Source organism: Streptomyces sp. NPDC046860, assembly GCF_040645115.1.
In the GTDB taxonomy this organism is placed as follows: Bacteria; Actinomycetota; Actinomycetes; order Streptomycetales; family Streptomycetaceae; genus Streptomyces.
Genome location: NZ_JBEYXQ010000007.1, coordinates 1 through 55,566, shown reverse-complemented (window position 1 = coordinate 55,566; position 55,566 = coordinate 1). Strand labels below are relative to the sequence as shown.

General features: G+C 72.5%; 50 protein-coding genes and 1 pseudogene (1 of these 51 only partly in view). 27 read left to right on the top strand and 24 right to left on the bottom strand.

Annotated features, from left to right (window positions below):
- The 5 genes in view from paaE to paaA are tightly spaced (each overlapping or abutting the next) and all read right to left on the bottom strand, a layout consistent with a single transcriptional unit that may run on beyond the window.
- A protein-coding gene (gene paaE / locus ABZ898_RS12510) for a 1,2-phenylacetyl-CoA epoxidase subunit PaaE (protein WP_361656456.1) crosses the window boundary here: on the bottom strand, positions 1-671 show its 5' portion. 394 nt of this gene lie to the left of the window's left edge; only the first 671 of its 1,065 coding nucleotides appear in the window; its start codon is at positions 669-671; its stop codon lies beyond the left edge, outside the window.
- On the bottom strand, positions 671-1,219 hold the full coding sequence (gene paaD / locus ABZ898_RS12505; protein ID WP_361656453.1) for a 1,2-phenylacetyl-CoA epoxidase subunit PaaD: 549 nt from the start codon (positions 1,217-1,219) through the stop codon (positions 671-673). The genes paaE and paaD overlap by 1 nt, the downstream gene beginning before the upstream one ends.
- Complete coding sequence (gene paaC / locus ABZ898_RS12500; protein WP_361656450.1) at positions 1,213-1,932, bottom strand: 1,2-phenylacetyl-CoA epoxidase subunit PaaC; 720 nt, start codon at positions 1,930-1,932, stop codon at positions 1,213-1,215. Before paaC ends, paaD begins: the two co-directional genes overlap by 7 nt.
- Positions 1,929-2,216 carry a 1,2-phenylacetyl-CoA epoxidase subunit PaaB gene (paaB, locus tag ABZ898_RS12495; RefSeq protein ID WP_361656447.1) on the bottom strand — a complete coding sequence of 96 codons (288 nt, stop codon included), beginning with the start codon at positions 2,214-2,216 and terminating at the stop codon, positions 1,929-1,931. The genes paaC and paaB overlap by 4 nt, the downstream gene beginning before the upstream one ends.
- A complete protein-coding gene (gene paaA / locus ABZ898_RS12490; RefSeq protein WP_361656444.1) occupies positions 2,213-3,232 on the bottom strand; it encodes a 1,2-phenylacetyl-CoA epoxidase subunit PaaA in 1,020 nt (339 codons plus the stop codon). The genes paaB and paaA overlap by 4 nt, the downstream gene beginning before the upstream one ends.
- A 303-nt stretch (positions 3,233-3,535) precedes the next feature.
- Between paaA and ABZ898_RS12485 the strand changes: the two genes are divergently transcribed.
- From ABZ898_RS12485 to ABZ898_RS12475, 3 genes are read left to right on the top strand one after another with little or no spacing between them, the layout of a single operon-like run.
- Positions 3,536-4,348 (top strand): DUF5819 family protein, encoded by an 813-nt coding sequence (locus ABZ898_RS12485; RefSeq protein ID WP_361656441.1) that lies wholly within the window; start codon positions 3,536-3,538, stop codon positions 4,346-4,348.
- Positions 4,345-5,559, top strand: coding sequence for an HTTM domain-containing protein (locus ABZ898_RS12480; protein ID WP_361656438.1), 1,215 nt, complete (start codon positions 4,345-4,347; stop codon positions 5,557-5,559). The genes ABZ898_RS12485 and ABZ898_RS12480 overlap by 4 nt, the downstream gene beginning before the upstream one ends.
- Positions 5,556-6,296: a TrmH family RNA methyltransferase gene (locus tag ABZ898_RS12475; RefSeq protein WP_361656435.1), complete on the top strand. Its 741-nt coding sequence runs from the start codon at positions 5,556-5,558 to the stop codon at positions 6,294-6,296. Before ABZ898_RS12480 ends, ABZ898_RS12475 begins: the two co-directional genes overlap by 4 nt.
- 11 nt (positions 6,297-6,307) lie before the next feature.
- Here the strand turns inward: ABZ898_RS12475 and paaN are convergent, their stop codons facing one another.
- The gene (gene paaN, locus ABZ898_RS12470) at positions 6,308-7,999 is read right to left on the bottom strand and encodes a phenylacetic acid degradation protein PaaN (protein WP_361656432.1); all 1,692 of its coding nucleotides are present in this window, start codon (positions 7,997-7,999) and stop codon (positions 6,308-6,310) included.
- A 213-nt stretch (positions 8,000-8,212) separates the two neighbouring features.
- Here paaN and ABZ898_RS12465 point away from each other — a divergent pair, with 213 nt between their 5' ends.
- On the top strand, positions 8,213-9,727 hold the full coding sequence (locus ABZ898_RS12465) for a 3-hydroxyacyl-CoA dehydrogenase (protein ID WP_361656429.1): 1,515 nt from the start codon (positions 8,213-8,215) through the stop codon (positions 9,725-9,727).
- Positions 9,724-10,311: a TetR/AcrR family transcriptional regulator gene (locus tag ABZ898_RS12460; RefSeq protein ID WP_361656426.1), complete on the top strand. Its 588-nt coding sequence runs from the start codon at positions 9,724-9,726 to the stop codon at positions 10,309-10,311. Before ABZ898_RS12465 ends, ABZ898_RS12460 begins: the two co-directional genes overlap by 4 nt.
- A 48-nt stretch (positions 10,312-10,359) precedes the next feature.
- On the opposite strand, the gene ABZ898_RS12455 is transcribed toward ABZ898_RS12460, so the two are convergent.
- A complete protein-coding gene (locus ABZ898_RS12455; protein WP_361657041.1) occupies positions 10,360-10,845 on the bottom strand; it encodes an Lrp/AsnC family transcriptional regulator in 486 nt (161 codons plus the stop codon).
- 190 nt (positions 10,846-11,035) lie between these two features.
- Here ABZ898_RS12455 and pdhA (ABZ898_RS12450) point away from each other — a divergent pair, with 190 nt between their 5' ends.
- From pdhA (ABZ898_RS12450) to ABZ898_RS12420, 7 genes are all read left to right on the top strand, one after another.
- A complete protein-coding gene (pdhA, locus tag ABZ898_RS12450) occupies positions 11,036-12,181 on the top strand; it encodes a pyruvate dehydrogenase (acetyl-transferring) E1 component subunit alpha (protein ID WP_361656423.1) in 1,146 nt (381 codons plus the stop codon).
- Positions 12,178-13,182: an alpha-ketoacid dehydrogenase subunit beta gene (locus ABZ898_RS12445; RefSeq protein ID WP_361656421.1), complete on the top strand. Its 1,005-nt coding sequence runs from the start codon at positions 12,178-12,180 to the stop codon at positions 13,180-13,182. Before pdhA (ABZ898_RS12450) ends, ABZ898_RS12445 begins: the two co-directional genes overlap by 4 nt.
- Positions 13,182-14,588 carry a dihydrolipoamide acetyltransferase family protein gene (locus tag ABZ898_RS12440; protein WP_361656418.1) on the top strand — a complete coding sequence of 469 codons (1,407 nt, stop codon included), beginning with the start codon at positions 13,182-13,184 and terminating at the stop codon, positions 14,586-14,588. Before ABZ898_RS12445 ends, ABZ898_RS12440 begins: the two co-directional genes overlap by 1 nt.
- 202 nt (positions 14,589-14,790) lie before the next feature.
- Positions 14,791-15,627 (top strand): NTP transferase domain-containing protein, encoded by an 837-nt coding sequence (locus ABZ898_RS12435; RefSeq protein ID WP_361657038.1) that lies wholly within the window; start codon positions 14,791-14,793, stop codon positions 15,625-15,627.
- A complete protein-coding gene (locus ABZ898_RS12430) occupies positions 15,624-17,042 on the top strand; it encodes a molybdopterin molybdotransferase MoeA (RefSeq protein WP_361656415.1) in 1,419 nt (472 codons plus the stop codon). Before ABZ898_RS12435 ends, ABZ898_RS12430 begins: the two co-directional genes overlap by 4 nt.
- Entirely contained in the window at positions 17,039-18,136 is a 1,098-nt protein-coding gene (locus tag ABZ898_RS12425) for a potassium channel family protein (RefSeq protein WP_361656412.1), read from the top strand. Before ABZ898_RS12430 ends, ABZ898_RS12425 begins: the two co-directional genes overlap by 4 nt.
- A 47-nt stretch (positions 18,137-18,183) precedes the next feature.
- Positions 18,184-19,164, top strand: a complete 981-nt coding sequence (locus tag ABZ898_RS12420; RefSeq protein ID WP_361656409.1) for an NAD(P)H-quinone oxidoreductase — start codon at positions 18,184-18,186, stop codon at positions 19,162-19,164.
- Between the two features lie 6 nt (positions 19,165-19,170).
- On the opposite strand, the gene ABZ898_RS12415 is transcribed toward ABZ898_RS12420, so the two are convergent.
- Entirely contained in the window at positions 19,171-19,713 is a 543-nt protein-coding gene (locus ABZ898_RS12415; RefSeq protein ID WP_361656406.1) for a hypothetical protein, read from the bottom strand.
- A gap of 162 nt (positions 19,714-19,875) precedes the next feature.
- Between ABZ898_RS12415 and ABZ898_RS12410 the strand changes: the two genes are divergently transcribed.
- Together ABZ898_RS12410 and ABZ898_RS12405 are read left to right on the top strand one after the other, a co-directional pair.
- The gene (locus ABZ898_RS12410) at positions 19,876-20,415 is read left to right on the top strand and encodes a bacterial proteasome activator family protein (protein ID WP_361656403.1); all 540 of its coding nucleotides are present in this window, start codon (positions 19,876-19,878) and stop codon (positions 20,413-20,415) included.
- Positions 20,416-20,594: 179 nt separating this feature from the next.
- Entirely contained in the window at positions 20,595-21,017 is a 423-nt protein-coding gene (locus ABZ898_RS12405) for a hypothetical protein (RefSeq protein WP_361656400.1), read from the top strand.
- Between the two features lie 25 nt (positions 21,018-21,042).
- Here the strand turns inward: ABZ898_RS12405 and ABZ898_RS12400 are convergent, their stop codons facing one another.
- Positions 21,043-22,650, bottom strand: a complete 1,608-nt coding sequence (locus ABZ898_RS12400; protein ID WP_361656398.1) for a protein kinase — start codon at positions 22,648-22,650, stop codon at positions 21,043-21,045.
- Positions 22,651-23,007: 357 nt separating this feature from the next.
- Between ABZ898_RS12400 and ABZ898_RS12395 the strand changes: the two genes are divergently transcribed.
- Positions 23,008-24,639, top strand: coding sequence for a protein kinase (locus tag ABZ898_RS12395; protein WP_361656395.1), 1,632 nt, complete (start codon positions 23,008-23,010; stop codon positions 24,637-24,639).
- Positions 24,640-24,709: 70 nt separating this feature from the next.
- On the opposite strand, the gene ABZ898_RS12390 is transcribed toward ABZ898_RS12395, so the two are convergent.
- Positions 24,710-25,753, bottom strand: coding sequence for a phosphotransferase (locus ABZ898_RS12390; RefSeq protein ID WP_361656392.1), 1,044 nt, complete (start codon positions 25,751-25,753; stop codon positions 24,710-24,712).
- Between the two features lie 494 nt (positions 25,754-26,247).
- On the opposite strand from ABZ898_RS12390, the gene pdhA (ABZ898_RS12385) reads away from it, so the two are divergent.
- The 3 genes from pdhA (ABZ898_RS12385) to ABZ898_RS12375 are packed head-to-tail and all read left to right on the top strand — an operon-like array spanning position 26,248 to position 29,834.
- On the top strand, positions 26,248-27,438 hold the full coding sequence (pdhA, locus tag ABZ898_RS12385; RefSeq protein ID WP_361656389.1) for a pyruvate dehydrogenase (acetyl-transferring) E1 component subunit alpha: 1,191 nt from the start codon (positions 26,248-26,250) through the stop codon (positions 27,436-27,438).
- Position 27,439: 1 nt separating this feature from the next.
- Positions 27,440-28,417: an alpha-ketoacid dehydrogenase subunit beta gene (locus tag ABZ898_RS12380; RefSeq protein WP_361656386.1), complete on the top strand. Its 978-nt coding sequence runs from the start codon at positions 27,440-27,442 to the stop codon at positions 28,415-28,417.
- Positions 28,418-28,427: 10 nt separating this feature from the next.
- On the top strand, positions 28,428-29,834 hold the full coding sequence (locus tag ABZ898_RS12375; RefSeq protein ID WP_361656384.1) for a dihydrolipoamide acetyltransferase family protein: 1,407 nt from the start codon (positions 28,428-28,430) through the stop codon (positions 29,832-29,834).
- Positions 29,835-29,904: 70 nt separating this feature from the next.
- Here ABZ898_RS12375 and ABZ898_RS12370 read toward each other — a convergent pair whose 3' ends face one another.
- Positions 29,905-30,801 carry a D-alanyl-D-alanine carboxypeptidase gene (locus tag ABZ898_RS12370; RefSeq protein ID WP_361656381.1) on the bottom strand — a complete coding sequence of 299 codons (897 nt, stop codon included), beginning with the start codon at positions 30,799-30,801 and terminating at the stop codon, positions 29,905-29,907.
- Positions 30,802-31,012: 211 nt separating this feature from the next.
- Here ABZ898_RS12370 and ABZ898_RS12365 point away from each other — a divergent pair, with 211 nt between their 5' ends.
- On the top strand, positions 31,013-31,663 hold the full coding sequence (locus tag ABZ898_RS12365) for a GntR family transcriptional regulator (protein WP_361656378.1): 651 nt from the start codon (positions 31,013-31,015) through the stop codon (positions 31,661-31,663).
- A complete protein-coding gene (locus tag ABZ898_RS12360) occupies positions 31,660-32,964 on the top strand; it encodes an MFS transporter (protein WP_361656375.1) in 1,305 nt (434 codons plus the stop codon). Before ABZ898_RS12365 ends, ABZ898_RS12360 begins: the two co-directional genes overlap by 4 nt.
- 16 nt (positions 32,965-32,980) lie before the next feature.
- On the opposite strand, the gene ABZ898_RS12355 is transcribed toward ABZ898_RS12360, so the two are convergent.
- Together ABZ898_RS12355 and ABZ898_RS12350 are read right to left on the bottom strand one after the other, a co-directional pair.
- Positions 32,981-33,742: a class I SAM-dependent methyltransferase gene (locus ABZ898_RS12355; RefSeq protein ID WP_361656372.1), complete on the bottom strand. Its 762-nt coding sequence runs from the start codon at positions 33,740-33,742 to the stop codon at positions 32,981-32,983.
- A gap of 48 nt (positions 33,743-33,790) precedes the next feature.
- The gene (locus tag ABZ898_RS12350) at positions 33,791-34,615 is read right to left on the bottom strand and encodes a maleylpyruvate isomerase family mycothiol-dependent enzyme (protein WP_361656369.1); all 825 of its coding nucleotides are present in this window, start codon (positions 34,613-34,615) and stop codon (positions 33,791-33,793) included.
- A 197-nt stretch (positions 34,616-34,812) separates the two neighbouring features.
- Between ABZ898_RS12350 and ABZ898_RS12345 the strand changes: the two genes are divergently transcribed.
- Positions 34,813-35,607 carry a carbon-nitrogen family hydrolase gene (locus ABZ898_RS12345; protein ID WP_361656366.1) on the top strand — a complete coding sequence of 265 codons (795 nt, stop codon included), beginning with the start codon at positions 34,813-34,815 and terminating at the stop codon, positions 35,605-35,607.
- Positions 35,608-35,630: 23 nt separating this feature from the next.
- Here the strand turns inward: ABZ898_RS12345 and ABZ898_RS12340 are convergent, their stop codons facing one another.
- Positions 35,631-36,125, bottom strand: a complete 495-nt coding sequence (locus ABZ898_RS12340; RefSeq protein WP_361656363.1) for an LURP-one-related family protein — start codon at positions 36,123-36,125, stop codon at positions 35,631-35,633.
- Between the two features lie 31 nt (positions 36,126-36,156).
- Positions 36,157-37,146, bottom strand: coding sequence for a helix-turn-helix domain-containing protein (locus ABZ898_RS12335; RefSeq protein ID WP_361656360.1), 990 nt, complete (start codon positions 37,144-37,146; stop codon positions 36,157-36,159).
- Between the two features lie 51 nt (positions 37,147-37,197).
- On the opposite strand from ABZ898_RS12335, the gene ABZ898_RS12330 reads away from it, so the two are divergent.
- Positions 37,198-37,593, top strand: a complete 396-nt coding sequence (locus ABZ898_RS12330) for a cupin domain-containing protein (RefSeq protein ID WP_361656357.1) — start codon at positions 37,198-37,200, stop codon at positions 37,591-37,593.
- Between the two features lie 31 nt (positions 37,594-37,624).
- Positions 37,625-39,454 (top strand): thioredoxin-like domain-containing protein, encoded by a 1,830-nt coding sequence (locus ABZ898_RS12325; protein WP_361656355.1) that lies wholly within the window; start codon positions 37,625-37,627, stop codon positions 39,452-39,454.
- A 1-nt stretch (position 39,455) separates the two neighbouring features.
- On the opposite strand, the gene ABZ898_RS12320 is transcribed toward ABZ898_RS12325, so the two are convergent.
- The 3 genes from ABZ898_RS12320 to ABZ898_RS12310 form a co-directional block, all read right to left on the bottom strand.
- On the bottom strand, positions 39,456-39,701 hold the full coding sequence (locus ABZ898_RS12320; protein ID WP_361656352.1) for a DUF6458 family protein: 246 nt from the start codon (positions 39,699-39,701) through the stop codon (positions 39,456-39,458).
- Between the two features lie 94 nt (positions 39,702-39,795).
- Positions 39,796-41,106, bottom strand: coding sequence for a M18 family aminopeptidase (locus ABZ898_RS12315; protein ID WP_361656349.1), 1,311 nt, complete (start codon positions 41,104-41,106; stop codon positions 39,796-39,798).
- Positions 41,107-41,191: 85 nt separating this feature from the next.
- On the bottom strand, positions 41,192-43,018 hold the full coding sequence (locus ABZ898_RS12310) for an acyl-CoA dehydrogenase (protein WP_361656346.1): 1,827 nt from the start codon (positions 43,016-43,018) through the stop codon (positions 41,192-41,194).
- A 192-nt stretch (positions 43,019-43,210) separates the two neighbouring features.
- Between ABZ898_RS12310 and ABZ898_RS12305 the strand changes: the two genes are divergently transcribed.
- The 3 genes from ABZ898_RS12305 to ABZ898_RS12295 all read left to right on the top strand — a co-directional run bounded on the left by ABZ898_RS12305 (position 43,211) and on the right by ABZ898_RS12295 (position 45,983).
- Positions 43,211-43,681 (top strand): SseB family protein, encoded by a 471-nt coding sequence (locus ABZ898_RS12305; protein ID WP_361656343.1) that lies wholly within the window; start codon positions 43,211-43,213, stop codon positions 43,679-43,681.
- 110 nt (positions 43,682-43,791) lie between these two features.
- The gene (locus tag ABZ898_RS12300) at positions 43,792-44,769 is read left to right on the top strand and encodes a pirin family protein (protein ID WP_361656340.1); all 978 of its coding nucleotides are present in this window, start codon (positions 43,792-43,794) and stop codon (positions 44,767-44,769) included.
- Between the two features lie 170 nt (positions 44,770-44,939).
- Positions 44,940-45,983, top strand: coding sequence for an AI-2E family transporter (locus ABZ898_RS12295; RefSeq protein WP_361656337.1), 1,044 nt, complete (start codon positions 44,940-44,942; stop codon positions 45,981-45,983).
- 10 nt (positions 45,984-45,993) lie between these two features.
- Here the strand turns inward: ABZ898_RS12295 and ABZ898_RS12290 are convergent, their stop codons facing one another.
- Positions 45,994-48,195: a SpoIIE family protein phosphatase gene (locus ABZ898_RS12290; protein WP_361656334.1), complete on the bottom strand. Its 2,202-nt coding sequence runs from the start codon at positions 48,193-48,195 to the stop codon at positions 45,994-45,996.
- A gap of 175 nt (positions 48,196-48,370) precedes the next feature.
- On the opposite strand from ABZ898_RS12290, the gene aspS reads away from it, so the two are divergent.
- The gene (gene aspS, locus ABZ898_RS12285) at positions 48,371-50,134 is read left to right on the top strand and encodes an aspartate--tRNA ligase (protein WP_361656331.1); all 1,764 of its coding nucleotides are present in this window, start codon (positions 48,371-48,373) and stop codon (positions 50,132-50,134) included.
- 50 nt (positions 50,135-50,184) lie between these two features.
- On the opposite strand, the gene ABZ898_RS12280 is transcribed toward aspS, so the two are convergent.
- The 5 genes and pseudogenes from ABZ898_RS12280 to ABZ898_RS12260 form a co-directional block, all read right to left on the bottom strand.
- Positions 50,185-50,883, bottom strand: coding sequence for a hypothetical protein (locus ABZ898_RS12280; RefSeq protein WP_361656329.1), 699 nt, complete (start codon positions 50,881-50,883; stop codon positions 50,185-50,187).
- Between the two features lie 35 nt (positions 50,884-50,918).
- Positions 50,919-52,010, bottom strand: a complete 1,092-nt coding sequence (locus tag ABZ898_RS12275) for a hypothetical protein (RefSeq protein WP_361656327.1) — start codon at positions 52,008-52,010, stop codon at positions 50,919-50,921.
- Positions 51,935-52,495: a hypothetical protein gene (locus tag ABZ898_RS12270; protein ID WP_361656324.1), complete on the bottom strand. Its 561-nt coding sequence runs from the start codon at positions 52,493-52,495 to the stop codon at positions 51,935-51,937. The genes ABZ898_RS12275 and ABZ898_RS12270 overlap by 76 nt, the downstream gene beginning before the upstream one ends.
- A gap of 463 nt (positions 52,496-52,958) precedes the next feature.
- Positions 52,959-54,674, bottom strand: coding sequence for a methionine--tRNA ligase (gene metG / locus ABZ898_RS12265; protein ID WP_361656321.1), 1,716 nt, complete (start codon positions 54,672-54,674; stop codon positions 52,959-52,961).
- A gap of 128 nt (positions 54,675-54,802) precedes the next feature.
- Positions 54,803-55,432 (bottom strand): annotated as a pseudogene (locus ABZ898_RS12260) (VWA domain-containing protein); the annotation flags it as partial.
- Positions 55,433-55,566: the final 134 nt, after the last annotated feature.

Here is a 55,566-nt window from a genome sequence, read left to right as displayed (position 1 = left end):
AGGCCGTACGGGCCGCACAGGAACCAGCCCTTCACCGCCTCAACCGGAAGCAGCGCGGGCAGCAGGGCGGTGAGCCGGTCCCGGTCCAGGCGGCCGGAGGGCAGGCCGGCCTGCTGTTCCTCGCGGGAGAGCACCGTCACCAGCTGGAAACGCTCCGGGTGACGGTCCTTCAGGTCGGCCACCTCCTCCAGGAACATGGTCGAGGCGGCCGTACGGTCGGCGCGGATCAGGCAGAAGCGGGCGTCGGGCTCGCGGGCCAGCAGCGTGGCGGCGATGGACAGCACCGGGGTGATGCCGCTGCCGCCCACCACGGCCGCGTAGTGCCCCGGCGCCGGGTCCAGGGTGAAGCGCCCGGCCGGGGTCATCACCTCCAGCTCGTCCCCGGCGGCGATCTCCTTGAAGGCGTAGGTCGAGAAGGCGCCGCCGTCGACCAGCCGCACCCCCACCCGCAGCGTGTCCGGGCCGGGTCCGGCGGGGTCGGGCGCAGGGGAGCAGATCGAGTACGTGCGGCGGATGTCCCCGCCGTCCACGTGGCGGCGCAGGGTGAGGTGCTGTCCCGGCTTGTGCCGGTACTCCTCGCGTAGTTCGGCCGGCACGGCGAAGGTGACGGCGACCGAGTCGTCGGTCAGCCGGTCGGTCTCGGCCACCCGGAGCCGGTGGAAGCGTGCCATCACAACTCCTTGAAGTGGTCGAAGGGTTCACGGCAGACCAGGCACCGGCGCAGTGCCTTGCAGGCGGTGGAGGAGAAGCGGCTCAGCAGCTCGGTGTCGGCGGAGTCGCAGTGCGGGCAGCGGATCGCCTCCGGTTCCGGTCCGGGCGCCTGGTCGCCTTCGTGCCCGGTGCGGGTCGGGCCGAGGGTGAGGGCGACCGGTCCCTCGGCGTGCAGGGCGCGGGGCGGGGCGATGCCGGACTGCCGGAGTTTGCGGCGGCCCTCGGGGGTGATGTCGTCCGTGGACCAGGCGGGCGCGAGGACCGTGCGGACGGTGACCTCGTGCATGCCGTGGGCGCGCAGGACCCGTTCGATGTCCGCGCTCATCGTCTCGACGGCCGGGCAGCCGGTGTAGGTCGGGGTGAGGTCCACCTCGACCGCGTCGGTGCCGGTGAGGTGGACGGCGCGCACCACGCCCAGCTCGCGCAGGGTGAGCACGGGCAGTTCGGGGTCGGGCACCGAGCCGGCCAGCTCCAGCAGCTCCGTCTCCAGGGCGGTGGCGGTCACCATGACGCCCCCGGGTGGCTGCGGTGCAGGTGCTGCATCTCGGCGAGCATCCGCCCGAACGACTCGGTGTGCAGTCCCTGCCGGCCCGCGCCCGCCGCCCAGGCGCCCGTGCGGGGGCCCTCGGGCACGGTCAGGGTGGCCCGGCCGAGCACATCGGTCACGGACCGGAGCCAACTCGCCTCCAGCAAGGCCCAGTCCGCGTCCATACCGGGTACCGGCTGGAACATCTCGCCGGTGAAGCGCCACAGCGCGTCGCAGGCCCGGCTCATCCGGTCGCGGCTGTGATCGGTTCCGTCGCCCAGGCGCGCGGTCCACTGCTCGGCGTGGTCGCGGTGGTAGGCGACCTCCTTGACCGCCTTGGCGGCCAGCGGCTGGAACGGGCCTTCCCGTGAGGCGAGTTCGGTGTACAGGAGGTGCTGGTAGGTGGAGAAGTACAGCTGCCGGGCGATGGTGTGGGCGAAGTCGCCGTTCGGCTGCTCCACCAACTGGAGGTTGGTGAAGGCGCGTTCCTCGCGGAGGTAGGCGAGTTCGTCCTCGTCGCCGGTCATGGACAGCAGCACGCGGGCCTGGCCGAGGAGGTCGAGCGCGATGTTGGCCAGGGCGACCTCCTCCTCCAGGACGGGGGCGTGCCCGGCCCACTCGCCGAGACGGTGGGAGAGCACCAGGGCGTCGTCGCCGAGGGCGAGCGCGGCGGTGGCGGGGACGGTGGCGGTCACAGGTGCTTCACCCCGTCCGGGATCTCGTAGAAGGTCGGGTGCCGGTAGGGCTTGTCGGCGGACGGCTCGAAGAAGGGGTCCTTCTCGTCGGGCGAGGAGGCGGTGATGGCGCCGGCCGGGACGACCCAGATGGAGACGCCCTCGCCGCGCCGGGTGTAGAGGTCGCGGGCGTTGCGCAGGGCCAGCTCGGCGTCGGGGGCGTGCAGGCTGCCGGCGTGGGTGTGGGAGAGGCCGCGGCGGGAGCGGACGAAGACCTCCCACAGGGGCCAGTCGGTGTGGGTCATGCGCGCGTCGCTCCTGTCCGGCCGGTGCTCCCGGCGTGCTTGGCCGCGTGTGCGGCGGCCGCTTCCCTGACCCAGGCGCCCTCGTCGTGTGCGCGGCGGCGCTGGGTGATGCGCTGTTCGTTGCAGGGGCCGTTGCCCTTGAGGACCTCGTGGAACTCGGTCCAGTCGATGGCGCCGAAGTCGTGGTGCCCGCGTTCCTCGTTCCACCGCAGGTCGGGGTCGGGGAGGGTGAGGCCGAGGGACTCGGCCTGGGGGACGGCGATGTCGACGAAGCGCTGGCGCAGTTCGTCGTTGGAGTGGCGCTTGATCTTCCACTCCATGGACTGGGCCGAGTGCTGGGAGGCGTCGTCGGGCGGGCCGAACATCATCAGCGAGGGCCACCACCAGCGGTCGACCGCGTCCTGCGCCATGGCGTGCTGCTCCGGGGTGCCCTTGCTGAGGGCGAGGAGGAGTTCGTACCCCTGGCGCTGGTGGAAGGACTCCTCCTTGCAGATGCGGACCATCGCGCGGGCGTAGGGGCCGTAGGAGCAGCGGCACAGGGGGACCTGGTTGGTGATCGCGGCGCCGTCCACCAGCCAGCCGATCGCGCCCACGTCGGCCCAGGTCAGGGTCGGGTAGTTGAAGATCGAGGAGTACTTCTGGCGGCCGCTGTGCAGCTTGTCGAGCAGTTCCTCCCGGCTGGCGCCGAGGGTCTCGGCGGCGCTGTAGAGGTAGAGGCCGTGGCCTGCCTCGTCCTGGACCTTGGCCATCAGGATGGCCTTGCGGCGCAGGCTGGGGGCGCGGGTGATCCAGTTCGCCTCCGGCTGCATGCCGATGATCTCGGAGTGGGCATGCTGCGCGATCTGGCGGACGAGGGTGGCGCGGTAGGCGTCCGGCATCCAGTCGCGTGGCTCGATGCGCTCCTCGGCGGCCACCGCCGCGTCGAAGGCGTGCTGGTGCGCCGCCGTGTCCGCGGTGGCGCCGGGTGCGCCGCCCGCGGGTGAGCGGTCCGTGCGAGGCGCGGCTGCTGTGGCCATGCGGTCCCCCTGACCTAGGACTCTGCCGGAGACACGTCCCGACCGATCGTTCGGTTCGTGCGTGTCAATGGTGTGCCGGGGCGTCGTCGGGTGTCAACCGCTGTGGACAACGCCGTGGGGCGCCTGTGGAGAACCTCGCCGTCCCGGGCGCGCTCCCGGGCGGTACGGGCCGGGCCCTGGGCTGCGCGGGGCGGGTGGGGCTGAGTACCGTTCCGTGCGGATGCCGAGCGGAAGCGGAGGCGTCCGAGGACCAGGGGGCGCCCGTGACGGGCGCGTCGACGACGGAGCGGGGGACGGGGCGGGATGGACGCGTACGACGAGGACTCGAAGGCGCCGCGCGGGCCGGACGGGCCGGCCGGGGCGCGTCGCACGGAGGCCGCCGACGGCCCCGGCGCACCGCCCGGGGAGAGACGGGGCGCCGAGACCGGTGAGCCCGCGCCCTCCGCGACCCCCGCGTCACCGGGTCAGCCCGCCGGACTGGCCGCCCTCCCGCCCCGCTACCGGATCGTGGCCGGGGCCGGGCTCGCGGCCGTGGCGGCCGTCGCCGCGGTGCACCTCGGCATGGTCTTCCTGAGCCTCGCCCCCGCCAACACCGTGAGCAAGCGGCACGGTGAGGCGGTGCAGGCGTGGGTGTACCCGGAGTTCGAACAGAACTGGAAGCTGTTCGCGCCGAACCCGCTGCAGCAGAACGTCGCCGTGCAGGCGCGCGCCGAGGTCCGGACCGAGGACGGTGATCTGCGCACGACCGGCTGGACCGACCTGTCCGCGCAGGACGGCGCCGCCATCGACGGCAATCTGCTGCCCAGCCACACCCAGCAGAACGAGCTGCGCCGCGCCTGGGACTTCCTCGGCGCCACGCACGGCACGGACAACCGGCCCGTGGGCGTGCGCGGCGCGCTCTCCGAGCAGTACGTGCGCCGGATCGTGGTGCTGCGCCTGGAGCGGGACGGGGAGGCCGGCCGCGCCGGGACCCTCCAGCGCGTGCAGGTGCGCTCCCGTACGGTCAACGTTCCGCCGCCCGAGTGGAGCCGCGAGAAGGTGTCGGCCAACCCCGTCTACCGTGTGCTGCCCTGGTGGACGGTGACCGGTGACGAGACCGAGGCGGGTGCGCGATGAACCGGCTGTCCCAGACCGTCGCCCGGGGTGTCGAACGCGTCACCGGCTCGGCCCTCGGCCCGTACCAGAGCGCCGTGATCCGCATCGGGTTCGCCGGGACCTGGCTGCTGTTCCTGCTGCGCGAGTTCCCGAACCGCCTGGAGCTGTACGGCCCGGCCGGCCCCTGGAGCTGGAACCTGGCCCGCCAGCTGATCGACGACAACCAGGCCTTCACGGTGCTGATGTGGTCCGACGGGCGGCTCTGGTTCGAGCTCTGCTACCTCCTGGCCGTCCTGGCCAGTGCCGCGCTGCTGGTCGGCTGGCGCACCCGTACCGCGTCCGTGCTGTTCATGGTCGGGGTGCTGTCGCTGCAGAACCGCAGCGTGTTCATGGGGGACGGCGGCGACAACGTGCTGCATCTGATGTCCCTCTACCTGGTCTTCACCCGCTGCGGCCAGGTGTGGTCGCTGGACGCGCGGCGCGCCGGGCGGGCGGAGGCGGCACGCGCGCGCGGGGAGAGCGTTCCCGCCGACCGGGTGGGGCCGGTGCTGTGGGCTCTGTCCGGCGCGGTGCTGGTGACGGCCGCGCTGACCGGCCGTCTCGGCGGCGGCTGGCTGGTGCCCGCGCTGCTGTGGACGGTCTGGGCCGGGCTCGGCCTGTGGTGGTTTGCCGGCCGCCCGGCGCGGTCACCCCGGCCCCGGATGCTGCTCGACGTGCTGGCGAACGTGACGCACAACGCCGCCCTTGCCGTGATCATGGCGGAGGCGTGCCTGATCTACGCCACGGCCGGCTGGTACAAGATCCAGGGCTCGCGCTGGCAGGACGGCACCGCCGTCTACTACCCGCTCCACCTGGACTACTTCTCCCCCTGGCCCGCTCTCGCCGGGCTGATGTCCGCCAGCGGGGTGCTGATGATGATCGTGACCTACGGGACGGTCATGGTGCAGGTCGCCTTCCCCTTCACCCTGTTCAACCGGCGGGTGAAGAACGTCCTGCTGGTGCTGATGATGACCGAGCACGCGGTGATCGCCGTCGTCCTCGGGCTGCCCTTCTTCTCGCTGGCCATGATCGCGGCGGACGCGGTCTTCCTGCCCACCGCCTTCCTGCTGCTCCTCGGCGGCTGGGTCACACGCGCACGTGGCCGGCTCATACGGCGCGGCGGTGCCGGCCGGGTGCCGCCTCCCCGCACCCCCGAGGAGGCTTCCGGGAGCCGCGTAGGGTTCACGGCATGACCGACCCCCTGAACCGCTGGCGCGAGCGCGCCGGGGACGCCGTGCTGCTGGACGGCTTCCACGCTCTCAAGCACGCGCTGCGCTTCGGGGCCGAGGTGCCCGTGGCGGTCACCACCGACCGGGCGGCCACCCTCGCTCTGGCGCATGAGCTCGCCGGGGACGTCAGGGACACCCTGGACGCGCTGCTGACGGAGGTGCCCCAGGCGGCCTACGCCTCGCTCGTGCCCCGTCCGCACCCGACCGGGGTGGCGGCGCTGGCCGTACGGCCCTCCCGCGAGGCCAACCTCGGGACGCTGGCCCGTACGCCCCGCACCGCCCCCGTGGTGGTGCTGGACGAGCCGCGCAACCTCGGCAACGCGGGCGCGGTGATCCGGCTGGCCGCCGGTTTCGGGGTGACCGGGGTCGTCACCACGGGCACCCTCGACCCCTGGCACTCCACCGTGGTGCGCGGCGGGGCGGGGCTGCACTTCGCCACTGCCGTGGAACGGCTCGGGGTCGACGAGCTGCCTGACGGGCCGCTGTTCGCCCTCGATCCCGAGGGCGACGACATCCGGCGCACCGAGCTGCCGGACGACGCGGTGCTGGCGTTCGGCTCGGAGCGCAGCGGGCTCTCGGCCCCCTTGCGCGCCCGCGCCGACCGGCTGCTGGCGCTGCCCATGCGGCCGCAGGTCTCCAGCTACAACCTGGCCACCAGCGTGGCCATGACGCTGTACCACTGGAGCCTGCGCGCCGCCTGAACCGCAGGGGCTCAGCGCTCCCGGCGGACCTCCACCACGCGGAAGCGGTTGGCCACGTACGCGCCGTCGGTGAGGGCCGCGTTCGCCGCCGGGTTGCCGCCGGAGCCGTGGAAGTCGGAGAAGGCTGCGGTCTGGTTGACGTACACCCCGCCGGTCAGGTTCAGGGAGAGCTGGGCGGGCTCCTCCAGGCAGACCTCCTCGATCGCCCGCGCGACCTCCGGGTCGATGGTGTGGGCGCCGACCGTCATGGCGCCCTGCTCGCGGATCGTGCGCCGCAGCAGCTCCACCGCGTCGGCGGCCGAGTCGACGGCCACGGCGAAGGACACCGGGCCGAAGCACTCGCTGAGGTAGGCGGCCTCGGCGTCCGGCTTGGTGCCGTCCAGCTTCACGATGACCGGGGTGCGCACCACCGCGTCGGGGAAGTCCGGGTTGGTGATCTCGCGGGAGGCCAGGGCGACCTCGCCGAGGTCGGCGGCGGCCTCCAGCCGGGCCTTGACGTCCGGGTTGACGATGGCGCCCAGCAGGGCGTTCGCGCGGGCGTCGTCGCCGAGCAGGCCCTCGACGGCACGGGCCAGGTCGCGGGTGACCTCGTCGAAGGTCTTGTGGCCCTCGTCCGTGCCGATGCCCTCGCGCGGGATCAGCAGGTTCTGCGGGGTGGTGCACATCTGGCCGCTGTACAGGGACAGCGAGAAGGCCAGGTTGGACAGCATGCCCTGGTAGTCGCCGGTGGACTCCACGATCACCGTGTTGACGCCGGCCTTCTCGGTGTAGACCTGCGCCTGGCGGGCGTTGGCCTCCAGCCAGTCGCCGAAGGCGGTGGAGCCGGTGTAGTCGATGATCCGGATCTCGGGGCGGGTGGCGAGGGTCTTGGCGATGCCCTCCCCGGGCCGCTCGGCGGCCAGCGCGACCAGGTCGCTGTCGAAGCCGGCCTCGGCCAGCACCTCGCGGGCCACCTGGACGGTGAGCGCCAGCGGCAGCACCGCGCGCGGGTGCGGCTTGACCAGCACGGCGTTGCCGGTCGCCAGGGAGGCGAACAGGCCCGGGTAACCGTTCCAGGTCGGGAAGGTGTTGCAGCCGATCATCAGCGCGATGCCGCGCGGGACCGGGGTGAAGCTCTTGGTCAGCGTCAGCGGGTCGCGCTTGCCCTGCGGCTTGCTCCACTCCGCCGTGCCGGGCGTGCGGGTCTGCTCCGCGTACGCGTACGCCACGGCCTCCAGGCCGCGGTCCTGGGCGTGCGGGCCGCCCGCCTGGAACGCCATCATGAACGCCTGGCCGCTGGTGTGCATGACCGCGTGGGCGAACTCGTGCGTCCGGTCGCTGATCCGCTTGAGGATCTCCAGACAGACCGCCGCGCGGGTCTCCGCGCCCGCGTCCCGCCAGGCCGCCTGCCCGGCGCGCATCGCCGGCAGCAGCACGTCGAGGTCGGCGTGGGGGTAGCTCACGCCCAGTTCGACGCCGTACGGCGAGACCTCGCCGCCCACCCAGTCGTCCGTGCCGGGCTGGTCCAGGTCGAGGCGGGTGCCCAGGAGCGCGTCGAAGGCGGCCTTGCCCGCGCCCGCGTCCAGGCTGCCGTGCTCGCCGTACGCCTTGGGGTGCTCGGGGTGCGGGGACCAGTACGCGCGGGTGCGGATCGCTTCCAGGGCCTGGTCGAGCGTGGGCCGGTGCTTGGCGATCAGCTCGTGTGCGGTCGGTCGGGCGGTCATCCTGGACCAACTCCTCGTCTGCGTGAACTCGTCGTCGAGCTCGTGACCTGGGCGTGGGGAGAGACGGCAGGGGTGGCGGCGGCCCGGATCTGCGGAGCCTTCCGCCGGACGGTGGTGGGCTGCGGGCGGTCGGAGCTAGAGTAACCGAACGATCGGTCGGGACAAGGGGGTCCGCCGCATCTGTGGACAACGTCGTGCGGGAGGATCGCGCACATGACAGCTATCGACCTCAGCAGCCCCGTGGCCGTGGTCGGCACCGGAACCATGGGCCAGGGCATCGCCCAGGTCGCGCTGGCCGCCGGCCACCCCGTGCTGCTCCACGACGCCGTGCCGGGGCGGGCGCGTGAGGCCGCCGAGGCCATCGGGGCCCGCCTCGACCGGCTCGTGGCCAAGGGCCGCCTCGGAGCGGACGAGCGGGACGCGGCGCGCGCCCGGCTCACGCCCGTCGGGCACCTCGGCGAGCTGGCCGACTGCGCGCTGGTCGTGGAAGCCGTGCTGGAGCGGCTGGACGTCAAGCAGGAGCTGTTCCGGGAGCTGGAGGGGGTCGTCTCCGAGGACTGTCTGCTCGCCACCAACACCTCCTCCCTGTCGGTGACCGCCGTCGGCGGGGCGCTCGCCTCCCCCGGCCGCTTCCTGGGCCTGCACTTCTTCAACCCGGCCCCGCTGCTGCCGCTGGTGGAGGTCGTCTCCGGGTTCGCCACCGACGTCACCTCGGCAACGCGCGCGTTCGAGACCGCCCGCGCCTGGGGCAAGAGTCCGGTGGCCTGCGCCGACACCCCCGGTTTCATCGTCAACCGCATCGCCCGGCCGTTCTACGCCGAGGCGTTCGCGGTGCTGGAGGCCCAGGGCGCCGATCCCGCGACGATCGACGCGGTGCTGCGCGAGTGCGGGGGCTTCCGCATGGGCGCCTTCGAACTGACCGATCTCATCGGGCAGGACGTCAACGAGTCCGTCACCCACTCGGTGTGGAACTCCTTCTTCCAGGACGTCCGCTTCACGCCCTCGCTCGCCCAGCGCCGCCTGGTGGAGTCGGGGCGGCTCGGCCGCAAGAGCGGACAGGGCTGGTTCGACCACGCGGAGGGGGCCGAGCGCCCCGAGCCGCACACCGCGGAGAAGGAGAAGCCGCCGGCCCATGTCACCGTCGAGGGTGACCTCGGCCCGGCCGCCGGACTGCTCCCGCTGATCCGCGAGGCGGGCATCACCGTCCACGAGGAGGAAGAGGACCACGGCACCCGCCTGGTCCTGCCGAGCGGCGGTCAGCTGGCCCTCGCCGACGGCCAGACCGCGGTGGAGTTCCGGGACGTCGTCTTCTTCGACCTCGCCCTCGACTACCGGGCCGCCACCCGGATCGCGCTCTCCGCCTCCCGGGAGACCCCCTCACGCACCCTCGCCGAGGCCATCGGCCTCTTCCAGGCGCTCGGCAAGGACGTCAGCGTCGTCGGCGACGTGCCCGGCATGATCGTCGCGCGGACGGTGGCCCGGATCGTCGACCTCGCGCACGACGCCGTCGCCAAGGGCGTGGCCACCGAGGAGGACGTCGACACCGCGATGCGCCTGGGCGTCAACTACCCCCTCGGACCCTTCGAGTGGAGCCGCGCGCTCGGCCGGAGCTGGGCCTACGAACTGCTGGAGGAGCTGCACCTGCGCGACCCCTCCGGCCGGTACGCGCCGTCCCTCGCGCTCTACCGCCACGCTTACGCCACCGACAAGCGGGAGGGCACCTCATGACCACGGCCAAGCGCGACACCTACACCCCCGAGACCCTGCTCTCGGTCGCCGTGGGCGTGTTCAACGAGCGCGGCTACGACGGCACCTCCATGGAGCACCTCTCCAGGGCCGCGGGCATCTCCAAGTCCTCGATATACCACCACGTCAGCGGCAAGGAGGAACTGCTGCGCCGCGCCGTCAGCCGGGCGCTGGACGGGCTGTTCGCCATCCTGGAGGAGGAGCACGCGCGCGTGGGCCGCCCGGTGGACCGGCTGGAGCACGTCGTGCGGCGCATGGTCGAGGTGCTCATAGCCGAGCTGCCCTACGTGACGCTGCTGCTGCGCGTGCGGGGCAACACCGAGGCGGAGCGGTGGGCGCTGGAGCGGCGCCGGGACTTCGACCACCGGGTGGCCGAGCTGCTGAGCGCGGCCGCCGACGACGGGGACGTGCGCGGCGACGTGGAGGTGCGGCTGGCGACCCGGCTGGTCTTCGGGATGATCAACTCCATCGTGGAGTGGTACCGGCCCGAGACGCGCGGGGCGGCCGGGCGCGAGGTGGCCGACGCGGTGGTGCGGCTGGTCTTCGCGGGCCTTCGGGAGGAGTAGCCGCTCCTCGGAGCGAAGAGGACGTAGCCGCTCCTCGGAGCGGAGAGGTCACGCGTCCGGCTCCAGGTCCTCCTCCTCGAACACCAGCAGCGTGCGGGTGCCGAGCACCTCGGGGATGGACTGGAGCCGGGTGAGCACCAGCTCGCGCAGCGCCCGGTTGTCCGGGGTGTGCACCAGCAGCAGCACGTCGAAGTCGCCGCCGACCAGCGCCATGTGCGAGGCGCCGGGCAGGCGGCGCAGGTGTTCGCGGACCGTGCGCCAGGTGTTCTGGACGATGTTCAGCGTGATGTACGCCGAGGTGCCGTGTCCGGCCCGCTCGTGGTCGACGCGGGCGCCGAAGCCCCGGATCACCCCGTCCTCGACCAGCCGGTTGATCCGGGCGTAGGCGTTGGCGCGGGAGACGTGGACGCGCTCGGCGACCGACCGTATCGAGGCACGGCCGTCCGACTGGAGGATCTTCAGGATGTCCTGATCTATGGCGTCCAGCGGTCGGGGCGGGGGCAGTGCGCCACCCGGCTCCGGTGCCTGGGCCATTTGTTCAGGCGTCATGTCCCCCCGCTTCATCGCCGTGGACGTCCTGCATTCATTCCAAGCTGTGCAAAACCGTTTGTCCACAGCCTGAGGGGGCCAGTAGCCAAAATGCGCCGTCGACCGAACAATCGGTAGGTGAGGCGGGTCGCATCCGACCCGCCTCTCGTAGCCGCTCCCACGAGGAGGTGCCGTCATGACGGTCATGGAGCAGCGGGGCGCGTACCGGCCATCGCCGCCGCCCGCCTGGCAGCCCCGCACGGACCCCGCGCCGCTGCTGCCCGACGCCGAGCCGTACCGCGTGCTCGGCACCGACACGGCCGCCAAGGCCGACCCGGATCTGCTGCGCCGGCTGTACCGCCAGGTGGTCCGCGGCCGCCGGTACAACACGCAGGCCACCGCGCTCACCAAGCAGGGCCGGCTTGCCGTGTACCCCTCCAGCACCGGTCAGGAGGCGTGCGAGGTCGCCGCCGCCCTGGCCCTGGAGGAACGCGACTGGCTCTTCCCGAGCTACCGCGACACCCTTGCCGTCGTCGCCCGCGGCGTCGACCCGGTCGAGACCCTCACCCTGCTGCGCGGCGACTGGCACAACGGCTACGACCCGCACACCCACCGCGTCGCCCCGCTCAGCACCCCGCTCGCCACCCAGTTGCCGCACGCCGTGGGCCTCGCGCACGCCGCGCGCCTCAAGGGGGACGACGTGGTCGCGCTGGCCATGGTCGGCGACGGCGGCACCAGCGAGGGCGACTTCCACGAGGCGCTGAACTTCGCCGCCGTCTGGCAGGCCCCCGTCGTCTTCCTCGTGCAGAACAACGGCTTCGCCATCTCGGTCCCGCTGGCCAAGCAGACCGCCGCGCCCTCCCTCGCCCACAAGGCGGTCGGGTACGGCATGCCGGGCCGCCTTGTGGACGGCAACGACGCGGTCGCGGTGCACGAAGTGCTCAGCGACGCGGTGCGGCACGCCCGCGCGGGCGGCGGCCCGACCCTGGTCGAGGCGGTGACCTACCGCGTCGAGGCCCACACCAACGCCGACGACGCCACCCGCTACCGCGAGGACGACGAGGTCGAGACCTGGCGGAGGCACGACCCCGTCCAGCTCCTGGAGCGCGAGCTGACCGCGCGCGGGCTGCTCGACGAGGCCGCCCTGGACGCGGTCCGGCGGGACGCCGAGGCGATGGCCGCCGACCTGCGCGAGCGCATGAACCAGGACCCCCGGCTCGACCCCATGGACCTCTTCGACCACGTGTACGCCGAGCCCACCCCGCAGTTGCGCGAACAGCGCGCGCTGCTCAGGACCGAGCTGGCCGCCGAGCAGGACGACCAGGAAGGCGACCCGCGATGACCACCGTCGCCGTCAAGCCCGCCACCATGGCGCAGGCCCTCACCCGCGCGATGCGCGACGCGATGGCCGCCGACCCCGCCGTCCATGTCATGGGCGAGGACGTCGGCACCCTCGGCGGGGTCTTCCGGGTCACCGATGGGCTCGCCGCCGAGTTCGGCGAGGACCGGTGCACGGACACCCCGCTGGCCGAGGCGGGCATCCTCGGCGCCGCCGTGGGCATGGCCATGTACGGCCTCAGGCCCGTGGTGGAGATGCAGTTCGACGCCTTCGCCTACCCGGCGTTCGAGCAGTTGATCAGCCATGTCTCCCGGATGCGCAACCGCACCCGGGGCCGGATGCCGCTGCCGATCACCGTGCGCGTCCCCTACGGCGGCGGCATCGGCGGCGTCGAGCACCACAGCGACTCCTCCGAGGCGTACTACATGGCCACCCCCGGCCTGCACGTCGTCACCCCGGCCACCGTCGCCGACGCCTACGGGCTGCTCCGGCAGGCCATCGCCTCCGACGACCCCGTGGTCTTCCTGGAGCCCAAGCGGCTGTACTGGTCGAAGGACTCCTGGAACGCCGACCACCCCACCGAGGTGGAGCCCATCGGGCGCGCGGTGGTCCGGCGCCCCGGCAGCAGCGCCACCCTCGTCACCTACGGGCCGTCCCTGCCGGTGTGCATGGAGGCCGCCGAGGCCGCCCGCGCGGAGGGCTGGGACCTGGAGGTCCTCGACCTGCGCTCGCTGGTGCCCTTCGATGACGAGACGGTCTGCGCCTCCGTGCGGCGCACCGGACGCGCGGTCGTCGTGCACGAGTCCACCGGCTTCGGCGGGCCGGGCGGCGAGATCGCGGCCCGGATCACCGAGCGCTGCTTCCACCACCTGGAGGCGCCCGTGCTGCGCGTGGCCGGGTTCGACCTGCCCTACCCGCCGCCGATGCTGGAGCGGCACCACCTGCCCGGTGTCGACCGGGTGCTGGACGCGGTGGCCCGCCTGCAGTGGGAGGCGGAGAACTGATGGCACAGGTACTGGAGTTCAAGCTGCCCGATCTCGGTGAGGGGCTCACCGAGGCGGAGATCGTGCGCTGGCTGGTGGCCGTGGGCGACGTGGTCGCGGTCGACCAGCCGGTGGTCGAGGTCGAGACGGCCAAGGCGATGGTGGAGGTGCCCTGCCCCTACGGCGGCGTCGTCACCGCCCGCTTCGGCGAGGAGGGCACCGAACTGCCCGTGGGAGCACCGCTGATCACCGTCGCGGTCGGCTCCCCCGACCCCGCGGGACCAGCCGGGGAACCCGGCGGCGACCTCGCCCCGGACGAGCGGACCGAGGGCTCCGGGAACGTCCTGGTCGGATACGGCACCCAGGCGCCCGCGCGGCGCCGGCGCCGGGTGCGCGCGGAGATCACCGTGACCGACGGGGCCACTCCGGCAGCCCCAGCCACCCCGACCGCCCCGGCCGCTCCGGCAGCCCCGACCGCCCCGACCGCCCCGGCCGCTCCCGGCGTCCGGGCCGAAGCGGCACCGCCAGCCCCGCAGGGACCGGTGCCCGTCATCTCGCCCCTGGTCCGCAAGCTCGCCCGGGACAACGGAGTCGATCTGCGCGCCCTGCGCGGGTCCGGCCCGGACGGCCTGATCCTGCGGGCGGACGTGGAAGCGGCCCTGCGCGTCGAGATGCCGGCGCCCACCGAGGCACCGACCTTGGCCCCGGCCCCGCCCCTGACCCCGGCCGCCGCCTCCGAAGGCACCCGTGTCCCCCTCAAGGGCGTGCGCGGGGCCGTCGCCGAGAAGCTGAGCCGCAGCCGCCGGGAGATCCCGGACGCCACCTGCTGGGTCGACGCCGACGCGACCGGACTCCTGCGCGCGCGGGCCGCGATGAACGCCGCCGGGGGCCCGAAGATCTCCCTGGTCGCGCTGCTCGCCCGGATCTGCGCGGCCGCCCTCGCCAGGTTCCCGGAGCTGAACTCCTACGTCGACACCGAGGCCCGCGAGATCGTGCGGCTGCCCGGCGTGCACCTGGGGTTCGCCGCGCAGACCGAACGCGGACTGGTCGTTCCGGTCGTCCGGGACGCCCACCGGCGGGACGCCGAGTCGCTGACCGCCGAGTTCGCCCGGCTCACCGAGGCCGCCCGCGCCGGACGGCTGACCCCGGGCGAACTCACCGGCGGCACCTTCACGCTGAACAACTACGGCGTCTTCGGCGTCGACGGCTCGACCCCCATCATCAACCACCCCGAGGCGGCCATGCTCGGCGTCGGCCGCATCGTCCCGAGGCCCTGGGTGCACGAGGGCGAGCTGGCCGTGCGCCAGGTCGTGCAGCTCTCGCTCACCTTCGACCACCGGGTCTGCGACGGCGGGACGGCCGGGGGCTTCCTCAGGTACGTGGCCGACTGCGTGGAAGCGCCGGCCGTGCTGCTCCGCACGGTGTGAGACGCCTGCCGGGCCGCCCGCTCCCCGCGCGGCGGCCCGGCGGGCGGCGTCCGCCGCCGGAGCGCCCACCGGCCATACTCGAAGAGCGCCCACCGGCCATACTCGAAGGGTGACCGACAACGCCCAGGACGTATCCCCTCCGGCCGCCTCCTCCCAGGCCGGCGGGTCCGCGCCGGAACCGGGCGCACCGTATGACGCCGTCGTGCTCGCCGGGGGCGGCGCGCGCCGGCTGGGCGGGGCGGACAAGCCCGGTGTCCAGGTCGGCGGCAGGGCGCTGCTCGACCGGGTGCTGGCCGCCTGCGCCGACGCCGCCACCACCGTCGTCGTGGCCGACCCCCGCTCCACCGCCCGGCCGGTGCGCTGGGCGCGGGAGGAGCCGCCCGGCGCGGGGCCCGTCGCCGCGCTCGACGCGGGACTGCGGCTGACCACCGCCGAGGAGGCGGTGGTGCTCTCCGCCGACCTGCCCTTCCTCGACGCCGACACCCTCCACCGGCTGCTGGCCGCCCTTCGGGACACCGGCGCCGACGGAGCGATGCTCACCGACGACGACGGCCGCGACCAGCCCCTCGTGGCCGCCTACCGCACCGCCGCCCTGCGGGACGCCCTCGCGGCCCTCGCCGCCGAGCACGGCGGGCTGACCGGGCTGCCGCTGCGCCGCCTGACCGGTGCCCTGCGACTGACCCGGCTCACCGACCCGCTCGCCTCCTTCGACTGCGACACCTGGGACGACATCGCCCACGCCAGAGCGCGGATCAGGGAGCATGGGCACGTGCTGAACGAATGGATCACCGCAGTCAAGAACGAGCTGGGCATCGAGCTCGAGGTCGACACCCGTGTCCTCCTCGACGTGGCCCGCGATGTCGCCCACGGCGTGGCACGCCCCGCCGCGCCGCTCACCACCTTCCTCGTCGGCTACGCCGCCGCGCAGGGCAACGGCGACGCCGAGTCCATCGCCGAGGCGGCGGGCAAGGTCGCCGCGCTGGCGATGCGCTGGGAGGCCGAGCACGGCGGAGGCGAGTCCGCCCCGGATGCCGGATGACCCCCTCCGGAACCCACGCCGGCCCGCACGCGGGCAACGGCGACGACCTCGGCGTGGACGACGCCCTGGCGCTCGTCCGCGACCCCGTGGCTGACCGGACCGACCGAGCCGACCGGACCGACCGAGCCGACCGGACCGACCGAGCCGGGCGGGCGGGCCGCGCGCCCGCCCGCCCGGACGGGCACCCGGGACCCATGCGCGGGCACGGCCACGAGGGCGCCACCTCCTGGCCTCGGGCCCGTGAGATCGCCGCCCGGGCCGGGCGCGCGGGGGAGCGGCGGCCCGGTGTCTCCGTCGCCCTCGGCGACGCCCTCGGGCTGGTCCTCGGCGCCCCCCTGGACGCGCTCGGCGACCTGCCCTCCTTCGACACCTCCGCGATGGACGGCTGGGCCGTCGCCGGACCCGGGCCCTGGCGGCTGCGGGACGGCGGGGTGCTCGCCGGGCACGCGCCGCCCGAGCCGCTCACGGACGGCGAGGCGGTCCGTATCGCCACCGGCGCCCGGGTGCCCGCCGGGGTCACCGCCGTCCTGCGCAGCGAGCACGGCGGCACCGGCCCCCAGGAACGGCTGCACGCCACCCGGGAACTGAGCCACGGTCAGGACATCCGGCCGCGCGGTCAGGAGTGCCGTCGCGGCGACCGGCTGCTGCCCGCCGGGACCCTGATCACCCCGGCCGTGCTGGGCCTGGCCGCGGCCGCCGGGTACGACACCCTCGCGGTCGTGCCGCGCCCGCGCGCCGAGGTCCTCGTCCTCGGGGACGAACTCCTCACCGAGGGGCTGCCGCACGACGGGCTGATCCGGGACGCGCTCGGCCCCATGCTCGCGCCGTGGCTGCGCGCCCTGGGCGCCGAGGTCGTCGCCGTCCGCAGGCTCGGCGACGACGCCAAGGCCCTGCGCAAGGCGATCACCACCTCCCGCGCCGAACTGATCGTCACCACCGGGGGCACCGCCGCCGGACCGGTCGACCACGTCCATCCCACCCTGGACCGGATCGGCGCCGAACTCCTCGTCGACGGCGTCGCGGTGCGCCCCGGCCACCCCATGCTGCTGGCCCGTACCAAGGCGGACCAGCATCTCGTCGGGCTGCCCGGCAACCCGCTCGCGGCCGTCTCCGGGCTGATGACGCTCGCCGAGCCGCTGCTGCGGGCGCTGGCCGCCCATCCGGAGCTGGAGCCGTACCGGACGCCGCTCCGGGAAGCGGTGCAGGGGCATCCGGACGACACCCGGCTCGTGCCCGTCGTGCTGCGCGGCGAGCGGGCCGCACCGCTGCGCTACAGCGGGCCCGCCATGCTGCGCGGGATCGCCGCCGCCGACGCGCTGGCCGTCGTCCCGCCGGGCGGTGCGCCGCAGGGCGCCTCCATGGAACTGCTGGACCTGCCGTGGGCCACGGCCGGAATCGGAGTGTGTTTCACGTGAAACTTCCGGGCCATGACGCCATAGCCCGCCAGGCCGACGAGCATCTGGTGCCCTCCCGGGTGAAGCTTCCGAGGAAGGCGGTGGAGCGCCCCCTGCGCCAGGTCACCAAACGCCTGGCCATGGCGCTGCTGGTGCTGGTCGCCACCGCGTTCGTCGTCTACGCAGACCGGGGCGGCTACCGCGACATCTCCGACGGCCCCGTCGATCTGCTCGACGCGTTCTACTACGCGACGGTCACCCTCTCCACCACCGGGTACGGCGACATCACCCCGGTCAGTGACAGTGCCCGGCTCGTCAACATCCTCGTCGTCACCCCGCTGCGCGTGCTCTTCCTGATCATCCTGGTCGGCACCACGCTGGAGGTCCTCACCGAACGCACCCGTGAGGAATGGCGTCTCAACCGCTGGAGGTCCACCTTGCGCGACCACACCGTGGTCATCGGCTTCGGCACGAAGGGGCGTTCGGCGATCCAGACCGTCTGCGCGACCGGGCTGAAGAAGGAACAGGTCGTCGTCGTGGACCCCAGTTCCAAGGCGATCGAGGCGGCCACCGCCGAGGGCTACGCGGGCGTCACCGGCGATGCCACCCGCAGCGATGTGCTCCGGCGCGCGGAGGTGCACAAGGCGCGGCAGATCATCATCGCCCCGCAGCGCGACGACACCGCCGTGCTGGTCACCCTGACGGCCCGGCAGCTCAACCGGGGCGCGAAGATCGTGGCCGCCGTCCGCGAGGAGGAGAACGCCCCGCTGCTCAAGCAGTCGGGCGCCGACGCGGTGATCACCAGCTCCGGGGCCGCGGGCCGGCTGCTCGGTCTGTCGGTGCTCAGCCCCGCGGCCGGCATGGTGATGGAGGACCTGATCCAGCAGGGCAGCGGCCTGGACATCGTGGACCGCCCGGTGGTGCGCGCCGAGGTGGGCCGCACGCCGCGTGAGGCGGAGGACCTCGTGGTCAGCGTCGTACGCGGGCACCGTGTCCTCGGGTACGACGATCCGGCCGTCGGGGAGCTGCAGCTCACCGACCGGCTGATCACCATCGTCCGGGCCACGCCGAGCGCGCACGTCGCCCCGCACGCACGTCCACTGCCGGGCGACTGAGCGAGGCCGCCCGGCCTTCGGCCGGGCCGGGGAGTAGCGTCGCTGACATGCATGCGATCACGATTCCCGAACCCGGTGGCCCCGAGACGCTGACCTGGACCGAGGTGCCCGATCCGGTGCCCGGCGAGGGCGAGGTGCTGGTCGAGGTGGTGGCGAGCGCGGTCAACCGCGCCGACATCATGCAGCGCCAGGGCCACTACGACCCGCCGCCCGGCGCCCCCGCCTACCCCGGTCTGGAGTGCTCCGGCCGGATCGCCGCGCTCGGTCCGGGTGTCTCCGGGTGGTCCGTGGGCGACGAGGTGTGCGCGCTGCTCGCGGGCGGCGGCTACGCGCAGAAGGTCGTCATCCCGGCCGGGCAGCTGCTGCCGGTGCCCGAGGGCATCGACCTGAAGCAGGCGGCCGCGCTGCCCGAGGTGGCCTGCACGGTCTGGTCCAACGTCTTCATGCTGGCCCACCTGAGGCCCGGCGAGCTGCTGCTCGTGCACGGCGGCTCCAGCGGAATCGGCACCATGGCGATCCAGCTGGCCAAGGCCATCGGGGCGCGGGTCGCGGTGACGGCCGGCACCAAGGAGAAGCTCGACTTCTGCGCCGAGCTGGGCGCGGACATCCTGATCAACTACCGCGAGCAGGACTTCGTCGCGGAGATCGAGCGGGCCACCGACGGGGCCGGTGCCGACGTCATCCTCGACAACATGGGCGCCAAGTACCTGGGCCGGAACGTGGAGGCGCTGGCCGTCAACGGCCGCGTCATGATCATCGGCATGCAGGGCGGCACCAAGGGCGAGCTGAACATCGGGCTGCTGCTGGGCAAGCGCGGCGCGGTCAGCGCCACCTCGCTGCGGGCCCGCCCGCTGAGCGAGAAGACGGCCATCGTGGCGGCCGTGCGCGAGCACGTGTGGCCGCTGATCGCCTCGGGTGTCGTGCGACCCGTGGTCGACCGTGAGCTGCCGATGACCGACGCGGCCGAGGGACACCGGGTCGTGGAGGGCAGCGGCCACATCGGCAAGGTGCTGCTGGTCGCCCCGTAACCCTTCTCAGGGGCGGCGCAGCCGCAGTCCGGCCATGGCCAGGGCGAGTCCCAGGCCGAGCAGGACGAGTCCGCTGCCCAGGGGGAGGTACCGCGGCGCCGGCGCGGCGGTGTCCTCCCCCGGCCGGACGGCCGGCCGGGAGTCGGCGGCGGTGGCCGTGGGCGCGGTCGGAGTGGGGGCGGCGGGGCTGTCGGCGGTCTCCGGCTCCTCCGGGTAGGCGGCCGCCGGGGTGACGGGCGTGCCGCTGCCCGCCGGGTCCTGGGCCTGCTCCTCCGGGTCCGGCCGCTGGGGCCGTCCTGGCCGCATCTGCCCCTCTCCCGCCCGGCTCCCGGCCCGCGCGGGTTTGGACACGGTCGGGGACGCCGAGGCGGTGTCCGCGGCGTTCCGGGCGCGTACGGCGGGCGTGGAGGCACGGCCCGAGGGCGTGGGGGAACCCGGCGGGGCGCTCTCCGCGCCGTACGCGGCCGCCGTGCCGCACACGGGTGCCGCCGTCGCCAGCACGAGCAGCACCCGCACCAGGCGGAGCGTGAGTCGCAGCCATGGAGTCACGTCGGTGACCTCCGGAGGAATACCGAGGGAAAGACGGAATCCAGCCTCACATTTCATGGCGGGACGGGCATTTCCGGTTGGGCCGTCGGGGTCGGAATGCCGGATCACCGGCGGGCGGGGGTGCGGCGGTGATGGGGTGGAGGGGTGCGAGAGAATGACGGCATGGAGATGCCGAGGAACGAACGGTCGCCCGAGAACCCCCAGATCCTCGTCGTGGGACAGGACGGGATGGCGCTCGGTGGCGGCACGGACGAGGGCTCCCGCGAGACTCCGGTGACGGAGCAGGTCGAGCAGCCGGCGAAGGTCATGCGGATCGGCAGCATGATCAAGCAGTTGCTGGAGGAGGTGCGCGCCGCTCCTCTGGACGAGGCCAGCCGGGTCCGGCTGAAGGAGATCCACGCCAGCTCGGTCAAGGAGCTGGAGGACGGTCTGGCGCCGGAGCTGGTGGAGGAGCTGGAGCGGCTTTCGCTGCCCTTCACCGACGAGGGGACGCCGAGCGACGCGGAGCTGCGGATCGCGCAGGCCCAGCTCGTCGGCTGGCTGGAGGGCCTGTTCCACGGCATCCAGACCACGCTGTTCGCCCAGCAGATGGCCGCGCGGGCCCAGCTGGAGCAGATGCGGCGCGCGCTGCCGCCGGGGATGGTGCCGGAGGGCGGCGAGGAGCCGCACACCGGCGGCCGCTCGGGCGGCCCGTACCTCTAGCCCTCACGGGCGCGGCAGGTCAGGCAGACGAAGGGGCCCGGCGGACGACCGCCGGGCCCTTCGCACGCCTTCCGTCCGCCCGGTGATCCCGGTCACAAGATCTCGCCGACGGTTGGTCAGAAAGGGCGTTCTGTCTAGCCTTTGGGCTTTCCGGCTCCAGGAAAGGACCTCTTGTGCAGATGAGACGTTCCGCGCTTGTCGTCGCCGGCGCTCTGGCCTGTCTGGCCGTGCCGGCGATGGCCACTCCGGCGGCCGCCGACTCGATGGTCACCGGCAACTGCGGTGTCACCGGTGCCTACGGCGCCTACACCGGCTTCTTCACCAGCAAGACCCGCGTCGACCCGCTGCGCCTGCGCGCGCTCGACAACGCGGCGGACGGCCACCACGCGGCCGTCCGGCTGTCCACCATCCGCAACAACGGTGACTTCCAGGCATGGCCCTGGCACCACAACTACGGCGGCAACGGCGCCGATCAGGTCTGGGACACCAGCGCCTCCGACACCAACGGCATCGCGGCGGTCCGTATCGACGTCGGCCTGTTCGAGGGCAACGACCTGCTGAAGATCTGCACCTCCAGCATCAAGACCAACCCCTACAGCTGAGGGCGGCCGGGTTCCCGGCCTCCGGTCACTGCGGCGGCTCACCCGTGGAGACGCTGAGCGAGACCTCACCGATGTTCTTGGGGTCGACGTCGGTGCCGGGGGCGGGGAACTGGTCGAGGACCGTGCCGTCGCCCCAGGTGTTGTTGTCTTCCTTCTTCACCGTGTACCGCCAGCTCGCGGCCTGGAAGCACGCCTTCACCGAGTCGATGTTCTTGTACCGGAAGTCGGGCAGCCGGACCTTGTCCTCGTCGTCGTAGGACTCCTCCGGCTCGGTGCACTCGGTCTCCTCGATCGTCCGGGAGGTGTCCGGACCCCGGTAACCGGCCGCGTGCGAGGAGGTGGAGGCGCTGGGGGAGCTGCCGCCGCCCGCCTTGTCGTCGTCCTTCTTGTTCATGTTCAGCGCGATCAGCAGGCCCGCGATCAGTACCGCGGCCACCGCGACCGAGCCGATCAGGACCGGCTTGCCGCCGCGTCCGCCGTTCCCGGAGGCGGGTACGGCGGTCGGCGGCTGGGCGCCGTAGGCGGGCGCGGGCTGCTGCCCGTACGCCGGGGGCGTCGGGTAGCCGCCCTGCTGCGGGTAGCCGTAGGACGGGGGCGGGGTGCCGTACGGGTTCGGCGTCGGCTGGTACGGCTGCCGCACCGGGCCGGGGTGCGGCTGCGGGGCCGTCCGGTCCACCGGCGGGAACACCGCCGAGCCCACACCCGCGCCGCTCTGCGTCGGACCCGCGCCCGGCACGATGCTCGGCGCGGCCGGCTGGAGGGAGGCGGCCACGCGCAGGCACTCGTCGCGCATGGACTCGGCGGTGGGGAAGCGTTCGGCCGGGTTCTTCTTCAGCGCGCGGGCCACCAGGGCGTCCACCGCCGGGGGCAGGGCGCTGTTGATGGAGGAGGGCGCGACCGGCTCCTCCTGCACGTGCGCGTAGGCGATGGCCAGCGGCGAGTCCGCGTCGAACGGCAGACGGCCGGTGACGAGCTGGAACAGCATGATGCCGACCGAGTACAGGTCGGAGCGGGCGTCCACGCCCCGGCCGAGCGCCTGCTCGGGGGAGAGGTACTGCGGGGTGCCGACGACCATGCCGGTCTGCGTCATCGAGGTGACCCCGGACTGCATGGCCCGCGCGATGCCGAAGTCCATCACCTTGACCACACCGCGCTTGGTGGTCATCACGTTGCCCGGCTTGATGTCCCGGTGGACCAGCCCCTTCTCGTGGCTGATCTCCAGCGCGGCCAGCACATCCGCGGTGATCTTCAGGGCCCGGTCGGCGGGCATCGCGCCGAACTGCCGTATGTCGTCGGCGAGTACGGAGCCGAGCGGGCGGCCCTCCACGTACTCCATGACGATGTAGGGCATGCCGTCCGCTTCGTCCTCGCCGGTGTCGAAGACGGAGACGATGTTGGTGTGGGTGAGCTTGGCCACGGCCTGGGCCTCGCGGCGGAACCGCTCGCGGAACGCCTGCTCCCGGCCCAGCTCGGTGTGCAGCGTCTTGACGGCCACCTGGCGGTCCAGCACCGAGTCGTAGGCCAGGTGCACGGACGCCATGCCGCCCTCGCCGAGCAGGTCGCGCAGCTGGTAGCGGCCTGAGGCCAGTGCGCGTCCCGGGTAGCGGCCGCCCTGTGCGCCGTCCTGGCTCATCGTTCCGTGTCCCCCACTGGCCCGTCGGAGCCGTCATCGACCTGACATGTGCCGCAGCGCACACGACTTGATCGAATGTGTCATTCCCGGCCAAGTCTGCCCGAGGGCACGGACACGTCAAGCCCGGTGCCCGTTCCGTGACCGTACGCGAAAGAAGCGTCGCGGAAGCGTTACAGCAGGCGTACGAGCGCTGCACGGAATTTGCACGGGTGCCTGTGCTGCGGGTTTCATGGCCGGTCCGTGCTGGGCCCGTCCCGGTGCCGGATCGGGACCGGCGGCCACCGGTGAGGCTGTAGCGTGGCCCGACGGAGACCGTAAGACACCGCGCACCGCGGGCAGAAACGACGGCGAGGACCGATGGCACAGACGCACGGCGGCCAGGGCCCGTCCGACCCAGAGGCGGCCGGCGGTATGGCGGAGTCGCCGGAGAACTGGGGCAACGGCGGGCTCGTCGGCGACGGCCGCTACCGGCTCACCCACCGGCTCGGCCGGGGCGGCATGGCCGAGGTGTTCGCGGCCGAGGACGTCCGTCTGGGCCGCACGGTCGCGGTCAAGCTGCTGCGCGCCGACCTCGCCGAGGACCCCACCTCCAAGGCCCGCTTCACCCGCGAGGCCCAGTCGGTGGCCGGACTCAACCACCACTCGATCGTCGCCGTGTACGACTCCGGCGAGGACCAGGCGGGCGGCCAGGCCGTGCCGTACATCGTGATGGAGCTGGTCGAGGGCCGCACCATCCGTGAGCTGCTGGTCGACGCGGACGCGCCGGGACCCGAGCAGGCCCTGCTCATCGTCTCCGGGGTGCTGGACGCGCTCGCCTACTCGCACCAGCACGGCATCGTGCACCGTGACATCAAGCCCGCCAACGTCATCATCACCGACAACGGCGCGGTGAAGGTGATGGACTTCGGCATCGCCCGCGCCCTGCACGGCGCCTCCACGACGATGACGCAGACCGGCATGGTCATGGGCACCCCGCAGTACCTCTCCCCGGAGCAGGCGCTCGGCAAGGCCGTCGACCACCGCTCCGACCTGTACGCGACCGGCTGCCTGCTCTACGAACTCCTCGCGCTGCGGCCCCCGTTCACCGGTGAGACCCCGCTGTCGGTGGTCTACCAGCACGTGCAGGACATGCCCGTGCCGCCCTCGCAGGTCACCGGGGACTGCCCGCCCGAGCTGGACGGCCTGGTCATGCGCTCCCTCGCCAAGGAGCCGGACGACCGCTTCCAGACGGCCGAGGAGATGCGCGGCCTGATCCAGTACGGCCTGCAGATGCTGTACGACCAGGGCGCCCACTCCGGCACCTGGAACACCGGCCCGGTGGACGCCTCCCCGGGCGCGCCGACCCCGCCCGGCGGCTTCGCGGGCACCACCGTCATGCCCCAGTCCGGCGGCTACGGCGGCGGCACCACGCAGATCCCGCAGCCGATCCTGCCCGGCGGTTACCGGGGCGGCGACGACGGCGGCTTCGAGGGCAACGGCAACAGAGGCAGCGGCCGGGGCAAGCTGTGGGTGCTGGCCGCGCTCGCGGTGGTCGCGGTGGTGGCCGGTGTCGCGCTCGCGCTGAACAACACGGGCGGCGACGGCACGCCGAGCAACAAGCCGTCGCCGAGCCACTCCCAGAGCCACAAGAGCGACGAGACGTCCGAGACGCCGTCCGACGACACCACCGACGAGCCCACCGACAACCCGGCCACCCAGGGCGGCTCGGGCTGGAGCAACGGTTCGAACTGGTCGCCGTCCAGCAGCCCGTCCGACCCCGGCACCACCGAGCCGTCGGACGAGCCGACCGACCAGCAGCCGAGCAAGCCGCAGCCGAGCAAGCCGCAGACCTCGCCGCCCGCGACGGGCAACCCGGCGACCGGCGGTGGCGGCACGACGGGTACGAGCGGTACCGAAACCGGCGGCACCGAAACCGGCGGCGCTGACGCCGGCGGTACGGACGCCGGTGCGGTGGCCGGCACTGAGGCCGGCGGCGCGACCGGCACTTGAAGGCCGACCACGCAGCCTTCCGCCCCCGGTCCGGACGGGCCGGTGGGCGGCTGACCGGTCATGGACCGGCTCAGCCCGTGAAGGCGTCGCACACCGCGTCGTACTCCCTGGTCCACCACACCGCGAGCGCGGAGGCGGCCGGGAACTGGCAGTCGGCGCGGGTGTCACCGCGCTCGTAGTGCCAGCGCAGCATCCAGAAGTCGTTCAGGCGCTCCCACCACACCCGGTGCACGGCCGCCGCCAGCTCCGAGGGGGTGGCGCGGGCCGCGCGCCGGTACGCCCGCGCGTACGCCCGCGCCTTGGGCAGGTCCAGCATGCCCGCCGGCCGTACGAAGAAGATCGCGGCGGCCCGTACCGCCTCCTCCGCGCGGGGCTGCACCCCGAGGCGGTCCCAGTCGACGATGGCGGCCGGGGTGCCGCCCCGGTAGAGCAGGTTGAACGGGTGGAAGTCGCCGTGCACCCAGCCGACCGGGCCGCCGCGCGGCGGGCGGCGGTGGGTGTGCTGCTCCAGCAGCGCGCGGCGTTCCAGCAGCCGGTGGCGGGCCAGGTCGTCGAAGGCGTCGGCCGGCCGGTGCCGGTGGACGTGGCCGAGCAGGTCGTCGATGAGGTCGAAGGTGTCGGCCGGGTCGGCGCTCTCCACCGGGTGCGGGCTCGTGGCCGGGCGGGTGCGCCCCTTGGGCGGCATGACCCGCTCCAGACAGGCGTGCACGGCCCCCAGCAGCGCCCCCAGGCGGGCGCTCTCGGAGCGGGTGAGCTGGCCGCCGTGCAGATGCCCGCCGTCGATCCAGGGGTGCAGGGCGTAGGCGTGGCCGCCGACGACGGCGACCGTACGGCCCTCGCGGTGGGTCAGCGGCGGGACGGCCGGGACCCCGACCTCGGCCAGGCGCCGGGTGGCCAGGTGGCGGCGCTCGATGGCGTCGGGGTCGGCGGTGTCGGGGTCGAAGTGGTGCTTGAGGAAGTAGCGGCCCCGTGTGGTGCGCACCCGGTAGCCCCGGTTGAGCAGCCCCTGGTCGACCGGTTCGCAGGCGAGGGCCGTACCGGCTCCGTAGAGGGATAACAAGGTGCCGAGCGGGGGCGCGTGAGGCACGGCGGGTGGTACACGAAGGTGCTGCACGCGGCCGATGCTAGGGCACGGAAAGACCCCGTGAGCTGGGGTTTATCACAGCCAGTCGTCGGCGGTCGCATTCGGTCACTCGGGGTGTCCCGGTGAACTTCGAAGCACAATTCGCGAGAGGCGCGAAAGAAATCCGCGACCGGTCCCGCAGACGCGCCGGGACTCTTCCTTTGGGCTGGGTGCGCGGGATAACGTGCCGTTGCTCCGGCCTCCTGCAAGGCTGTGACCAGGGAACTTCCGGGCTTTGCCGATTTACTTGGAAATCCAAGCAAAATCGCAGGTCAGGTGGGGTTTCACAGAAATGTGGAGCACTGGGTAACGTTAAAAGCCGCAGGCGCTCGCCGGGGCACCTGTCACGCCTGTTCCCGGCCGAGCGGCACCCACCCCGTGCCCGGTGGTCGAGAAGAGGTGGCCGCTCCCCCCGGCTCCGACCGAGCAAGGGGGACCCCAGGCTCACCGGCAACCCCGTGGGCCGGAACGACGGAGGAGCACACGTGACCGTGGAGAGCAGTGCCGCGCGCAAGCCGCGACGCAGCGCCGCAGGCAAGGCCGGTACCGCCGGCGCCAGGCGCAGCAACCGCAGCGCCGCGAAGCAGGGTGGTGAGCCGGAGCTGGTGCAGCTCCTGACGCCCGAGGGCAAGCGGGTCAAGAACCCCGAGTTCGACGCCTACGTCGCCGGGATCACCCCCGACGACCTGCGCGGCCTGTACCGCGACATGGTGCTCACCCGCCGCTTCGACGCCGAGGCCACCGCCCTGCAGCGCCAGGGCGAGCTGGGCCTGTGGGCGTCCCTGCTCGGCCAGGAGGCCGCGCAGATCGGCTCCGGCCGCGCCACCCGCGAGGACGACTACGTCTTCCCGACCTACCGCGAGCACGGCGTCGCCTGGTGCCGCGGGGTCGACCCGACCAACCTGCTCGGCATGTTCCGGGGTGTGAACAACGGCGGCTGGGACCCCAACGGCAACAACTTCCACCTGTACACGATCGTCATCGGCTCGCAGACGCTGCACGCCACCGGCTACGCCATGGGCGTGGCCAAGGACGGCGCGGACTCGGCCGTGATCGCCTACTTCGGCGACGGCGCGTCCAGCCAGGGCGACGTGGCGGAGTCCTTCACCTTCTCCGCGGTGTACAACGCCCCGGTCGTGTTCTTCTGCCAGAACAACCAGTGGGCGATCTCCGAGCCCACCGAGAAGCAGACCCGGGTCCCGCTCTACCAGCGCGCCCAGGGCTACGGCTTCCCCGGCGTCCGCGTGGACGGCAACGACGTGCTGGCCTGCCTGGCGGTGACCCGCTGGGCGCTGGAGCGCGCCCGCAACGGCGAGGGCCCCACCCTGGTCGAGGCGTTCACCTACCGGATGGGCGCCCACACCACCTCCGACGACCCGACCCGCTACCGGCACGACGACGAGCGCGTCGCGTGGGAGGCGAAGGACCCGATCCTGCGCCTGCGCGCCCACCTGGAGGCGGCCGGCCACGCGGACGAGGACTTCTTCGCGGAACTGGAGGCCGAGTCCGAGACGTTGGGCAAGCGGGTGCGTGAGGCGGTCCGCGCGATGCCGGACCCGGACCGGTTCGCCATCTTCGAGAACGTGTACGCGGACGGGCACGCGCTCGTCGACGAGGAGCGCGCCCAGTTCGCCGCCTACCAGGCGTCGTTCGCGGACGCGGAAGGGGGCAACTGACATGGCCGAGAAGATGGCTCTGGCCAAGGCGATCAACGAATCGCTGCGGCATGCCCTGGAAGAGGACCCCAAGGTCCTGGTGATGGGTGAGGACGTCGGCAAGCTCGGCGGTGTCTTCCGGGTGACCGACGGCCTGCAGAAGGACTTCGGCGAGGAGCGGGTCATCGACACCCCGCTCGCCGAGTCCGGCATCGTGGGCGCCGCGATCGGTCTGGCCCTGCGCGGCTACCGCCCGGTGGTGGAGATCCAGTTCGACGGCTTCGTCTTCCCGGCCTACGACCAGATCGTCACCCAGCTCGCGAAGATGCACGCCCGCTCGCTGGGCAAGGTCAAGATGCCTGTCGTCATCCGCATCCCCTACGGCGGCGGCATCGGCGCGGTGGAGCACCACTCCGAGTCCCCCGAGGCGCTGTTCGCGCACGTCGCCGGTCTGAAGATCGTCAGCCCGTCGAACTCCTCGGACGCCTACTGGATGATGCAGCAGGCCATCCAGAGCGACGACCCGGTGATCTACTTCGAGCCCAAGCGGCGCTACTGGGACAAGGGCGAGGTGGACGCCGAGGCGATCCCGGCCCCCCTGCACAAGGCCCGTGTGGTGCGTGAGGGCACCGACCTGACGCTGGCCGCCTACGGCCCCATGGTCAAGCTCTGCCAGGAGGTGGCGAACGCGGCCGCCGAGGAGGGCAAGTCCCTGGAGGTTCTCGACCTGCGCTCGGTCTCCCCGCTGGACTTCGACGCGATCCAGTCCTCGGTGGAGAAGACCCGCCGTCTGGTGGTCGTCCACGAGGCGCCGGTGTTCTTCGGCTCCGGCGCGGAGATCGCCGCGCGCATCACCGAGCGCTGCTTCTACCACCTGGAGGCCCCGGTGCTCCGGGTCGGCGGCTATCACGCCCCGTACCCGCCGGCCCGCCTGGAGGAGGAGTACCTGCCGAGCCTGGACCGGGTGCTCGACGCCGTCGACCGCGCCCTGGCGTACTGAGGAAGGTTTCGTGACGACGATGACGGAAGCTTCCGTGCGCGAGTTCAAGATGCCCGACGTGGGCGAGGGGCTCACCGAGGCCGAGATCCTCAAGTGGTACGTACAGGTCGGGGACACGGTCACCGACGGCCAGGTGGTGTGCGAGGTCGAGACCGCCAAGGCGGCCGTCGAACTGCCCATCCCCTACGACGGGGTGGTGCGCGAGCTGCGCTTCGCCGAGGGCACGACGGTCGACGTGGGCACCGCGATCATCGCGGTGGACGTGTCGGGCGGGGCCGCTCCCGAGCCGGCGCCGGCCGCGCCCGCCGAGCCTGAGCCCGCGCCCGCCGCCGAGGAGGCCGAGCCGAAGGGCCGTACGCCGGTGCTGGTGGGGTACGGCGTGGCCGCCTCCTCCACCAAGCGGCGTCCCCGCAAGGGGCCCGACGTGGCGGTGGCCGCCGCCGCGCAGGCGGTGCAGGCCGAGCTGAACGGGCACGGTGCTGCGGCTCCGGTCAAGGAGCGCCCGCTGGCCAAGCCGCCGGTGCGCAAGCTCGCCAAGGACCTGGGTGTCGACCTGACCCTGGTCACCCCGTCCGGCCCGGACGGCATCATCACCCGCGAGGACGTGCACGCGGCGGTGGCTCCGGTGACTCCGGTGGTCGAAGCTCCGGTTCCGGCCCCGGCCGCCGTGCCCGCGCCCGCCGTGGCGGTGCCCGCCGTGGCCGCGTACGACTCCGGCCGGGAGACCCGTGTCCCGGTCAAGGGCGTCCGCAAGGCGACCGCGCAGGCGATGATCGGCTCGGCGTTCACGGCGCCGCACGTCACGGAGTTCGTGACCGTGGACGTGACGCGGACGATGAAGCTGGTCGAGGAGCTGAAGCAGGACAAGGAGTTCCAGGGGCTGCGGGTGAACCCGCTGCTGCTGATCGCCAAGGCCCTGCTGGTCGCGATCAAGCGCAATCCCGAGGTCAACGCGTCCTGGGACGAGGCGGCCCAGGAGATCGTGCTCAAGCACTACGTGAACCTGGGTATCGCGGCCGCGACCCCGCGCGGTCTGATCGTCCCGAACATCAAGGACGCCCAGGACAAGACGCTTCCGCAGCTGTCGGCGGCGCTGGGCGAGCTGGTGACCACGGCGCGCGAGGGCAAGACGTCCCCGGCGGCGATGCAGGGCGGCACGGTGACCATCACCAACGTCGGCGTCTTCGGCGTGGACACCGGCACCCCGATCCTGAACCCGGGCGAGTCCGCGATCCTCGCGGTCGGCGCGATCAAGCTCCAGCCCTGGGTGCACAAGGGCAAGGTCAAGCCCCGTCAGGTGACCACGCTGGCCCTCAGCTTCGACCACCGCCTGGTCGACGGCGAGCTGGGCTCCAAGGTGCTGGCCGACGTGGCCGCGGTCCTGGAGCAGCCCAAGCGGCTGATCACCTGGGCGTAGCCGCCCGGAGGTGTGCGAAGGGCCCGCCGTCACGGAGTGATCCGTGGGGGCGGGCCCTTCGGCGTGCGGGCTACTTGGTGAAGCCGTAGTTCAGGATCTTCGTCGCGTCCGTGCCGCGCTGGGTGACGGAGGACGACGCGAGGACCGTGCCGATGACCGTCTTGCCGTTGCGGGTGGCGGCGAACACCAGGCAGTACTTGGCCTCGGGACCGGAGCCGGTCTTGACGCCGATGGTGCCGCTGTAGCTGCTGAGCAGCGTGTTGGTGTTGGTCCACGCCTTCATCGTGCGCGTGCTGCCGGTCTTGGTGACCGTCTTCGCCGTGTACGACTTGGTCTTGACGATCGCGCGGAAGTTCGCGCTCTTCATCGCGCTGCTGGCGATCTTCGTCAGGTCGCGCGGGGTCGAGTAGTTCGAGCCCTTGCCGATGCCGTCGAAGGAATCGAAGTGCGTGTTCTTCAGGTTGAGGGCCTTCGCGGCGGAGTTCATCTTGCCGAGGAAGGAGTTCACGCGCGCGGTGTGCGTGCTGCCCGAGCCGTACTTGTCCGCGAGGACGTACGCGGCGTCGCAGCCGGACGGCAGCATCAGCCCGTAGAGGAGCTGGCGGACGGTGACCTTGTCGCCGACGATCAGGCCGGCCGAGGACGCGTTGTTGGCGACGATGTAGTCGCTGGCGCCCTTCGGGATCGTGACCTTGGCGTCCAGGTTCAGGTTCGGCTGCGCCAGGACGACCTTCGCGGTCATGATCTTGGTGGTCGAACCCGTGGAGCGCCGGGTGTCCGCGTTCTTGGTGTACAGCGACGCGCCGGTCGAGTTGTTCATCGCGTAACCGCCCGCGGCCGCGATGGACGGCGCGGAGGCGGCCTGCGCGGGCGCCACGGTGAGGGCACTCGTGGTGAGCAGCGCGCCGGACGCGACGGCGACGGCGGCGGCCCTGCGGAGGGACGAGCCCTTGATGCCGGTAATCAAAGTGGAATACCTCGATTGTCTGAAATGCCCGTGAGTACGGCCTAGTTGAGGTGCCCTGAAAGGAGGGCCGCACGTGTGTGACAGCTGAACGGCCCCCATGGTTGCACCCGTCGGGAGAAAAATTTCCCGGGACTCCGCCGCCGCCCTGTGCCGGGGTCCGCATCCTGGACCGCGCTGTCCCCCGTACGCATGTTGTATCTATCCTGTGGGCATGCAAACCGCCACCAGGCAGCCACCCGCCGCCGACCGCGTCTACGCCCACGTCAAGCAGGGCGTCCTCGAACGTCGGTACGAGGGCGGCACCCTGCTCACCGAGGGCGAGCTGGCCGAGGCGGTGGGCGTGTCCCGCACCCCGGTCCGCGAGGCGCTGCTGCGGCTGGAGGCCGAGGGGCTGATCCGGCTGTACCCGAAGAAGGGCGCCCTGGTGCTGCCGGTCTCCGCGCAGGAGATCGCCGACGTGGTGGAGACCCGGCTGCTGGTCGAGGAGCACGCCGCCCGCAAGGCCGTGCCCGCGTCGCCCGCCCTGCTGGAGCGCCTCGCCGAACTGCTGGACCGGCAGCGGGAGCAGGCGGCGGCGGGCGACTTCGCCGCCGCGGCCGTCACCGACCGCCGCTTCCACGCCGAGATCGTGCGCAGCGGCGGCAACGAGATCCTGTCGCGGCTCTACGACCAGTTGCGCGACCGCCAGCTGCGGATGGGGGTCGCCGTCATGCACTCGCACCCCGACCGGATCGCCAAGACCCTCGCCGAGCACGCCGAGATCCTCCAGGCGCTGCGCGCCGGGGACGCGGAGGCCGCGGTCGGGATCGTGCACCGGCACGTCGGCTGGTTCTCCGAGCTGGCCCGTGGGGAGGTCCGATGAGCCGGGCCGTCACCACCCTGCCGGGTGACCCTCCGGGCGGCCGCCGGGCCGTCGCGGTGTGGTCCATAGGCGTCGCGGTCTACTTCGTCGCCGTCATCTTCCGCACCTCGCTCGGCGTGGCCGGCCTGGACGCGGCCGACCGCTTCCAGGTGAACGCCTCCGCGCTGTCGACGTTCTCGATCCTCCAGCTCCTCGTGTACGCGGGCATGCAGATACCCGTCGGCCTGCTGGTCGACCGGCTCGGCACCAAGAAGGTGCTGTGCCTGGGCGCGGTGCTGTTCACGGCCGGGCAGCTGGGCTTCGCCTTCTCCCCGTCGTACGGCACGGCCCTCGCCTCGCGCGCGCTGCTGGGCTGCGGCGACGCGATGACGTTCATCAGCGTGCTGCGTCTGGGCACCCGCTGGTTCCCGGCCCGGCGCGGGCCGTTCGTGGCCCAGCTCGCCGGTCTGGTCGGCATGGCGGGCAACCTCGTCTCCACCCTGGTGCTGGCCCGGCTGCTGCACGGGCTCGGCTGGACCCCGGCGTTCGCGGGCAGCGCGCTCGCGGGTGTGGTCGTGCTGGTGCTGACGCTGCTGTTCCTCAAGGACCACCCCGAGGGCCACGAGCCGGAGCCCTCCCCGCATCAGGGCGCCGCGTACGTGCGCCGGCAGATCGCGCAGGCGTGGCGGGAGCCCGGTACCCGGCTGGGGCTGTGGGTGCACTTCACCACCCAGTTCCCGGCGATGGTCTTCCTGCTGCTGTGGGGGCTGCCCTTCCTGGTGCGGGCGCAGGGGCTCAGCCGGGCCACCGCGGGTGAGCTGCTCACCCTGGTGGTGCTCTCCAACATCGTGATCGGGCTGGTCTACGGCCAGGTCGTCGCCCGGCACCACGCCGCCCGGCTGCCGCTGGCCCTCGGCACGGTCGCCGCGACCGCCCTCATGTGGGCGCTGACCCTGGCCTGGCCCGGTGAGCACGCGCCGATGGCGCTGCTGCTGGCGCTGTGCGTGGTGCTCGGCGCGTGCGGGCCGGCCTCGATGCTCGGCTTCGACTTCTCCCGCCCCGCCAATCCGCCCGAGCGTCAGGGCACCGCCTCCGGCATCACCAACATGGGCGGCTTCATCGCCTCCATGACGACGCTCTTCGCCGTGGGCGTCCTCCTGGACGCCACGGGCGACAACTACTCGGTGGCCTTCTGCGCGATCTTCGTCCTCCAGGCGCTGGGCCTCACCCAGATCCTCCGCCTGCGCGGCCGGGCCGCCCGCCGCGAGCGGGAGCGGCTGGTGGCGAGCAGGGTGGAGACGGTGCACGTACCGGCGGTGTGAGCGGCGCCGGAGGCGGTCAGCGGGTCACGGGGACGAGGGTGAGGTAGGCCAGGCCCAGCACGCCCCGATAGCTCATCCACTGCCCCCGGTGCCGGTCCAGGCGCTCGCGGACCGCGGCCGCCTGGGGATCGTCCGGGTGCCCGGCGAGCCAGACCTCCTGGTCGGCCTGGTACGCGGACTCGAACTCCTCCCACTCCGAGCGGGTCGCCGTCTCCGTCCACTCGGGGCGGAAGCCCGCCGCGACGGCGAGGTCGAGCAGCTCGCCCAGGCCGGTGTGGTCCTCGGGGCGCGCCCGGGGCCACATGCCCGCCAGCTCGGCCGGGGTGGGCGTCCGCTCCCAGAAGCCCTCGCCGAGCAGGACCCGGCCGCCGTCGGCCACCAGCCGCCGCAGCTCGCGCAGCGCCTCGGCGGTGGGCGGTTCGGCGGTGCTCAGCGCCTGCCCGGCGCCCAGGCACAGCACCAGGTCGGCGGGGCCGCGCGTGGTGCCGGTCGCGGACTCGGCGAGGAACTCCACCCGCCCGGCGAGCCCTCGCGCCCGCGCGTTGTCCCGCCCGCGCGCGAGGTCCTCCTCCTCGGTGTCGATCCCGGTCCCCCGCGCCTCGGGCACGGCGTCCAGCACCCGCAGCATCAACTCGCCCCAGCCGCAGCCGATGTCGAGGACGGTGCGGGGCCGCTGGGCGGCGAGCCGCCCGACGATCGCCCCCGCCCGTGCCTCGGAGAGGGGGCCGTGGAAGGTGAGCCGCCTGAGCCGGCCGGTCTGCGCGGGGTCCGTGGTCATGCCGGGCACGCTAACGGCGGCCGGGGCCACCGGCACCCGATTAAAAGGTCAGGGCGTGACCGTGAAGTTGCGCAGGACGGCCGACGTCAGTTCCGGGTCGCCCTCGGTCTTGATGCGGTCGCCGGCCGCGTCCGGGGTGATCCGGCCGCAGGCCAGGCGGAAGTAGGTCTCCCAGTCGAGGGTGAAGGTCGCGGCGGGACCGAGCGCGGGGGCCGTCTCCAGGGTGCCCCGGCCCTGGATGTCGACGCGGATCGTGCGCAGGAACTCCACCGGGCCGTGCACGTCGAAGACGATCGCCGAACTGCGCGGCGCCTGGGCCCCCTTGGCGACCACCTTGGGCAGTCCGGCCAGCAGCAGGTCACGGGCGACGAGGGCGCCGGGCGAGTCGAGGTTGCCGGGGCGGCCGAGGGCGGTCCGCAGGTCCTGCTCGTGCACCCACACATCGAACGCCCGCATCCGCATGGCGAGTTCGAGGGTGATCTCCTTGCCCATCGGACCGCGCACCAGGGTGCCGGGCTCGCGGGACTCGTTGCGCAGCTGCCGGCTGCGCCGGATGACCGTGTACTCCAGCTCCGACGTCATCTCCGGCGCCGTGTGGTGGCGGCGGACGTCGACCTGCATCTCCATGTACCGCTGCGACTCGTTGGTGACGTGGAAGAGGTCGCGGGGCAGGGTGTGGATGGGCCGGGGGTCGCCCAGCATCTCGCAGTCCAGGCCGATCACGTGCGAGACCACGTCCCGCACCGACCAGCCGGGGCACGGCGTACGCCGGTTCCACTCACCCTCGACCAGCGGGTTGACCAGCTCGGCTATCGCGTCGATCGAGTGGGTCCAGGCGTCGGCGTAGGGCTGGAGGGTGGGATGCAGACTCACGGAACAGGACCCCTCGGCGGTCGTTACACGGGCAGAATCGGCGGCTGCACTGGGCGGGCGTCTGGAGACTCCCCGAGCTCTCGGCTTCGCGTGAGCAGGGGGACCCCAAGTTACGCTGCTCCGATACCCCCCGGCAGTGCTTTCGTGTGACGATCGTAGGCCCGTGGGAACGACTCGAATGCCAGGACGGTGGTAGTGTGCGCGCCTCGCTGATCCAGATCCGTGTGGACGAGGGCGAATCGGTGGCCGAGCGGCGTCAGCGCGCGGCCGGGCTCGTGCGGGCACAGGAGGGCGCCGACCTCGTCGTTCTGCCCGAGCTGTGGACCACGGGGGCCTTCGCCTACGAGGCGTTCGCCACCGAGGCGGAGCCGCTTCAGGGTCCCACCCACGAGGCGATGGCCAAGGCCGCGCGGGACGCGGAGGTCTGGCTGCACGCCGGGTCCGTCCCGGAGCGCGCCCCCGACGGCACCCTCTACAACACCGCCCTCGTCTTCTCCCCCTCGGGCGAACTCGCCGCGTCCTACCGCAAGATCCACCGCTTCGGCTTCGACCGGGGTGAGGCCGTGCTGATGGGCGCCGGGAGCGAGCCGGTGACCGTACGCCTGCCGGAGACCACGGCCGGCCTCGCCACCTGCTACGACCTCCGCTTCCCCGAACTCTTCCGCACCCTCACCGACGCGGGCGCCGAGACCCTGGTCGTCTCCGCGGGCTGGCCCGAGCGCCGCCGCGCGCACTGGACCCTGCTGGCCCGGGCGCGGGCGGTCGAGAACCAGGCGTACGTCCTGGCCTGCGGCACGGCCGGGACGCACGCCGGGGTCGCGCAGGCGGGGTACTCGGTCGTGGTGGACCCCTGGGGCGAGGTCCTGGCGGAGGCGGGCGCGGACGAGGAGGTGCTCACCGCCGAGTTCGACCCGGCGAAGGTCGCCGTGACCCGTGAGCAGTTCCCCGCTCTCAAGGACCGCGTCCTGGGCCTGGACCCGCCCCGCCGGTAGCCCTCTCGGGCCGCTCGGGCCCCTCAGTCGTCCTCCCGCTCCTTGTCCGCCAGGTGGATCACGCACACCGCCACCGCGATGAGCAGCGTCGGGTCGGCGTCGTCGCGTACGACGTCGACCCCGTAGGTGTCCCGGACGGTCATCAGGCGGCGGGAGATCACCGCGAGCAGCTCGCCCGCGTACTCCACGGCGAACTCGCGGTCGAGGATCTTGCCGCTGACGTCGAGTTCGGTGCCGTCGGCCAGGTCCACGCGGTAGTGGTTGCGCAGCAGGGAGAGGCGCTTGCGGCGGATGGTGGCGAGGTCGGCGCCGTCCCGCCGGATCACCATGGTGTCGCGCAGGGCGAACATCTTCTGGTGGATGTCGATCAGGACATGGCCGTCGGTGTCCTTCAGCTCGAAGGTGTCCCGCAGCCGCATGGCCTTGCCGTCGACGAGGAAGACCTTGCGGCCGTTCCCGTCCTCGATCCAGTAGTCGTCGCCGATGCCCAGCAGCCGGTCGCGCACGAGGAATCTCATGGTGAAGCGCTTCCCCGGCGGGAGGCGTTCCTCACCGGGCGGCCGGGCCGAACCGCTTGCGGTAGCCGGAGGGGCTCAGTCCGGTCTCCCGGCGCAGCCTCGCCCGCAGGTTGGCCGCCGTGCCCAGCCCGCAGCGGGCCGCGACCACCTCCAGCCGGGTCTCCCCCCGCTCGATCAGCCGGCAGGCCAGCGCCACCCGTTCGCCGGTGAGCCAGGCCAGCGGGGTGGTGCCGAGCATGGCGCGGAAGCGGCGGTGCAGGGTGGCGGGGGAGACGGCCGCGCGGGCGGCGAGATCGGCGACGGTCAGCGGTTCCCCGAGCCGCTCCTGCGCCCAGGCGAGCAGCGGTCCGAGGGAGCCGTCGGGCACGTCGGGCAGCGGGCGTTCCACGAACTGCCGCTGTCCGCCGTCGCGGTGGGCGGCGAAGAGCAGCCGCCGGGAGACCGAGTTGGCGATCTCGGCGCCGTGGTCCCGGCGCCACAGGTACAGCCCGAGGTCGAGCGCGGCGGCGCTGCCCGAGGCGGACAGCACGTCCCCCTCGTCGACGAAGAGCACGTCCGGCTCCAGCAGCACGCGCGGGTGCAGCCGCCTCAGGAGCGCGGCCCACTTCCAGTGCGTGGTGGCCCGGCGTCCGTCGAGCAGCCCGGCCTCGGCGAGCGCGAAGGTGCCGGTGCAGAAGCTGACGATCCGGGCTCCCCGCGCGTGCGCCCGCCGGATCGCCTCCCGTACGGGGGCCTCGCGCGGGACCACGTTGTCCGGGCGGCCGGGCACGACGAGGGTGTCCGCGCCGTCCACGGCGTCCAGCCCGGCCACGCCGGTCAGGGTGAAGAAGCCGTGGTTCATGCGCACCTCGGGGGCGGGCGCGCACAGCGTGACCTCGTACAGCGGCTGCGGCAGGCCGAGTTCGGGGCGGGGCAGGCCGAACAGCTCGGTGGCGACCCCCACCTCGAACGGGTTGGTCCCGGTGTCCACCAGGACGGCGACCCGATGGGTGCGACGCGGCTGCGAGGAATCGTGCGCCATGTGCGATTCCTAGCACTCGTACGGGCCGCGCGCACGCCCCACGATGAAGGCATGGCTACCGAAGAACCCCGTTCCCTCCCCCAGGTCCTCGCCTCCTTCGACGACCGCTGGAGTCCCCGTATCGTCGCGTCGGTCAACGACTACGACGTCCGCGTGGCCAAGGCCGAGGGCGAGCACGTCTGGCACGCGCACGACGACACCGACGAGTTCTTCCTCGTCCTCACCGGCGAACTCCACCTCGGCCTGCGCGAACCGGCCGGCGAGCGCACGGTGGTCCTGCGCGAGGGCTCGGTGTTCACCGTCCCGCGCGGCACCGAGCACAAGCCCTACGCCCCCGTCCCCACCGAGATCCTGGTCCTCGAACCCACCGGCACCCTGTCCGTGGGCGACCGCCACGACGAGGTCCCGGCCCATGTGGACGCCACCACGGGACACGCCCTGGACTGATCCGCCGGAGCCGGGGTGGCACCCTTGAAGGATGAACGACTCCGCTTCTCGACGTGTCCGTGTCCGTGCTCCCGAACTGGTCGGCAAGGGGGGCTGGCTGAACACCGGCGGTCAGCAGTACACCCTTGCCGACCTGCGGGGACGCATCGTCATCCTCGACTTCTGGACCTTCTGCTGCATCAACTGCCTGCACGTCCTGGACGAGCTGCGCGAGCTGGAGGAGAAGCACCGGGACACGGTGGTGGTCATCGGGGTGCACTCCCCGAAGTTCGTGCACGAGGCGGAGCACCAGTCGGTCGTGGACGCCGTCGAGCGGTACGGCGTGGAGCACCCCGTGCTGGACGACCCGGAGCTGGCCACCTGGAAGCAGTACGCGGTGCGCGCGTGGCCGACGCTGGTGGTGATCGACCCCGAGGGGTACGTGGTCGCCCAGCATGCCGGTGAGGGTCATGTGCACGCCATCGAGCGGCTGGTGGAGGAACTGGAGGCCGAGCACGGGGCCAAGGGCACCCTGCGCCGGGGCGACGGCCCGTACGTGGCACCGGAGCCGGAGCCGACCGTGCTGCGCTTCCCCGGCAAGGCGCTGCTGCTGCCCTCGGGGAACTTCCTGGTCAGCGACACCACCCGGCACCAGCTGGTGGAGCTGGCCGAGGACGGCGAGTCCGTCGTGCGCCGGATCGGCTCCGGGGCGCGCGGCTTCGCGGACGGACCGGCCGGGCTGGCGTCATTCAACGAGCCGCAGGGCCTCGCGCTGACCGGCGACGGCTTTGTGGTCGTCGCCGACACCGTGAACCACGCCCTGCGCCGCGTCGGCCTCGCCTCCGGCGAGGTCACCACCCTGGCGGGCACCGGCCGGCAGTGGATGCAGGGCGCGCCCACCTCGGGACCGGCCCGCGAGGTCGCGCTGTCCTCACCGTGGGACGTGGCCGTCTTCGGCGGCGAGGTGTGGATCGCCATGGCGGGCGTGCACCAGCTCTGGACGTACGACCCGGAGGCGGACACCGTCCGGGTCGCGGCCGGCACGACCAACGAGGGCCTGGTGGACGGGCCCGGCGCCGAGGCGTGGTTCGCGCAGCCCTCGGGGCTCGCCGCGACGGAGGACCGGCTGTGGCTCGCGGACTCCGAGACCTCCGCGCTGCGCTGGGTGGACGCCGGCGGCGCCGTGCACACCGCCGTCGGCACCGGCCTGTTCGACTTCGGCCACCGGGACGGCGAGGCGGGGCAGGCCCTGCTCCAGCACCCGCTGGGCGTCACCGCACTGCCGGACGGCTCGGTCGCCGTCGCCGACACCTACAACCACGCCCTGCGCCGCTACGACCCCGCCACCGGCGAGGTCACCACGCTCGCCACGGACCTGCGTGAGCCCAGCGACGCGGTGCTCGCCGGGGACGACATCGTGGTGGTCGAGTCCGCCCGGCACCGGCTGACCCGGCTGCGCCTGCCCGAGGAGGCGGTACGCGTGGAGGCGGTCGCCCACCGCACGCAGCGCGCCGCCACCGAGGTGGCGCCCGGCCGACTGCGGCTGGACGTGATCTTCCAGGCCCCCGCGGGCCAGAAGCTGGACACCCGCTACGGCCCCTCGACCCGGCTGCTGGTCTCCGCGACCCCGCCCGAGCTGCTGCTCAAGGGCGAGGGCGCGGACAGCGACCTCAGCCGCGATCTGGAGCTGGACCCGGCCGTCGCCGAGGGCGTGCTGCACGTCTCCGCGATGGCCGCCTCCTGCGACGACGACCCGGCCAACGAGTACCCGGCCTGCCACGTCCACCAGCAGGACTGGGGCGTCCCGGTGCGCCTCGTCGAGGGCGCCTCGGACCGGCTGCCGCTGGTGCTGGCCGGCCTCGACGAGGGCGAGGGGCGCTGAGTCAGGCGCCGTAGCCGTCCGAGTAGCCGTCGCGCGGCACGTGCCGCTCCTCCTCCACCACCCGGGTGGGCGGGACCACCACGCGGCGGCGCCGGGCGATGCCGCTGAACGTCACCAGCCCGATGAGTCCGACGGCCATGAGGATGACGCCGACCAGATCGAGGTTGACGCCGCTCATGTGCCAGTCGGTGGCAAACGTGAGGATCGCTCCCACGGCTATGAGGATGATGCATCCGCCGAGGCCCATGAGATCCTGCCTCCCCTGAAGGGTTCCGGAATCTCCGGTCCCGTTCGGCGGATACCCCCCATCCGGCGGGCTAGCCCTCCCCGCGCGCCGTCAACTAGCCCTCCAGGAAGGCCGTCAGGGCCGCGGCGAGAAGGAACGGGTCCTTGTCGCCGCACAGTTCGCGCGCGCTGTGCATGGAGAGGATCGCCACGCCGATGTCGACGGTGCTGATCCCGTGCCGGGCGGCGGTGATCGGGCCGATGGTGGTGCCGCAGGGCATCGAGTTGTTCGAGACGAACGTCTGGAAGGGCACCCCGGCCCGCTCGCACGCGGCGGCGAACACCGCGCGCCCCGAACCGTCCGTGGCGTAGCGGTTGTTGACGTTCACCTTGAGGATCGGGCCGCCGTTGACGCGCGGGTGGTGCGTCGGGTCGTGCCGCTCCGCGTAGTTGGGGTGCACGGCGTGGCCGGTGTCGGAGGAGAGGCAGACGGTGCCGGCGAAGGCGCGTGCCCGGTCCTCGTAGGAGCCGCCGCGCGCGAACACCGAGCGCTCCAGGACGCCGCCGAGCAGCGGGCCGTCGGCGCCGGTGTCGGACTGGGAGCCGTTCTCCTCGTGGTCGAAGGCGGCGAGGACCGGGATGTGGGTGAGCGGCTCACCGGAGGTGGCGGCGGCGACCAGGGCGGCCGTACCGGCGTGCACGGACAACAGGTTGTCCATCCGGGGCCCGGCGACCAGCTCGCGGTCCCGGCCCAGGTAGGCGGGCGCCTCGACGGGATAGGTCATCAGGTCCCAGCCCGCGACGGAACCGGGCTCAAGCCCGGCCTCCTCCTCCAGGAACGCGATCAGGTCGCCCTCGGAGACGTCGTCGCCGAGTCCCCACACGGGCTGGAGGTGGCGCTGCTTGTCGAGCTTGAGGCCGTCGGCGGAGACCGAGCGGTCCAGGTGGATGGCGAGCTGCGGCACCCGCAGCAGCGGGCGGTCGATGTCGACCAGGACCGAGCCGCCGTCGCGCAGGGTGAGCCGGCCGGCGATGCCGAGGTCGCGGTCGAGCCAGGAGTTCATCAGCGGGCCGCCGTAGATCTCCACCGCGACCTGGCGCCAGCCGTGCGCCCCGCTGTCCGGTTCGGGCTTGACCCGGAGGTTGGGGGAGTCGGTGTGCGCGCCGATGATCCGGAACGGGGTGTGCGGAGCGGCACCCTCGGGGACGTACCAGGCGATGACCGCGCCGCCGCGCAGCACGTACCGGCCGCCGCTGCCGGTGCCCGCGGGGGTGTCCCACGCCTCGGTCTCGGCGACCTGGGTGAAGCCCGCCTCGTCCAGCCGTGCGGCGACGTTCGCCACGGCGTGGTACGGCGTCGGGCTCGCCGCGAGGAAGGCCATCAGGTCGTCGGTGTGGCCGCGGTCGAAACGGGCTGCTGCGCTCATGGCGTTTACCTTAACGACGAGCGCGGGCCCGCTCTCCGGAAGGAGGAAGCGGGCCCGCGCGCGGGTGTGGTGCGGGGGGAGCGGACTAGAACGCGGCCTCGTCCAGCTCCATCAGGTCCAGCTCGACACCGGCCGAGATCTTGCGGGCCAGGGTGACGCCGGGCAGGACGTTGGCCGCGAAGAACTTCGCCGCCGCTATCTTGCCGGTGTAGAACGCCTTGTCCTTGGCGGAGGCGGTCTGAAGCTTCTCGGCGGCCACCGCGGCACCGCGCAGCAGCAGGTAGCCGACGATGACGTCGCCGGAGGCCATCAGCAGGCGGGTGGTGTTGAGGCCCACCTTGTAGATGTTCTTCACGTCCTGCTCGGTGGCCGCGAGGTCGGTCAGCATCAGGCCGACGATCGCCTCCAGCTCCACGGCCGCCTTGGCGAGGTGCTCGCGGGCGCCCGCCAGGTCCTCGCCGCCGGTGCCGAGCGCCAGGAACTTCTTGATGTCCTCGGCGAGGCCGTTCAGCGCGGCGCCCTGGTTGCGGACGATCTTCCGGAAGAAGAAGTCCTGGCCCTGGATCGCGGTGGTGCCCTCGTAGAGGGTGTCGATCTTGGCGTCGCGGATGTACTGCTCGATCGGGTACTCCTGCAGGAAGCCGGAGCCGCCGAAGGTCTGCAGCGACTGGGCGAGCTGCTCGTAGCCCTTCTCGGAGCCGTAGCCCTTGACGATCGGCAGGAGCAGGTCGTTCAGCGCGTGCTCGGTGGAGGCGTCCTCGCCGTTCGCCTCCTTGACCGCGATCGTGTCCTGGACGGAGGCGGTGTGCAGCACGAGGGCGCGCATGCCCTCGGCGTACGCCTTCTGCGTCATCAGGGAGCGGCGGACGTCGGGGTGGTGCGTGATGGTGACCTTGGGCGCGGCCTTGTCCATGAACTGGGCCAGGTCCGGTCCCTGCACGCGCTCCTTGGCGTACTCCAGCGCGTTGAGGTAGCCGGTCGACAGGGTCGAGATGGCCTTCGTGCCGACCATCATGCGGGCGAACTCGATGATGCGGAACATCTGGCGGATGCCGTCGTGCTTGTCGCCGATCAGCCAGCCCTTGGCGGGGTGGCGGTCGCCGAAGGTCATCTCGCAGGTGTTGGAGGCCTTCAGGCCCATCTTGTGCTCGACGTTGGTGGCGTAGACGCCGTTGCGCTCGCCCAGCTCGCCGGACTCGCCGTCGAAGAGGAACTTGGGCACGAGGAAGAGGGAGAGACCCTTGGTGCCGGGGCCGGCGCCCTCGGGGCGGGCGAGGACGTAGTGGAGGATGTTCTCCTCCATGTCGTGCTCACCGGAGGTGATGAAGCGCTTCACGCCCTCGATGTGCCAGGAGCCGTCCTCCTGCTGCACGGCCTTGGTGCGGCCGGCGCCCACGTCCGAACCGGCGTCCGGCTCGGTGAGGACCATGGTGGAACCCCAGGTCTTCTCGACCGCGATCCGGGCCCACTTCTGCTGCTCCTCGGTGCCCTCCTCGAAGAGGATGCGCGCGAACGCCGGGCCGGAGGAGTACATCCAGATGGCCGGGTTGGCGCCGAGCACCAGCTCCGCGTACGCCCAGATCAGGGACGGCGGGGTGTTGGTGCCGCCGATCTCCTCGGGCAGGCCGAGCCGCCAGTACTCCGAGTCCATGAAGGCCTTGTAGCTCTTCTTGAAGGAGGCGGGGACCGGCGCGGTGTTGGTCTCGGGGTCGAAGACCGGCGGGTTGCGGTCGGCGTCCACGAAGGACTCCGCCAGCTCGTTCTCCGAGAGCCGGGTCAGCTCGGCGAGGACGGACTTGGCGGTGTCGGTGTCCATCTCCTCGAACGGGCCGGTGCCGTACAGCTTCTCGCGGCCCAGGACTTCGAAGAGGTTGAACTCGATGTCGCGGAGGTTGGACTTGTAGTGCCCCATGGTGACTCCATCACGGACTCGGCGAGGCACTGACTCCTCGCATCTGAACACGTACCAGCAAGTGGCTACGATGATGCTACCCGTCGGTAATAAGACGCAACCCCGCCGGGTGTGAGATGCGGCGGACGGGGCGGCGCACAAAGCTCCCCCGCTCCCCTGACCCCGCCGCCCGCGCTCGGTACTCTTGCGCCCATGTACGGCTACGACCAGAACGCGGGCGCCCAGCAGCAGTACGTGCCGCCGCAGCAGCAGCCGGGTGGTGTCGGCGGGTACGGCCAGCAGCCGCCGCTCTACCCGGAGCCGTCCGCGCCCTCGCTGGCGGACGCGGTACGCGCCTTCACCACCGGGCAGATGCCCGCCGAGGACTTCCAGCAGGTCTTCGCCACGTCCAAGGTGTACTGCCCGCGCGGCGACACCCCCGGCTTCCTCGCCCTGCACAACACCCAGCAGCCGGTGATCCCGATGTTCACCTCGCTCAAGGAGCTGCGCAGGTACGCGGGCAAGGAGTCCAAGTACTTCGTGATCACCGGCGCCGAGGTGATCGACCTGCTCCCCACCGGCTACGGCTTCGTGGTCGACATGGAGGGCGAGCACCGGATGGTGTTCGACGCCAAGGCGGTGGAGCAGATGGTGGAGTTCGCCATGCGCCGGATGTACGGCTAGCCACGGTTCGTCCGTCGAGGCCCGGAGGGAATTACCTCCGGGCCTCCTGTGTTGTGGCTGGCGGAAAGTTCAACGCTCAACTAAACTGGGTCCACAAGGAGGTACCGACCATGCCTGCAGTGACCGTCGAGAACCCGTTGACGCTGCCCCGTGTGACCGCGCCCGCCGACGCCGTGCCGCGTCCGGTGCTGGCCGTGACGACCGCGCCCAGCGGCTTCGAGGGCGAGGGATTCCCGGTGCGCCGCGCGTTCGCCGGGATCAACTACCGCCACCTCGACCCGTTCATCATGATGGACCAGATGGGTGAGGTGGAGTACGCGCCGGGCGAGCCCAAGGGCACCCCCTGGCACCCGCACCGCGGCTTCGAGACCGTCACCTACATCATCGACGGGATCTTCGACCACCAGGACTCCAACGGCGGTGGCGGCACCATCACCAACGGTGACACCCAGTGGATGACCGCCGGCTCGGGCCTGCTGCACATCGAGGCCCCGCCGGAGCACCTGGTCATGTCGGGCGGTCTCTTCCACGGGCTCCAGCTCTGGGTGAACCTCCCCGCCAAGGACAAGATGATGGCGCCGCGCTACCAGGACATCCGGGGCGGCAGCGTCCAGCTCCTCACCACCCCCGACGGCGGCGCGCTGCTGCGCGTCATCGCCGGTGAGCTGGACGGCCACGCGGGTCCCGGCATCACCCACACGCCGATCACGATGATCCACGCGACGGTGGCGCCGGGCGCCGAGATCACCCTGCCGTGGCGCGAGGACTTCAACGGCCTCGCCTACGTGCTGGCCGGCCGCGGCTCGGTGGGCGCGGACCGCCGGCCGGTGCACACCGGGCAGACCGCCGTCTTCGGCGCCGGGGGCACGCTGACCGTCCGCGCGGACGAGAAGCAGGACTCCCACACCCCGGACCTGGAGGTCGTCCTCCTCGGCGGACAGCCCATCCGTGAGCCCATGGCCCACTACGGCCCGTTCGTCATGAACACCAAGGACCAGCTCATGCAGGCCTTCGAGGACTTCCAGAAGGGCCGCCTGGGCACGGTGCCGGCGGTGCACGGCATGACGGAGAGCGGCCCGCAGGGCTGATCCGGTTCTGTTCGCCCACCACTCGGCCGACGGTTCCGGGTGGTGGGTGGGCACAGGCCGGGGGTCCAGGGGGCGGGAGCCCCCTGGGGCGGCACGCGGAGGGACGGCACCTCACCCTCCCGGCCCGCCGCAGCAGGACAGCCGGGCCAACCCCGTGCTCCGCTGGGAGCGTGCAGCTTCTCCCCGTACCCGTGCGCCGCTTCGCCGCCTGGTGTGCCGTGCTGCTGCTGGCCGCGGGGCTCGGCTGGGTCGGCATCCGGCTGTGCGGGGAGCTGCGTACCGCCGTCACCCCCGTACTGCTGGCTCTCCTGGGCACCGCCCTGCTGGGCCCCCTGTACCGCTGGCTGCTCAAGATGAAGCTGAACGCCAGCCTCGCCGCCGCCCTGACCTGCGTGGCCGTCGTGGCGGTGGTCGGCGGCGCCGTCTACATCGTGGTCGCCGCCCTCGTGGACACCGGCGACGAGATCGTGGCCTCCCTGCGCGACGCGGCCAGGGCCATCGCCCGGCACTTCGGCGCCGCCGGGACCGGCCTGGACGACCTCGCCGGCAACGCCCGCGAGCTGCTGGGCAAGTTCGGCGGCACCGCCGTCTCCAACGTCATCAGCGGCGTCAGCGTGGTCGGCGAGTCCATCGCCATCGCGGTCCTCGCCCTGCTGCTGGTCTTCTTCTTCCTGCGCGACTCCCAGCGCGCCCTGCGCTCCCTGCGCGGCCTCGCCCCCGCCGGCACCGCCGACGTGGTGGAGGCCATGGCCCGCCGGGCCTTCGAGGCGGTCGAGGGGTTCATGCGCGGGACGACGATCATCGCGCTCATCGACGCCGTCTGCATCACCGTCGGCCTGCTGATCCTGCGCGTCCCCGGCGCGGTGGGGCTAGGCGCGCTCGTCTTCGTCGCCGCCTACATCCCCTACCTCGGCGCCTTCCTCTCCGGCGCGGTCGCCGTCCTGGTCGCCCTCGCGGACCGGGGTTTCGTGATCGCGCTGTGGGCGCTCGGGGTGGTGCTCGGGGTCCAGGTGCTGGAGGGGCACGTGCTCCAGCCGGCCATCCAGAGCCGGACCGTGCAGATGCACCCGGCGGTGGTGATGCTGACGATCACCGCCGGAGCCTCCGTCGCGGGCATCCTCGGCATGCTCCTCGCCGTACCCCTGACCGCGGCCGTCTTCGGCGTCGTACAGGAACTCCGCGACCGGTACGGCACCCCGCACGAGCAGCCCTAGGGGCCTCCCCCTAGGCCGCGTCCTCCCCGCCCTGTTCAGGCTCGCCCTGTTCAGGACGCTCGTACAGCTCGAACCAGATGCTCTTGCCCTCCCCGCGCGGCTCGACCCCCCAGGCGTCGGCGAGCATCTCGATCAGCATGAGGCCGCGGCCGGAGGAGGCCAGTTCGCCGGGGCGGCGCTTGTGCGGGAGGTCGTCGCCGGAGTCGGTGACCTGCACCCGCAGCCGCCGGTCCCCGTGCTCGCCGAAGATCTCCGCGAGCAGCAGCGCGTCGGCGTCGGTGTGCACCAGCACGTTGGTGATCATCTCGGAGATCAGCAGCACCGCCGCGTCCACCTGCTCGGCGGGCTCCCAGTCGTGCAGCAGTTCCCGCAGATGCTGGCGGGCCTCGGCGATCCGCTCCGGCTCGTCCTGCGCCACCGACATCAGCGTGCTGCGCACCCGGGTCCGGGCCGCGGGCGCGGGGGTGTCGCTCAGCCCCCGGCTCTCGCCGGACCGGAAAAGGAGGAGCACCGCGATGTCGTCCTCGCGGCGGTCGGTCAGCGGGCCGGTGGTGTGGTGCGAGGAGGGCCCGTGCACCCCCTGCACCAGCGCGTCCGCCAGCCCCTCCAGGCCGCTCTCGCGGTCCGTCTCCGCGTCGCCGTACCGCTCCAGGATGGCGCGTACGCGCCGCCAGCCGGTCTCCATGTCGTGGCCGCCGGTCTCGATCAGGCCGTCGGTGCACAGCATCATCGTCTCGCCGGGCTCCAGCGTGAACCGGGTCGTCGGGTAGTCCCCGTCCGGGTCGACGCCCAGCGGCAGCCCGCCCGCCGTGGGCCGGAGCATCACCGTGCCGTCGGCCAGCCGGATCACCGGCTCCGGATGCCCCGCGCGGGCGACCTCCAGCCGTCCGGTCGCGGGGTCGGCCTCGGCGTACAGGCAGGTGGCGAAGCGCAGGTCGGTCAGGTGTTCGTCGTGGTTGATGCCGTGCAGGAAGCGGGAGGCGCGGGAGAGCACCGCGTCCGGGCGGTGGCCCTCGGCGGCGTAGGCGCGCAGCGCGATCCGGAGCTGGCCCATCAGGCCCGCGGCCCGGACGTCGTGTCCCTGTACGTCCCCGATGACCAGTGCGAACCGGCCGCCCTGGGCGGTGTTCGGCGCGACCCCGCCGGGCAGCGGGATCATGTCGTACCAGTCGCCGCCCACCTGGAGGCCGCCGCCGGTCGGGATGTAGCGCCCGGCCACGCTCATGCCGGGGATCTCCGGGAGCAGCGAGGGCATCATGGAGCGCTGGAGGCCCTCCGACAGCTCCCGCTGCGTCTCCGCGTCGCCGGCGCGCGTCAGCGCCTGGGCGAGCATCCGGGCGACCGTGGTGAGCACCGCCCGCTCGTCCGGGGTGAACGCCACCCGGTCGCTGAACGCGGCCATCCACGCGCCCCGCGTGGACCCGCCCAGCGTCAGCGGCAGGAACGCCCACGAGCGGCGGCCGAACTGCTCGGCCAGCGGCCAGGCCGTCGGATACCGGTCGCGGTACTCGCCGGGCGTGGAGAGGTAGACGGCCTTGCCGGTACGGACCACCTCCGCGGCCGGATAGTCCGTGGTCAGCGGCATATGGGTGAAGGGGCCGTCGTCGCCGGGCTGGTAGCCGTGGTGACCGATGATCGTCAGCCGGTCGCCCTCCACCCCGAACACCGCGAGACCGTCCGGGGAGAACCCCGGCATCGACAGCGTCGCCGCGACCCGCAGCACCTCCGCCGTCGACCGTGCCTCGGCCAGCGCCCGGCCCGCGTCCAGCAGGAACGCCTCGCGCGAGCGCCGCCAGTCGCCGGTGACCGCGCTGCGGGCCGAGGAGGTGCCCGGCGCCGGCTCGGTGACCTCCTGAAGGGTGCCGATGAGTTCGTACGCCCGGCGCTCCCGGTCGAAGGACGGCTTGGAGCGGCTGCGCACCACCCGGATGGTGCGGCCCGCGGCGTCCACGACCCGGATGCGCACCTCGGCGAGCGTGCCCTTGGCGACGGCGAGCGGGATGACCCCGGTGATCTCGTTCCAGTCGGAGGGGTGCAGGCGGGAGCGCGCCTGTGCCTCCGTGAGGGTGGTGGGCCGGGCCGGCAGCCCCAGCAGCCGCGCCGCCTCCGCGTCCACGGTGACCAGCTCCGTGGCCGTGTCCCACTGCCAGAGCCCGGTGGCGAGGGAGACGAGGACATCTCCCACGGAGGGCAGCGGCTCACCTGTGCGCATTGCCCCACTTTAAGAAGGTCGTCCCCACTGCTGCCACCCTGGATCGGCAGACGGTAATGGTGGGGAGGCGATCACGGGGTGCCCGGTACCCTTGATGGGTCCGGGCCCCGTGCCCGGGCGAGCCGGGAGAAGCACACTCCGGCAAGGAACCCCCAACGAAGGACGATGAACGACGATGCATCGGTACAGGTCCCACACCTGCGGCCAGCTCCGCGCCTCCGACGTCGGTACCGACGTCCGGCTCAGTGGCTGGCTGCACAATCGGCGCGACCTGGGCGGCATCCTCTTCATCGATCTGCGTGACCACTACGGCATCACGCAGCTCGTGGCCCGTCCCGGCACGCCCGCCTACGAGCTGCTGGACTCCGTCTCCAAGGAGTCCACGGTCCGCGTCGACGGCCGCGTTGTCTCACGCGGAACCGAGAACGTGAACCCCGAACTGCCCACCGGCGAGATCGAGGTCGAGGTCGCGGAGGTCGAGGTGCTGGGCGCCGCCGCCCCGCTGCCCTTCACGATCAACGCCGAGGACGGCGTCAACGAGGAGCGGCGCCTGGAGTACCGCTTCCTGGACCTGCGCCGCGAGCGCATGCACCGCAACATCATGCTGCGGACGTCCGTGATCTCGGCCATGCGCCACAAGATGGCCGCGATGGGCTTCAACGAGATGGCGACGCCGATCCTGTCCGCCACCTCGCCCGAGGGCGCGCGCGACTACGTGGTCCCCTCCCGCGTCCACGCGGGCCGGTTCTACGCCCTGCCGCAGGCGCCGCAGCAGTTCAAGCAGCTGCTGATGATCTCCGGCTTCGACCGCTACTTCCAGATCGCGCCCTGCTTCCGCGACGAGGACGCCCGCGCCGACCGTTCGCCGGGCGAGTTCTACCAGCTTGACGTCGAGATGAGCTTCGTCGAGCAGGAGGACGTCTTCCAGCCGATCGAGAAGCTCATGACCGAGCTGTTCGAGGAGTTCGGCGGCGGCCGCCACGTCACCTCCCCCTTCCCGCGCATCCCGTTCCGCGAGTCGATGCTCAAGTACGGCTCCGACAAGCCGGACCTGCGCGCCAAGCTGGAGCTCGTCGACATCACCGACGTCTTCGAGGGCTCGGCGTTCAAGGCGTTCGCGGGCAAGCACGTGCGCGCGCTGCCGGTGCCGGACGTCGCGGGCCAGAGCCGCAAGTTCTTCGACGGGCTCGGCGAGTTCGCCGTCTCGCAGGGCGCGCAGGGCCTGGCCTGGGTCCGCGTCGGCGAGGACGGTTCGCTGACCGGCCCGATCGCGAAGTTCCTCACCGAGGAGAACGTCGCCGAGCTGACCAAGCGTCTCTCGCTGGCCCCCGGCCACGCGGTGTTCTTCGGCGCGGGCGAGTTCGACGAGGTCTCGAAGATCATGGGCGCCGTGCGCGTCGAGGCCGCCAAGCGGGCGGACCAGTTCGAGGACGGCGTCTTCCGCTTCTGCTGGATCGTCGACTTCCCGATGTACGAGCGGGACGAGGAGACGGGCAAGCTCGACTTCTCCCACAACCCGTTCTCGATGCCGCAGGGCGGCATGGAGGCCCTGGAGACCCAGGACCCGCTGGACATCCTCGGCTGGCAGTACGACATCGTCTGCAACGGTGTGGAGCTGTCCTCCGGCGCCATCCGGAACCACGAGCCGGACATCATGATCAAGGCGTTCGAGATCGCGGGCTACGACCGTGACACCGTCGAGGACAAGTTCGCCGGCATGCTGCGCGCCCTCCGCTTCGGCGCCCCGCCGCACGGTGGCATCGCCCCGGGCGTGGACCGCATCGTGATGCTCCTCGCGGACGAGCCCAACATCCGCGAGACCATCGCCTTCCCGCTCAACGGCAACGCCCAGGACCTGATGATGGGCGCCCCGACCGAGCTGGACGAGACCCGCCTGCGCGAGCTGCACCTGAACGTCAGGAAGCCGCAGCCGAAGTAGTACGCGGTGCGTGTGAGACGGCCCGGCCCCTCTGGGGAGCCGGGCCGTTCCTATTCCTCGTCCTTGTCCTCGTCATCGTCCTCGTCCTCGTCCGGAGAGGCGCCGTCCTCCAGCAGCCGTTCCGCGATGTCGTCGGACCAGTGCTGGGCCCAGGCGCGCAGCGGACCGACCTCGTGCCGGGGCAGTTCGTACCGCAGGAACTCCAGGTCGGAGTAGAAGTCGGTGCCGGTGAGACGGGACTGGAGCGTGGGCAGGTCGAAGGCGTCGTACGCGTGCCGCCGGCCCAGCTCCTCCAGCTCCGGCAGGGAGAACCGCCCGGCGGCGGCCCGTGCGTCGATCAGATCGACGGCCGCTCCCCGGTCGTACAGGGCCCGGATCTTGGTGCCGACGGCGTCCTCCAGGGAGAGCGTCGGCCCGTACGGGGTGAGCACGGGCGGGCTCCAGAAGGCTTCCTTGTGCAGGGCGAGGGGGCAGAGCGTGCCGGACTCGGGGTCCGTGACGGAGAGATGGGCGGACAGGGGCGCCGCGTCCCGCACGGTGACCTCGTGGCCCCGGGAGACCAGCACATCGCGCAGCGCCGCCGCGAGCCGGGACATCGGCTCGGCGCTCTCCGTCGCGAGATCCATGTTCGCGTGCGGCCGTTCGAGCAGGCCGTGCGCCTGCAGGGCGTAACCGCCGGCCAGCGCCGAGGGGATGGCCGAGGCGAGCACGTCGGTGAGAAGGCGGCGGTGGGGTGCGGGGAGGTTCACTCGGGGGCCCGGAGGGTCGCGGTGTGCTGCTGCGGTCAGACCGGCCGGATCACCTCGGTGGCGCTGGTGGCGGTGAGGGCGCGGGCGAGCCAGGTGTTCAGGACCGCGGGGTCGGTACAGCCGGTGATGTGCCGGCGGACCTCGTCGGGTACGTCGACGCCGCGCTGTTCCAGGACCAGCAGTATGGCGTGGGCCTGCCCTTCGGCCCGACCCTCGGCCCGGCCTTCGTCCCGACCCTCGTCCCGGATCTCTTCCGCGATGCTCGACTTGTAGAAGGAGAGGTCCACGGCCACCAGATTCCTCCAGAGCTGCTGGGCCGGGCGGTTGCCCATTCCCTGCGCGACGACTTCGACGATCGGGCCGGAGGCGTCCTCAGGGACGCCCACCAGCGCTGTGGACAGCGCCTTCAGTATGGCACCGATGTCCGGATCACCCGCATGTGTAATGGCGGAAAGTGCGGCCAGCGCGAGGTCCGCCCGTGCCTCGGCCGGGTCGGTGATCACGGGCATGTTGTGCGGGCCCACCACGAGCGGGGTGAGGGTGAGCGTCGGCAGCTGGGGCGGACCACTGGCCGTCGGCCGCCCGGCCCATTCGGCGGTGGCCCGGTCCTGGCACACGACGAGAAGCGCGGTGGGCAGTCGGTACTTCGTCCACAGGTACGCGGTGTAGTAGGCCCAGCTCGGCGGCTTGGCCTGATCCTTGCGGCCCTGAGCCTCGACGGCGAGGAGGAAGGCGCCGTGTTCCGCGGTCCCGAGTCGGAGGAGGGTGTCCACCCGGCGTTCGACCGGGCTGGTCTCGGTGCGGTCGGTGGGCAGGACGGTGACCTCGACCGGTGCGGGGAGGAGCTGGTGGCGGGTGGCGCAGGTGGGGCAGTGGTCGGGGTTCGGGCTTCGGTAGGCGTGGTCGCAGGTGTCGCAGTTTCTCAGGGGGTGGCGGGTGGTGGGCGGGGGTGTGGGGGCGCGGAACGGTGGTGGGGGTGGCAGTTGGGCCGTCAGGCGGTGGGCCAGGATCGCGGCGGGGCGGGTGAGGGGTTCCCGGGGGAGGTTCGCGGTCAGGGCCTCGCGTACGGCGGTGGGGGTGAGGTCGCGCTCCAGCCAGGCGGCGGCGCCGGGGGCCAGGTGCTCCACGTCGGTGGCGGAGAGCAGGAGGCGGGGGTGACGCGGCGGAGGCCGGTGAGGAGGTCGGCGGCCGTCCGGAGGAGGGCGGGAGAGGGGCAGGCGGGCTGGGGCACGGTGGGGAGGCGCCCCCGGGGCGGGCGTTCGGCGGGGTCCGCGCGGCGGGCCGGCCTGGTGGTCGGTTCGGCCGCGGGCTCGGTCCGGGGTCCCGGCCGGTTGCAGGAGACCGTGCGGGTGACGATCCGGCCGCAGGGGGTGCGCTCGCGGGTGCGGCGGAGGTAGCCGTGGGCCTCCAGTTCGCGCAGGGCGGCGGCGACCCGGATCTGCCCCTCGGGGAACCGGGCGGCGAGCGTCTTGATGTCGACGGGGGCACCGGCGGGGAGGGACTGGATGTACACCCCGAGTCCGATCGCGAGCCCGGACAGCTCCGGGTGCTGGGCGAGGTGGTTGCCGATCACCGTGAAGCGTTCGGTGCGGCGGGCGTTGTCGTGGATCACGCCGGAACGCGGGCTGCGGCGCGGGTGGTTTTTGCCCGGGATGAGGGCCTGGGTGGACGCGGGCGCGCTAGGGTTTTCGGAGTCCATCGGGAAGCCTCACTTCCTCGGTGGTCAGGCCCTCGCATTGGGATGCCAGTCCCGGCGGGGGCCGTCTCATGTCTGCGGTTGTCGTGCGGTGCAGGGTTGAGACTAGGGCCGACAACCGGTACCGAATCCAGCCGAGTTGGGCATATTCACTCGCGGGAGTGATCTGCGCCGACGGGCGGGAGGGGTGGGGCTTGGTGGGGTCCTTTTCCCTCGTGTGTTCCTTGGGAAAGAGCACCACTCGGACCGGAACTCACGTGTGCGAGCTCCGGTGGCCGAAGCCGTGGCGTACGGGGCAGCGGCCGGCCCCGCCCGGCACGGAAAAAGGGACCGGCGGCACCTTTCGGCGCCGCCGGTCCCCGTGGTCACGCGTGCTGCGTCACGCCTCCGAGCCGCCGAAGCGCTCCTTGTACGTCTCCAGGTCCTCGTCCGTCAGCTTGGCGAACAGGACCGGGGGGACGGTGAAGGGGGTGCCCGCGGGGACCGTCGTGAGGGCCTTGGCCTCGGCCTCGGTGATCCAGGTCGCCGTGTCGTCCGGCAGCGCGAAGGCCGCGCGCATCGCCGCCGAGGAGGCCGGGATGAAGGGCTCGGAGACCACCGCGTACAGGTGGATCAGGTTCATCGCCGTGCGCAGCGTGAGGGCCGCGGCCTCGGGGTCGGTCTTGATCTCCAGCCAGGGGGCCTTCTCCTCCAGGTAGGAGTTTCCGGCCGACCACAGGGCGCGCAGCGCGGCCGCGGCCTTGCGGAACTGGAGGGCCTCCATCTGGGTCTCGTACTCGGCCAGCAGGCCCGCGATCTCCTCGCCCAGCTTCGCCTCGGCCTCGCCGGCCTCCGCGCCCGCCGGGACCTCCTCGCCGAAGCGCTTCTTGGAGAAGGACAGCACGCGGTTGACGAAGTTGCCCAGCGTGTCCGCGAGGTCCTTGTTGACCGTGGCGGTGAAGTGCTCCCAGGTGAAGGACGAGTCGTCCGACTCGGGGGCGTTGGCGATCAGGAAATAGCGCCAGTAGTCCGCCGGGAGGATGTCCAGGGCCTGGTCGGTGAAGACGCCGCGCTTCTGCGAGGTCGAGAACTTGCCGCCGTAGTACGTCAGCCAGTTGAACGCCTTGACGTAGTCGACCTTCTTCCACGGCTCACGCACGCCCAGCTCGGTGGCCGGGAACATCACCGTGTGGAACGGGACGTTGTCCTTCGCCATGAACTGGGTGTAGCGGACGTCCGCGTCGGCGTCGTACCACCACGACTTCCAGTCCCGGTTCTCCGGGTCCTGGTCGGCCCACTCCTTCGTCGCGCCGATGTACTCCACCGGGGCGTCGAACCAGACGTAGAAGACCTTGCCCTCGGCGGCCAGCTCCGGCCAGGTGTCGGCCGGGACCGGCACGCCCCAGTCCAGGTCACGGGTGATCGCACGGTCGTGCAGGCCCTCGGTCAGCCACTTGCGGGCGATGGAGGAGGCAAGCTGCGGCCAGTCCTGCTCGTGCCGGGAGACCCACTCCTCGACCTCGTGCTGCAGCTTGGACTGGAGCAGGAAGAGGTGCTTGGTCTCGCGGACCTCCAGGTCCGTGGAGCCAGAGATCGCCGAGCGGGGCTCGATCAGGTCGGTCGGGTCCAGGACGCGGGTGCAGTTCTCGCACTGGTCGCCGCGGGCCTTGTCGTAGCCGCAGTGCGGGCAGGTGCCCTCGACGTAGCGGTCCGGCAGGAAGCGGTCGTCGGCCGGGGAGAAGACCTGGCGGATCGCCCGCTCCTCGATGAAGCCGTTCTCGTTCAGCTTCCGGGCGAAGTGCTGGGTGATGTCGCGGTTCTCGGCGGAGGAGCTGCGGCCGAAGTAGTCGAAGGCCAGTGCGAAGCCGTCGTACACCGCCTTCTGCGCGTCGTGGGCCTGGGCGCAGAACTCGTCCACCGGCAGGCCGCGCTCCTTGGCGGCCAGCTCGGCGGGGGTGCCGTGCTCGTCGGTCGCGCAGATGTACAGGACGTCGTGGCCGCGCTGGCGGAGGTACCGGGAGTACACGTCCGCCGGGAGCATGGACCCCACCATGTTGCCCAGGTGCTTGATTCCGTTGATGTACGGAAGGGCGCTGGTGATGAGGTGTCGAGCCATCGGAGGCTGCTCCCAGGTCGCTGCGGGTACGAACCTTGAAATCGTAGCCGACGTGTGTATGCCGCCCGCCTCCCGTTTTACGGGGTGGGACGCGGGCGGCACCTGGGTGGGACGGGGCGGGGCGGGGCTTACGGGCGCCAGGCGGCGAGTACGCCCTCGTAGAGCTCGGTGTCCGTCAGCTCGCGGGGGGTGGGGCCCGCGTGGAAGAAGGACGTGTTGGCCGTCTTGAGCTTGCGGAGGTAGTCGAACGCCTTGTTCTCCGGGTCACCGAAGGCGACGAAGGAGAAGAAGACCCTGGGATGGGTCTTCGCGGCGTTGGTGAGGGCCTGGGTGGCGGGGGTCTTGGCGTCGGGGGCGCCGTCCGTCTGGAACACCACCAGGACGTCGTCCTCGGGGGTGTGGTTCTTGTCGTGGTGGGCGAGTACGGCTTCCACGGCGGCGTGGTAGCTGGTGCGGCCCATGCGGCCGAAGCCCGCGTGCGCCTTGTCGATGCCGGTCTCGTGGTCCTCGGTGAGGGTGAGGTCGGTGGTGCCGTCGACCTCGGTGGAGAAGAAGACGACGTGGACGCGGGGGTCCTCGTCCAGGTGGGCCGCCAGGGCGAGGGTCTGGTCGCCGAGAGCCTGGGCCGAGCCGTCCTTGTAGTACGGGCGCATGCTCGCGGAGCGGTCCAGTACGAGGTAGAGCTTCGCCTTCTTGCCGGTCAGGCCGGTGGCGGCGAGGGTGGCTGCTGCGGCGGAGTGGGCTGTGGCGAGGGAGGGGAGGGGGGCGGGGGTCGTGGGGGGGGGGGGGGGGGGGGGCCCCGCGGCCCAAGAGAACAACACCCCCCCCAACCCCCGCCCGCGGCAGGGGGTGGGGGGGGGCGACAGCGGGGGGGGGTGCGGCCCGGGGGCCG

Excerpts from the sequence above, each read along its gene's own strand:
- ABZ898_RS12290 (WP_361656334.1), bottom strand. The coding sequence starts at position 48,195 with ATGCGCACAGGTGAGCCGCTGCCCTCCGTGGGAGATGTCCTCGTCTCC.
- ABZ898_RS12365 (WP_361656378.1), top strand. The coding sequence starts at position 31,013 with ATGCAAACCGCCACCAGGCAGCCACCCGCCGCCGACCGCGTCTACGCC.
- ABZ898_RS12335 (WP_361656360.1), bottom strand. The coding sequence starts at position 37,146 with ATGGCGCACGATTCCTCGCAGCCGCGTCGCACCCATCGGGTCGCCGTC.
- ABZ898_RS12480 (WP_361656438.1), top strand. The coding sequence starts at position 4,345 with ATGAACCGGCTGTCCCAGACCGTCGCCCGGGGTGTCGAACGCGTCACC.
- ABZ898_RS12410 (WP_361656403.1), top strand. The coding sequence starts at position 19,876 with ATGGAGATGCCGAGGAACGAACGGTCGCCCGAGAACCCCCAGATCCTC.
- paaA (WP_361656444.1), bottom strand. The coding sequence starts at position 3,232 with ATGGCCACAGCAGCCGCGCCTCGCACGGACCGCTCACCCGCGGGCGGC.
- ABZ898_RS12400 (WP_361656398.1), bottom strand. The coding sequence starts at position 22,650 with ATGAGCCAGGACGGCGCACAGGGCGGCCGCTACCCGGGACGCGCACTG.
- paaN (WP_361656432.1), bottom strand. The coding sequence starts at position 7,999 with ATGACCGCCCGACCGACCGCACACGAGCTGATCGCCAAGCACCGGCCC.
- ABZ898_RS12320 (WP_361656352.1), bottom strand. The coding sequence starts at position 39,701 with ATGGGCCTCGGCGGATGCATCATCCTCATAGCCGTGGGAGCGATCCTC.
- ABZ898_RS12455 (WP_361657041.1), bottom strand. The coding sequence starts at position 10,845 with ATGGCCCAGGCACCGGAGCCGGGTGGCGCACTGCCCCCGCCCCGACCG.
- ABZ898_RS12440 (WP_361656418.1), top strand. The coding sequence starts at position 13,182 with ATGGCACAGGTACTGGAGTTCAAGCTGCCCGATCTCGGTGAGGGGCTC.
- ABZ898_RS12475 (WP_361656435.1), top strand. The coding sequence starts at position 5,556 with ATGACCGACCCCCTGAACCGCTGGCGCGAGCGCGCCGGGGACGCCGTG.
- ABZ898_RS12485 (WP_361656441.1), top strand. The coding sequence starts at position 3,536 with ATGGACGCGTACGACGAGGACTCGAAGGCGCCGCGCGGGCCGGACGGG.
- ABZ898_RS12330 (WP_361656357.1), top strand. The coding sequence starts at position 37,198 with ATGGCTACCGAAGAACCCCGTTCCCTCCCCCAGGTCCTCGCCTCCTTC.
- ABZ898_RS12395 (WP_361656395.1), top strand. The coding sequence starts at position 23,008 with ATGGCACAGACGCACGGCGGCCAGGGCCCGTCCGACCCAGAGGCGGCC.
- ABZ898_RS12305 (WP_361656343.1), top strand. The coding sequence starts at position 43,211 with ATGTACGGCTACGACCAGAACGCGGGCGCCCAGCAGCAGTACGTGCCG.
- ABZ898_RS12310 (WP_361656346.1), bottom strand. The coding sequence starts at position 43,018 with ATGGGGCACTACAAGTCCAACCTCCGCGACATCGAGTTCAACCTCTTC.
- pdhA (WP_361656423.1), top strand. The coding sequence starts at position 11,036 with ATGACGGTCATGGAGCAGCGGGGCGCGTACCGGCCATCGCCGCCGCCC.
- ABZ898_RS12405 (WP_361656400.1), top strand. The coding sequence starts at position 20,595 with ATGAGACGTTCCGCGCTTGTCGTCGCCGGCGCTCTGGCCTGTCTGGCC.
- ABZ898_RS12465 (WP_361656429.1), top strand. The coding sequence starts at position 8,213 with ATGACAGCTATCGACCTCAGCAGCCCCGTGGCCGTGGTCGGCACCGGA.
- paaB (WP_361656447.1), bottom strand. The coding sequence starts at position 2,216 with ATGACCCACACCGACTGGCCCCTGTGGGAGGTCTTCGTCCGCTCCCGC.
- ABZ898_RS12420 (WP_361656409.1), top strand. The coding sequence starts at position 18,184 with ATGCATGCGATCACGATTCCCGAACCCGGTGGCCCCGAGACGCTGACC.
- ABZ898_RS12355 (WP_361656372.1), bottom strand. The coding sequence starts at position 33,742 with ATGACCACGGACCCCGCGCAGACCGGCCGGCTCAGGCGGCTCACCTTC.
- metG (WP_361656321.1), bottom strand. The coding sequence starts at position 54,674 with ATGGCTCGACACCTCATCACCAGCGCCCTTCCGTACATCAACGGAATC.
- aspS (WP_361656331.1), top strand. The coding sequence starts at position 48,371 with ATGCATCGGTACAGGTCCCACACCTGCGGCCAGCTCCGCGCCTCCGAC.
- ABZ898_RS12340 (WP_361656363.1), bottom strand. The coding sequence starts at position 36,125 with ATGAGATTCCTCGTGCGCGACCGGCTGCTGGGCATCGGCGACGACTAC.
- ABZ898_RS12430 (WP_361656415.1), top strand. The coding sequence starts at position 15,624 with ATGACCCCCTCCGGAACCCACGCCGGCCCGCACGCGGGCAACGGCGAC.
- ABZ898_RS12315 (WP_361656349.1), bottom strand. The coding sequence starts at position 41,106 with ATGAGCGCAGCAGCCCGTTTCGACCGCGGCCACACCGACGACCTGATG.
- ABZ898_RS12300 (WP_361656340.1), top strand. The coding sequence starts at position 43,792 with ATGCCTGCAGTGACCGTCGAGAACCCGTTGACGCTGCCCCGTGTGACC.
- ABZ898_RS12460 (WP_361656426.1), top strand. The coding sequence starts at position 9,724 with ATGACCACGGCCAAGCGCGACACCTACACCCCCGAGACCCTGCTCTCG.
- ABZ898_RS12445 (WP_361656421.1), top strand. The coding sequence starts at position 12,178 with ATGACCACCGTCGCCGTCAAGCCCGCCACCATGGCGCAGGCCCTCACC.
- ABZ898_RS12325 (WP_361656355.1), top strand. The coding sequence starts at position 37,625 with ATGAACGACTCCGCTTCTCGACGTGTCCGTGTCCGTGCTCCCGAACTG.
- ABZ898_RS12360 (WP_361656375.1), top strand. The coding sequence starts at position 31,660 with ATGAGCCGGGCCGTCACCACCCTGCCGGGTGACCCTCCGGGCGGCCGC.
- ABZ898_RS12380 (WP_361656386.1), top strand. The coding sequence starts at position 27,440 with ATGGCCGAGAAGATGGCTCTGGCCAAGGCGATCAACGAATCGCTGCGG.
- paaD (WP_361656453.1), bottom strand. The coding sequence starts at position 1,219 with ATGGTGACCGCCACCGCCCTGGAGACGGAGCTGCTGGAGCTGGCCGGC.